The sequence below is a fragment of the Streptomyces olivoverticillatus genome, assembly GCF_014203555.1.
GTDB classification, from domain to species: Bacteria; Actinomycetota; Actinomycetes; order Streptomycetales; family Streptomycetaceae; genus Streptomyces; species Streptomyces olivoverticillatus.
Genome location: NZ_JACHJH010000008.1, coordinates 115,343 through 172,376, shown reverse-complemented (window position 1 = coordinate 172,376; position 57,034 = coordinate 115,343). Strand labels below are relative to the sequence as shown.

Here is a 57,034-nt window from a genome sequence, read left to right as displayed (position 1 = left end):
TGCGCCACCTCGACGGGGTCTTCACCGACCCCGAGGGCGCCGCCGAACTCACCGCCGCCTACCGCGCCTTCACCGGCGCCGCGCCCGACCGGGGCGGCGACTGGCCCGCGACCGTGCGCCGCGCCGCCTACCGCATCCTCACCCACGAGCTCGCCGCCGAGGTCGAACGCCTGGTGCGTACCGCGGGCCGCATCTGCGAGGCCTCGCACCTGCTGCGCGACCACGCCCCCTGGGCGGTGCGCACCGCGCTGGTCGAGACCATGGTCCGGCTGCCCGTCTACCGGCCGTACGCCGTGCCCGGCACACCCGTGGCCCCCGCGGACGCAGCGCTGCTGGACGAGGCCGCCCAGCAGGCCCGTGCGGCCTTCGCCGTGCCGGAGGAGGCGCGCGCGGTGGAGTTCGTCCGGGACGCGGCACTGGGCCGGCTCGCGGACGGGCCGGACCACCGGGACTTCTGCGCCCGCTTCGCGCAGACCGCCTCCGCGCTGCGCGCCAAGTCCGTCGAGGACACGGCCTTCTACCGCTACGCGCCCCTGCTGTCGGCCACTGAGGTCGGCGGCACCCCGGACCGCCCCTCGGTCACTCCGGCGGAGTTCCACGCCTTCTGCGCCCGCCTCCAGCGCGACTGGCCCGCCACGGGCACCGTGCTGTCCACCCACGACACCAAGCGCAGCGCGGACGTACGGGCGCGCATCGCCGCCCTCGCCGAGCATCCGGGCGCGTGGGCGCGGCTGATGGACCGGCTGTGGGACCGGGCTGCGGCACCGGACCCGCATGTGGCGTGGACGGCCTGGCAGAGCGCCTTCGGGCTGGGCACGCCGGACGCGCGGCGGCTGGGGCCGGCCGTCCTCAAGAGCGTGCGCGAGGCAGCGCTGCTGACGAGCTGGACGGAGCCGGACGCGGCCTACGAGGCGGCGGTCGCCGACTTCGTGGCGGCGGGGCCGTGCGGGCCGTCGTACGAGGCGCTGGCGGAGCTTGAGGGCGCCGCGGCGGCGAGCATACGGGCGAACACCCTCGGCGCGGCCCTGCTGCACCTGGCCATGCCGGGCGTGCCCGACCTCTACATGGGCACCGAGGGCCTCTACACCGCCCTGGTCGACCCGGACAACCGGCGCCCGCCGCGCGCCGGGGAGCAGGACGCGGAGCCGGCGGGTCTCGCCGCCGACAAGCTCCTCCTCACCCGGACCGCCCTGGGCCTGCGGCGCGAGCATCCCGAGTGGTTCGGCGCCGCCGCCTCTTACGAGCCCCTGCCCGCGCTCGGCCCGGCGGCGGATCACTGCGTGGCGTTCGTCCGCTCCGGCGAGGTGGTCGCCGCCGCATTGCGCCTGCCGCACCGGCTGGCACAGCGCGGTGGCGCGGACGGCACGGTGGTACCGCTGCCGGGCGGCGGTGTGTGGCAGGAGTTGCTGACGGGGCGCGTGTACGAGGGGTGGCTGCCGGTATCGGCGCTGTCGGACGGCGCGTATCCGGTGGCCTTGCTGACCCGGAGCCGGTGAGAAAACCGGTGGACCGGACCGGGACGGCGGCCTACGGTGCGTGAGCTGTCCAACTCGAGGAGTTTTATGTCCGATCCGGTCGTCCGCGCGCTCACCGAGCACGACACCGCTCTCTTCACCTCCCTGCCCGACCCCGGCCTCGTCGGCCGGGCGGCCATGGGCCACACCTACGTGCCCGTCCACGAGGGCGGCGAGTACCGCCCGGAGTGGACATGGGTGGCGCTGCGCGACGGCAAGGTCGTCGCGCGCGCCGCCTGGTGGGGTGCGCCGGACGACACGGTGCCCAAGGCCCTGGACTGGTTCGACTTCGCCGAGGGCGAGGAAGAAGCCGCGGTCCAACTGCTGCGCGCCTCGCCCCTGCGTGCCGAGTACAGCCTGCTGGTGCCGCCCGGCTGGCGCGGGATACCGGAGGTCCGGGCCGCGGCGCAGGCGCGGATCTCGGCCGCGGTGGCCGCCGGGATGACGCCGCTGGTCGAGCGGTACCGCTACGAATGGACGTCCGCCTGCGGGCTGCCGGAGCGGCCCGGACGGCTGGAGTTCCGGCCGGAGCCCGACGACGCGGTGATCCGGGACGTGGTGCGGCGCACCCACACCGGCACGCTCGACGAGCACGACCGCAGGAACATCGCCGAGCTGGGCCCCGAGGCCGCGCTCGACGAGTTCATGGACGTCCTGGAGTGGCTGCCCTCGCCGCGGGAGTGGTGGAAGCTGGCGTACACCCCGCAGGGCGAGCTGGTGGGCATCCAGGTGCCCGCGCGCAACCCCGGAGGGCCGTGCGTCGGCTACATCGGGGTGGTGCCGGAGTGGCGCGGGCGGGGCTACGCCTACGACCTGCTGGTGGAGTGCACGCACGACCTGGTGGCCCAGGGGGCGTCGCGGATCGCCGCCGCGACCGATCAGGGCAACTTCCCGATGGCGGCGGGCTTCGCGCGGGCGGGGTATCCGGTGACGCAGGAGCGCATCGACTTGGTGCCGTAGGGGCAGCCCCGTCGATTCCGTCCGGGTTCAGCTGAAATCCGCGGGCCCCGGGCGGGCAGAATCCCACCATGCTGTTCGAGGTGTGGGCACCCCAAGCCGGCCGCGTCGACCTCCATGCGGACGGGGCGGCGTATGCCATGTCCCCCGACCCCGCCCGCCCCGGCTGGTGGTGCCGCGAGGCGTCCGCCGACGACGGGAGCCGTTACGGCTTCGCCCTGGACGGCGGGCCCGTCCGGCCCGACCCGCGCTCGCGCCGCCAGCCGGACGGGCCCGACGGAATGAGCGCCGTCGTCGACTTCGCCCGCTTCGGCAGCGGGCCGGAGTGGGCCGGCCGCGGGCTGCCGGGCGCGGTCCTCTACGAGCTGCACGTCGGCACGTTCACCCGCGAGGGCACCTTCGACGCGGCCGCCGGACGGCTCCCGCACCTGGCGGAGCTGGGTGTCACGCATGTGGAGCTGATGCCGGTCTGCCCGTTCCCGGGAACGCACGGCTGGGGGTACGAGGGTGTGTCCCTGTGGGCCGTGCACGAGCCCTACGGCGGCCCGGCCGGGCTGCGGCGCTTCGTCGACGCGGCGCATGCGCTGGGGCTCGGCGTCGTCCTGGACGTGGTGCACAACCACTTGGGGCCTTCGGGCAACCATCTGCCCGCGTTCGGCCCCTACTTCACCGACACCCACCACACCCCCTGGGGCGCGGCCGTCAACCTCGACGCCCCCGGATCGGCCGAGGTGCGGGCGTATCTGACGGGCAGTGCGCTGGCCTGGCTGCGCGACTACGGGCTCGACGGGCTGCGGCTGGACGCGGTGCACGCGCTGGCCGACAGCAGGCCCAAGCACTTCCTGGCCGAGCTGTCGGCCGCCGTCGACGGCCTGGCCCGGCGGCTGGGGCGGCCGCTGTTCCTCATCGCCGAGTCGGACCTGAACGACCCGGCGACCACGCGGGCGCGCGAGGCGGGCGGCATGGGCGTGCACGCCCAGTGGAACGACGACTTCCATCACGCGCTGCACACCGCCCTGACCGGTGAATCGCAGGGTTATTACGCCGACTTCGCCGCCGATCCGGCCGGCGCCCTGGCCAAGACGCTGCGCGGCGGCTTCTTCCACGACGGCACGTACTCCGCCTTCCGCGGCCGCCGGCACGGCTACCCGCTCGACCGGCGCGCCACGCCCGCCCACCGGCTCCTGGGCTATGCGCAGACGCATGACCAGGTGGGCAACAGGGCGCTGGGTGACCGGCTTTCGGCCCGGATCTCCCCCGGCGCCCTGGCCTGTGCGGCCGCGCTGGTGCTGGGTGCGCCGTTCACGCCGATGCTGTTCATGGGCGAGGAGTGGGGCGCCCGCACCCCCTGGCAGTTCTTCACCGACCACACCGACCCCCAGCTGGCGGAGGCGGTCCGCACCGGGCGGCGGCGGGAGTTCGCGGCGCACGGCTGGCCGGAGGAGGAGATTCCGGATCCACAGGATCCGGCGACGCGGCTGCGGTCGTGCCTGGACTGGGCGGAGCCCGGGCGCGATCCGCATGCCTCGCTGCTCGCCTGGTACCGGCAACTGATCGCGCTGCGGCGCGCGGAGCCCGCTCTGGCCGCCGGGGAGTGGCTCGGCGAGGAGGAGCCCACGGTCGTCCCCGGTCCGTGCGTCGGCTTCCGGCGCGGGGCGCTGTTCGTCGCCGTGAACCTGGCGGACCGGCCCGTGGAGCTGCCGACGGCGCCGGACGTGACGTACGAGGAGGTCGTGGCGGCGTGGCGGCCGGTCGCCCTCCCGGAGGCAGGCGGGGGCCTGCGGCTTCCCGCCGAGACGGCGGCCGTCCTGCGGTGCCTGGAGCGTTAGCGGGGGGGCGCGCTGCCGGGTTGCGCCCTGCGGGCGGCCAGACCGACCCTGGAAGTGACGCGACCGCGCTTCGCAGGAGTGCGGTCGGCAGCTCCGCGCGGCCGCGCCCGCGAAGGAGTGAGGACATGCGCACGCTACTCAGGGCCCGGCTGGACACCCGTGCGGCGAACGACATGATCCGCGACGGCACCATGGCGAAGCACATGGAGGAGATCCTCGGGCAGCTCCGCCCGGAGGCCGCCTACTTCACCACGCTGGACGGCGGCCGCACCTGCCTCCTCGTCTTCGACCTGCAGGACCCCTCGCAGCTGCCCGCCGTCGTGGAGAAGTTCTTCCTCGACATGGAGGCCGAGGTCGAACTCCACCCGGTGATGAACACCGACGACCTGCGCAAGGGCCTGGCGGCCCTGGGCTGAGGACCGGCTAGCCCTCTTCCGGCTCCAGCCGCAGCGAGATGGAGTTGATGCAGTACCGCTGGTCCGTCGGCGTGGGGTAGCCCTCGCCCTCGAAGACGTGGCCGAGGTGCGAGCCGCAGCGCGCGCACCTCACCTCGGTGCGGACCATGCCGTGCGAGCGGTCCGCCACGAGCTCGACCGCGGAGGAGTCCTTCGGGTCGTAGAAGCTCGGCCAGCCGCAGTGGCTCGCGAACTTCTCCGTGGAGCGGAACAGCTCCGCGCCGCAGGCCCGGCAGGAGTAGACGCCCGCCGTCCTGGTGTCGGTGTACTCACCGCGGAAGGCCGGCTCCGTGCCGGTCCGGCGGAGCACCTGGTACTCCGCCGGGGACAGCTCCGCGCGCCACTGCTCGTCCGTCTTCTCGACCTCGTACGCCATGTCGTGCACCCTCCGCGGTGTGTCGATCAGCCCTCCAGGCGGGCCAGGATCTTCGGGCCGAGGTCCGTGACGTCGCCCGCGCCCATGGTCAGAACGAGATCGCCGGACCGGGCCATTCCCGCGATCACGTCCGGGATCGCGGCCATGTCGTGCTCGGAGCGCACGTCGGCGCCCGCGGCCTGCGCCGCGTCGATGATCAGGGCGCTGGTGACGCCGGGGACCGGGTCCTCGCGGGCCGGGTAGATGTCCAGGACCACCGAGGCGTCGGCGAGGGCCAGGGCCTGGCCCATCTCGGTGCCCAGCTCCTGGGTGCGGCTGAAGAGGTGCGGCTGGAAGACGACGAGTACCCGGGAGCCGGCCGCGGCGCCGCGGATGGCCTCCAGGTCGGCGGTCATCTCGGTGGGGTGGTGCGCGTAGGAGTCGATGACCTGCACACCCCCCGCCTCGCCCTTGAGCTGCAGGCGGCGGCCCACGCCGGTGAACGTGCCGAGCGCCTCGGCCAGACCGGCCGCCGGGACGCCCAGCGAAGCGCCCGCGGCGAGGGCGGCCACCGCGTTGAGCGCGTAGTGGCGGCCGGGGACGGAGACGGCGAAGGTGAGCTCGCTGCCCTTGAGGTCGACGGTGACCTCGCTGGTCAGGCCACGCGGGGTGACCTTGAGGACGCGCACGTCCGCATCCTCGGACTCGCCGTAGGTGACGATCTCGATGTCGTGCCGGCCGCGCACCCGGCGGGTCAGCTCGCGGGCGCCCTCCTGGTCGGCGGAGACGACGAGGGTGCCGCCCGGGCGGATGCGGCCGACGAACGTCTCGAAGGACTCGTAGATCTCCTCCATCGACGCGTAATTGGCGTGGTGGTCGAGCTCCACGTTGAGGATGATCGCGGCCTCGGGCGCGTACTTGTGGAAGCTGCGGTCGCTCTCGTCGGCCTCGGCGACGAAGATCTCGCCGCTGCCGTGCCGGGCGTTGGAGCCCGGGCCGTCGAGGTCGCCGCCGATGGCGTACGAGGGGTCGAGGCCCAGGGCGTCGAGGGAGACGGCGAGCATCGACGTCGTGGTCGTCTTGCCGTGGGTGCCGGCGACGGCGATCGGGCGCAGGCCGTCCATCAGGCGGGCCAGCGCGTCCGAGCGGTGGACGACGGGGATGCCGCGCCCGGCGGCCGCGGCCAGCTCGGGGTTGTCGGCGCGGATGGCGCTGGAGACGACCACGCAGGTGGCGTCCTCGGCGAGGTGGCCGGCCGCGTGCCCGATGTGGACCGTGGCGCCGAGCGCCCGCAGCGCCTCGGCCGTCGCCGACTCCTTCGCGTCGCTGCCCGCGACGGCCGCGCCGCGCTGCGCGAGGATCTTCGCGATGCCCGACATTCCGGCACCGCCGATGCCGATGAAGTGCGGTCGGTCCATCGTCGCGGGGACGGCCGGTGCCATGTGCGGTGCTCCCTGTCTCGTGATCTGCTCCCCCGATTCTCGCACCCGGCACCGACAGCCCGTGCCGGGCCCGGCACGCGGGCGTCACACGGGGCGGATCAGCCCCGCCGCCAGGCCCGCGGCGACGGCCGAGGTGCGGCTGTCGACGCCGAGCTTGCCGTAGATGTGCACGAGGTGGGTCTTGACCGTGGCCTCGCTGATGAAGAGGCGGCGGGAGATCTGCCGGTTGGGCAGCCCCTGCGCGAGCAGGCCGAGAATCTCGGTCTCGCGGGGCGAGAGGGCGGGCCTGCCGCCCGACCGGACCCGGCCGAGCAGCCGGGCCGCGACGGGCGGCGCGAGGACGGTCTCGCCCCGGGCGGCGGCGTGCACGGCGGCGGCGACCTCCTCGGGCGGCGCGTCCTTGAGCAGGTAACCGGTGGCCCCGGCCTCGACGGCGGCGAGGATGTCGGCGTCGGTGCTGTAGGTGGTGAGGATCAGCACGGCGGGCGGGTCGGGCAGCGCAGTGATCTTGCGGGTGGCCTCCACGCCGTGCATGCCGTCGCCCATCTGGAGATCCATCAGGACGACGTCGGGCCGGGCCCCGGCGTCCAGCAGCCGCAGCGCCTCGGCACCGTCGGCCGCCTCGCCCACCGCCTCCACCTCGGGCAGCTCATCGACCATGGCGCGCAGCCCGCGCCGTACGACGGGGTGGTCGTCGACCAGGAGGACCCGGACGGTGGCGGTCACGCGGCCTCCCCCAGTGCGTCGCGGGGGTGCGCGGCCGCCGGGACGGGCAGCGCCGCCGCGACCGCGGTGCCCTCGCCGGGGGCCGACTCGACGGTGAGCGTGCCGCCCAGTTCGGCGATGCGCTCGCGCATCCCGTGCAGGCCGAACCTCGGCCGCCCGTCGGCGGGCCCGGTGCCGGGCGTGAAGCCGACGCCGTCGTCGTAGACGTCGAGGGTGACCTGTCCGTCGTGGAAGGCGAGGGTCACGGCGGCGTGGTCGGCCCGCGCGTGCCGGGCGACGTTGGCGAGCGCCTCCTGGGTCAGGCGCAGCAGGGCGACCTCGGTCTCCACGGGCAGCGGGCAGGGCTCGCCGTCGAGGCGGAAGGCAGCGCCGGGGACGGTGCGGGCGGTGACCCGGCGCAGCGCCTCGGGCAGGGGTGCGTCCTCCAGGGCGGGCGGGGTGAGGGCGTGGACGAAGCGGCGGGCTTCGGCGAGGTTGTCGGAGGCCGTGCGGCCGATCTCGCGTACGCGCTCGCGGTGCGCCTCGGGGGTGCCGCTCTCGGCGGCGCGGGCGAGCAGGACGATGCTGGACAGGCCCTGGGCCAGGGTGTCGTGGATCTCGCGGGCGAGCCGCTGGCGTTCGGCGAGCCGGCCGGCTTCGCGCTGGGCGGCGGCCAGTTCGTCACGTGTGTGCACGAGGTCGTCGATCAGGCGCTGGCGGGCCCGGCTCTCGCGGTAGAGCGTCGCGTAGCCGTAGGCGGTCAGGACGGCGACGGCGGCACCGGCGGCCGGGCCGATCACCTTGGCGGCGGTGAGGCCGCCGGGCGTGGCGGCCTGGGCGGCGACGACGGCCGCCGTGCCCGCGGCGACCGCGGGCAGGGACCAGCGGACGGGCAGGGCGTGCAGCCAGAGGAAGAAGAGCGGGAAGACGACGTAGCTGAATCCGGGGTCCAGCACCAGGAGCGCGAGCCACAGGGCGGTGACGGCGGCGAGCCAGAGCCGGGGCCGCCGGGCCTGCCGCACGGCGCCGGCGCCGTATACGGCGGCGAGGGCGAGGGCCGCGGGGGCGACGGCCGCGGCGCGGGGGCCGGTCAGCGCGGGGACGAGGGCGACGGCGAGCAGGGCGTAGAAGCAGCCGTGCAGGGCGAGGCGGACCAGCCGCAGCGAGGGGGCTTCGGCGGCGGCACGCGCGTGCGCGCGCGAGGCGTCACCGGCCGCGGGCGGAGGTGTCGCGGCGGGGTCGGGGAGGCTCGTTCGGCTCACCCCATCGAGCGTACGGTCCCGGGCCGGGTGCGCCCGCGCGCGGGACCGTCAACCGTTCGATTGATTTTCGGGTGCACCGGACGGAGGGGGCGAGGACCGCTCCTTGCCCCGATGCCGGGGCGGGGCGTCGGGCGGGAGGGTGGAGGGGTCGTCGTCGGAGCCCTAGGGCGTGTCCTAGGGGTTCCCGAGACCGGGAGGGTCTTTTCCGTTGTTCGTCGCTCTTCGTGACATCCGTTTCGCCCGGGGCCGGTTCGCCCTGATGGGCTCGGTGGTCGCGCTCATCACCACGTTGGTGGTCTTTCTCCACGGCTTGACCGGCGGGCTGGCCCGGGAGGCGTCCTCGGCCGTCGCGGAGCTGCCCGCGCAGCGCATCGTCTTCGGCGCCCCGGCGGGCGCCTCGCCGCAGGTGTCGTTCGGCAACAGCACCGTGGACGAGCAGCAGAGTGCCGCCTGGCGGGGGGCGCCGGGGGTGCGCTCGGCGGAGCCGCTGGGGGTGGCGATGACGCGGCTGACGGCGCACGGCTCGGCGACCTCGGTGAGCGTCTTCGGCACGTCGGAGGCGCTGCTGCCGCCGCTCGCGGCCGGTGCTGCGCCGGGCGACGGCCGGGTGGCGGTCGGCGAGCGGACCGCCCGGGAGGCGGGGTTGCGGGTGGGCGACCGGGTCACCCTCGGCACGCGTGAGGTCACCGTCTCCGGCCTGACCGCGGACCGCGGCTACGGGCACGCGCCCAGCGTCTGGACGACGCTCGCCACCTGGTCGGAGGTGAGCCACCAGCGGCAGCCCTCCGCGCTCGCGGTGACCGGCGGCGGGAGCCCGGCCGGGGAAGCCGCCCGGACCACGAAGGCCGTGGGGGTCCAGGACGCGCTGGACGGCATCGACGGCTACGCCGCCGAGCACGGCACGCTCAGCCTCCTGCAGGGCTTCCTGTTCGTGGTGAGCGCGCTGGTGGTGGGGGCCTTCTTCACGGTGTGGACCGTGCAGCGGCGCCCGGACATCGCGGTGCTCAAGGCGGTGGGGGCGAGCAGCGGCTATCTGGTGCGGGACGCGCTGGCTCAGGCGCTGGCCGTGCTGGCCGCCGGGACCGTGCTGGGCGGCGCGGCCGGTGCGCTGGGCGGCGGGCTGGCCTCCTCGGCGGTGCCCTTCGAGCTGGGGGCGGCCACGGTGGCCGTGCCGGTGGCGGCGATGGTGCTGCTGGGACTGGCCGGCTCCGCCCTCGCCGTACGCCGCATCACCTCCGTCGACCCGCTGACCGCGCTGGGAGCCCAACGATGACCGCCGCCACGAAGACCGCGACCGCTCTGTCGCTGGAGTCCGTCACCCTCACCTTTCCGGACGGCGACCGCCGCCTCACCGCGCTGGACGAGGTGTCCCTGGCCGTCGCCCCCGGCGAGCTCGTCGCCGTCGTGGGGCCCTCCGGGTCGGGGAAGTCGAGCCTGCTCGCGGTGGCATCCGTGCTGCTGCGCCCGGATGCGGGACGGGTGGTGCTGGCGGGGCGGGACACGGCCGGGATGCCGGACCGGGAGCGGACGAGGCTGCGGCGCGAGCAGGTCGGCATCGTCTTCCAGCAGTCCAACCTGCTGCCGTCCCTGACGGCCGTCGAGCAGCTGCTGGCCGTGGAGCACCTGCGGGGCGGCAGTGTGCGGGGCGCCCGGGCGCGGGCCGAGGAGCTGCTGGAGTCGGTGGGCCTGGGCGAGGCCGGGCGGCGCCGCCGCCCGCACCGGCTGTCGGGCGGCGAGCGGCAGCGCGTGAACATCGCCCGCGCGCTGTTCACCGGCCCGTCCGTGCTGCTGGTGGACGAGCCGACGTCCGCGCTGGATCACGAGCGCGGCGAGCAGGTGGTGGAGCTGCTGGCCGGGGTGACGCGGCGGCACCGCACGGCGACAGTCCTGGTCACCCATGACCGGGGGCTGCTCGGCCGGGCGGACCGGGTGCTGACGATGCGGGACGGCCGGCTGGGCTGAACGGTGCGCCCAGGGGCCGCTCAGCCCTGCTCCTGGGTCTCCCCTTCGGTCTCCTCGTCGGCGTGGGCGTAGAGCTTGAGGACGGGCACACCCACCTTGTGCCGGGCCCGCGAGGCCCAGTCGCGGTGGAAGAACTCCTCCACCAAGTGCGGGGCGGTCAGCACGATCACCTCGTCGGCATGGGTCTGCTCGACGACGGACCGCAGCAGGTCCAGCGGATGGCCGTCGATCAGCTGGCCGACGGCCTCGCAGCCCGCCTCGCGCAGCCGGCGCAGGGAGTGCTCCAGGGCGAGGGCGGCAGGCCGCTGCGCCTCCTCGCCCTCGGGCTCGTCGGCCTCGTGGACCGCCTGCTCCAGCTCGCCGAGGGCCACGTCGTCCATGGCGCGCAGCAGCCGGTCCTCGTCCCCCCTGGGCCGCATGAGGACCACGAAGGACAGGGCGTCGTCGTGCAGGCCAGTGACGAAGTCGACGTCCGTGGCGGACAGCGGCTGCTCGATCATCAATACGCTCGTGAACACGGTGAGGGCCCTTCTCCTACGTGGGCCACCGGGCCCAACAGAAACCATCCTGCGCGTGCTCCCCATGAGCCGCTGTTTGTATCCCGTGCCCTTGGGGGAGCGTCTGACTCAATTCTGCCCACCGGAAGGTAACCGGAACGGCAAATTCCGCCGATTGTCAGATCCTTCGGAAACCGTTACCCGCCGTGGGCCTCCTCGCTCGTGGGTCTCCTCGGTATCAGATCCTCCGGTAGCTGGTGAAGAGGAAACCCTCTTCTTCCAGGATCGAACCGAGGGCGAAGCGCTCCGGCACCGCCAGCGGCGGACCGCTCATGATGCGCGGCGCCGTGCCGGTGGCGACCACCGGCGCCAGCGACAGGCACATCTCGTCCAGCACCCGGGCCGAGGCGAACTGCCCCAGCAGCCGCGGCCCGCCCTCGGTGAGCAGCCGCGTCAGCCCCCGCTCGGCCATCACCTGAGGCACCCGCGCCGGGTCGACCCCGCGTCCCTCACCCGCCACGACCACCTCGGCGCCCGACGCCCGGGCCGCCTCGGCCCGCTCCGCCGGCGCCCCGGCGCCCGTCAGCACGATCGTGGGCACCAGCGGCGAGGCGAAGAGCGGAAGCGAGAAGTCCAGGTCGAGCCCCGCGCTCACCACCGCGATCACCGGCGCGGGCCCCTGACCGAGCGCCGCCCGGCGGGCGGCGAACGCCTCCCGCGCCCGCGCGGGCCGGTACCCCTCCTGACGTACGGTCTCGGCCCCCACCACGACGGCGTCGGCCAGGCCCCGCAGCGTGCCGAAGATCCGCATGTCGGCGGCGGAGGAGAGCGGCTGCGAGCGCCCCTCGTGGTGGGCCGCGCCGTCCAGGGAGGAGACCATGTTGGCCCGCAGCCACGCACGGCCGCCGACGCCCGCCTGCTCGGGGTAGGCGTAGAAGTCGGCGAGCTCGTCCAGCCCCCATTCGCGGTCTTCGAGGTCGGCGGGGGTGAGCGGGGAGGGGAACAGGCGTCGCATGCCGGCAGTGTGACATGGCTCGCTCCGCCCGGGACGGGCCGCACCCGCCGAGCGACTACCCTGGAGAGCTGTGTCGTCCTCCACCGCATCCCCCGCCAGCACCACCGGCTCCGGCCCGATACCCGGGCAGCGGTCCGCCGCCGGACCCGTGGCGCTCACCTCGCGCGCCCCGCACGTCCCCGCCGACCGCCTGGTCGCCGAAATGGTGCCGCCCCCGCGCTTCGACTCGGTGCGGTTCGACAACTACATCCCCGACCCGAACCAGCCCAGCCAGGCCGACGCCGTCCGCATGCTCGACGGCTTCGCCGCGGGGCTGGACGGCGCCACCGGCGGCAGCCGCAAGCGCTGGTTCCGCCGCGAGACCAAGCCCGCCGTCCCGGCCGGCCCGCGCGGGGTCTACCTCGACGGCGGCTACGGCGTCGGCAAGACCCACCTGCTCGCCTCCCTCTGGCACGCCACCCCGGCCGCCCCGGAGCAGAAGGCCTTCGGCACCTTCGTCGAGCTGACCAACCTGGTCGGCGCGCTGGGCTTCCAGAAGACCGTGCAGACCCTCAGCGGCCACCGGCTGCTGTGCATCGACGAGTTCGAGCTCGACGACCCGGGCGACACCGTGCTCGTCTCCACGCTGCTGGGCAAGCTGGTCGAGGCGGGCGTCGCGCTCGCCGCCACGTCCAACACGCTGCCGGGCAAGCTGGGCGAGGGCCGCTTCGCCGCCGCCGACTTCCTGCGCGAGATCCAGGGCCTGTCCGCCCACTTCCGCCCGCTGCGCATCGACGGCGAGGACTACCGCCACCGCGGTCTGCCGCAGGCCCCGCCGCCCTACGACGACGCCACCGTCCGCCGCGTGGCGCAGACCGCGGACGGCGCCTCCCTGGACGCCTTCCCCGGCCTCCTCGACCACCTCTCCAAGGTCCACCCGAGCCGTTACGGCGCCATGTGCGACGGCATCCGGGCCGTCTGCCTCACCGGCGTCGAGCCGATACCGGACCAGTCGACGGCGCTGCGCCTGGTGGTGCTCGCGGACCGGCTCTACGACCGCGAGGTCCCGGTGCTGGCCTCGGGGCGGCCGTTCGACGAGCTGTTCAGCGAGGAGATGCTCGCGGGCGGTTACCGCAAGAAGTACTTCCGCGCCATATCCCGGCTGACGGCGCTGGCGCGCGACGCCAAGCCGCTGGCGCAGGGGTGAGGGCCCCGTCGGCCGGACGGTCCGCCGCGGCCCTGGCCGCCTTGCTGTGCTGCACGCTGACCGCCTGCGGTGGCGGCAGTAGCGGTGGCGGTGGCGGCCGTACGGCCAAGTCCCCCGCCCCTTCGGCGACCAGCGCCTCTCCCTCGGCCGCACCGTCCCCCGCCGCCCCCACCCTCCCGCCGGGCCCGGGAGGCGCCGCCCCCGTCTTCTCGCACGGCAAGCGGAACGGCGCCAAGCAGGTCGCCCTCACCTTCGACGCCGACATGACCGCCGACCAGGGCCCCCGCGCCGCGCGCGGCGAGCGGTTCGACAACCCGGCGCTCATCGCCACCCTGCAACGGCTGAAGGTGCCCGCCACCGTCTTCATGACCGGCAAGTGGGCCGACCAGTACCCCGACGAGGCCCGCTCGATCGGCGCCGACCCGCTCTTCGAGGTCGCCAACCACTCGTACTCCCACTACGCCTTCACGACGCCCTGCTACGGCCTGCCCACCGTCAAGCCCGGCACCGCCCGCGCCGACGTCGAGCGCGCCTTCGACGCCTTCCGGCGCGCCGGGGTGCAGCACACGGTCCCGTACTTCCGCTTCCCCGGCGGCTGTCACGACGACTCCGTGCTCCGTGAGATCGCCGCGACGAAGGTGACGGCCGTGCAGTGGGACGTCGTCAGCGGCGACGCCTTCGCCAAACAGGCCGCACCCGTGGTGACCCAGGTGCTGTCGGAGGTCAAGCCCGGCTCGGTCGTGGTGATGCACTGCACGCACAGCGCGGCACCGATGACGGAGGAGGCGGTGCGCCGGATCGTCCCCGAGCTGCGGGCGCGCGGCTACGAGTTCGTACGGGTCTCGCAGCTGATCGGCGAGGGCGGGAACTAGGGGAAGACCCGGCCCGAGAGCACCTGCCGCAGCAGGAGCTCGTCCGCGGCCGTCAGCCCGTCGACGAAGCGGACCAGCACGGCCTCCCGGTCGGGGAGGGTGTCCAGGACCTTGTGCATCCGGCGGGCGGCGAGCCCGGCCTCGTCCGCGACCGGAGCGTAGGCGTAGGCGCGCCCGCGCGGCGTCCGCGTCAGCACGTCCTTGCCGTGCAGGCGGGACAGGATCGTCACCACCGTGCTGTACGTCAGCTCCCCCGGCAGCGTCGCCTGGACCTCGCGCGGGGTCAGCGGCGCCCCGGCCCGCTGCAGGGCCGCCAGGACCTCGCTCTCCAGCGCGCCGTTCGCGCGGCGCCTGCCCTGGCGCACGACGGTGGCGGGTGTGGCCGGTCCCATGATTTTCAGGCTTTCCTTCTGCTGATCCTGCAATGTCCTCTACAGGAGTGTAGAGGAGTAACCCTCCAGCGAAAATCTGACGGAGTGTCAGATTCCAATTGTGGGAGACTCACCACATATCGAGCGGCAGTGTTGTCGACAGGTGTTCGGACGAGGTCAGGGTCAATCGGTGGTCGAAAGAATCAGGGCGAAGTTCCGCAAGAACCCCTCCCCCGAGGGCTCCCACGCCGCCCGCGGCTCGCACCGTCGCCGTCGGCGGCCCGCTGCCCGGCGGTTCCGGCTGGGCCGCTTCCCCCTGAGCCGCTTCCGCCCGCTCTACCCCCGCCCGGGCCGGCAGGGCTTCCGGCGCTGGGTGCCCTCCTGGCGTCAGGTGCTCGGCAGCGCCGCCCTCGTCCTGGGCACCCTCGCCGCGGCCGTCGCGATCCTGTACGTACGGACGGACATACCCACCGACCTCAACGCCTTCGCCACCCAGCAGGACAACGTCTACTACTGGGCAGACGGCACCGAGATGGCCCGCACCGGCCCGGTCAACCGGCAGGACGCGGCCCTGGACAAGGTCCCCGAGAAGGTGCGCTGGGCCGCGCTCGCCGCCGAGAACGAGACCTTCTACTCCGACAGCGGCATCTCCCCCAGCGGCATGATCCGCGCCGTCTCCAAGATGCTCACCGGCGGCGACACCCAGGGCGGCTCCACCATCACCCAGCAGTACGTGAAGAACGCCTACCTCAACCAGCAGCAGACCTTCACCCGCAAGCTCACCGAGATGGTCATCGCCATCAAGCTCGACAACAAGATGAGCAAGGACGCCATCCTGGAGGGCTACCTCAACACCAGCTGGTACGGGCGGGGCAGCTACGGCATCCAGCGCGCCGCCCACGCCTACTACGGCAAGGACGTCTCGCAGCTGAACGCGAGCGAGGGCGCGCTGCTCGCCTCCCTGCTCAAGGGCGCCGCGCTCTACGACCCGTCGGTCAGCGCCAAGAACCACGAGCGGGCCGTCGAGCGCTGGAAGTGGATCCTCGACCGCATGGTCACCATCGGCAAGCTCTCCCCCGCCGAGCGGGCCACCTACACCACCTTCCCCGAGCCCAAGGCGCCGCCCAAGCCCGCCGGGCTGACCGGACAGACCGGCTACCTCGTCGACACCGCCCGCGCCTACGTGGCCGCCCACACCAAGGTCTCCGAGGCCGACTTCGACCTCGGCGGCTACCAGATCCGCACCACCTTCGAGAAGCCGAAGGTCGATGCGCTCGCCAAGTCCGTCGACAGCATCCGCGAACGGCTCGAACCGGCCCAGCGCGAGGTCGACCGCAACGTGCGCATCGGCGCCGCCTCCGTCACCACCGACGGGCGCATCGTCGCCCTCTACGGCGGTCCCGACTACCTCAAGCAGGGGTTCAACGACGCCAACTCCACCGTCGTCCCGGCGGGCAGCGCCTTCACCCCCTTCGTCTACGCCGCCGCGCTGCGCGACGGCGTCCAGCTCCAGCGCGGGGCGGCCCGTCGGCCGGTGACGCCCTCGAGCGTCTACGACGGGGACAACAAGGTCGCGATACGCACCCCGGAGGGTCCGTACTGGGACCGCTCCGGGAAGATCGTGAAGGCCGTCAACGACGGCGACAAGTCCTGGGGGAAGGTCTCCCTGCGCGAGGCCGTCGTGCAGTCCGTGAACGGGCCCATGATGCAGCTGGGCATGGACGTGGGCCTGCAGCGGGTGAGCAGGGCCGCCGTCCAGTCCGGCCTGCTGGAGGAGAGCCTCGGCGCCCAGGTGCCCGCCTTCTCCCTCGGCACGAGCACGCCCAGCGCCATCCGCATGGCCGGGGCCTACGCCACCTTCGCCGCCAAGGGCATCCACAGCGAGCCGTACTCCGTGGACCGGCTCAGCCGCAACGGCAACGCGGTGGAGGTGGAGAAGCCGACCCCCGAGCGGGTCCTGCCCGCGGGCGTCGCCGGCTCCGTCGACGACGCGCTGCACGAGGCCGTCAAGCGCGGCACCGGCACCACCGCGAACGCGGCGGGCCCGGACGCGGCGGGCAAGACCGGCACCGCCACCGACAACAAGTCCGCCTGGTTCGCCGGATACCGCGGCAAGGTGTCCACCGCCGTCTCGCTCTCCCGGATCGACCCCAAGACCCAGCTGCTGCTGCCGCTGGACGGCATGGGCGGCGCCGGGGAGACGGCGGCCGGCAGCAGCTACCCCATCGACATCTGGACGAAGTACATGAGCAGCGCCGGGCGGTGACCCGGGCCTGCTGCTTGTCTCCTACTTGAGGAAGGTCTTCCAGTCCGGCGCCTGCGCGGGGTCCAGACCGCGCAGCTTCGCCAGCACCTTCGGGTCCTGGGCGTCCAGCCAGTCGGCCACCTGCCGGAAGGAGACGCAGCGCACCCCGTCCCGGCGGCAGACGTCCTTCATGACGTCCTCGATGGCCTTCATGTAGATGCCGTCGTTCCAGTCCTCGAAGTGGTTGCCGATGAACAGCGGGGCGCGGCTGCCGTTGTAGACGCGCTCGAAGCCGTTGAGGTAGCCCTGGCGGGTCAGCTGCTCCCATTCGGGCTGCTTGGCCGGATCACCGTGGGTGTTGTTCTCGCCGGACTGGTTGTAGAGGAAGTTGAAGTCCATGGAGAGCACCTGACGGTCGCTCCCCGGGTACGGCAGGAGCTGCAGCGGGAAGTTCCAGATGCCGTCGATCTTGGACGGCCACAGCTGGAAGTCGCCGGGCGAGCTGGCGTCGTAGCGCCAGCCCATGGACTTCTCCGCGGGTATCAGCGCCTTCTGCCCCTCCAGGCAGGGGGCGCGGCCGCCGACCAGCTCCTTCTGGTAGTCGAAGGGCAGCGGGGGGACGTCCTTGAAGCCGGTGTTCGTCTTCCAGTTCTCGACGAAGGAGTAGGCCTGCGCCGTCTCCTGCTTCCACTGGTCGGTGCTCCAGTAGCCGCCCCCGCCCGGGCCGCAGAAGTGGCCGTTGAAGTGCGTGCCTATCTCGTTGCCCTCCAGCCACGCGGCGCGCAGCTGCTCCAGGGTGTCCTTGATGTGCGCGTCGGAGGTGAAGTCGATGGCCGCCTCGCCCGGCTTGTGGCCGGGCCCCTGGTACTTCTGCCGCTCGGACTTCGGCAGCAGGTAGATGCCGCTGAGGAAGTACGTCATCTGCGCGTTGTTCTGCTTGGCCAGGGCGCGGAAGCGGGAGAAGAGATGGTCGTCGTTCTCCAGCGCGCCGTCCCAGGAGAAGACGACGAACTGCGGCGGCTTCTCGCCCGGCTTGAGCTTCTCGGGCTTGGCCACCTTGGGCTGGGGGCCGGTGTAGGAGGTCGAGCCGTCGCCGAGGACGTGGACCTTGCCGTCCCACACCTCCTCCGGCTTCTTGGCACCGTCGGTGCCCGTCCTGGCCCCGGCCCGGGCATCGGAGGGGGCGGAGGCGTCCGCCTTGCGATCGTCCTTGCCTCCGTCGCCGTCACCGCTCATGAGCCCGACGACGAGCGCGGTCACGACGCACACGGAGCCCAGAGCCGTCGCACCGTACACAGACCTCTTCGACAACTTCGTACTCCCTGGCGCCAGTACATACGTTCAGGCGGTCAGTATCACAGGCTTGTGTGACAACTCCGTAGCAATGGGCATAGACAAACCCGAGACCATTTAGGTTAGCCTTACCTTCATGAGTTCTGCGCACCTCGCCGCGACCATGGCCTATGCCACCCCTCCCCTCTGGAGGGTTCTGACCAAATCCGGCTATTTCATGGGCCTGTGTGGTGCCATCGGTTTCACCCTCACGTACGCGGCAGCAGTACGCCCCGCCCTGCGCGCGCCGGAGAACGATCGCGGCGACGTCGCGGCCCTGCAGCGGCGGACGGCACTCTCCCTGGCGTGGGCCGGGGTGGTGCTGCTGGTGGCAGGCTACTTCCAGCTCGCAGCCCGGCTGGCCCGGGCCGGCAAGGGCATGCCGTTCGGGGACGCGCTCGCGCCGGGACGGATCCGGGACTTCCTGCGCGCCCCCGCAGCGAAAGGCACATGGGTGCCGCAGGGCACGATCTACCTGGTCCAGAACATCGCCCTCGTGCTGGCATCCGCCGCACTCATCGCCCTGTTCAGCCTGGGCGCACGCCGTCACCTCAACGCCCTCGCGCTGACCGCCCTGCCGCTGTCGCTCGCCGTGACGCTCATCGCAGCAATACCGGCCACCGCCCCCGCCGATACGAACAAGGTGCTCGATCTCGTCTTCGACCAGATCCACATCGTCAGCGGCACCGTGTGGATCGGTGGACTGGTCCTCCTCGTCGCCCTCGCCGGGGCCCGCCGCCACCTGAGCGAGAACGCCGGCCTGCTGTGGGCGGACATCTGGCGGCGATTCAGCCTCGTCGCCCTGGTCTGCGTCGGGGCAGTGCTGACGTCCGGCCTGTGGATCTCCTGGAAGCACGTGGGCAGCATCGGGCAGCTGTGGACGACGACCTACGGCCTCTTCCTGTTCGTCAAGACCCTGCTCGTCCTCGGCATGGTCGCGGCCGGCGCCTTCAACCAGTTCTGGCTGATGCCGCGCATCGCCCGCGCCCGCCGCGCCGACGCGACGGCCTCTCTCCTTCACCTGACGCTGCGGCACTTCCCGAAGGTCGTCTGGGCCGAGGTCGTGCTCGGAGTCGGCGTCCTGGCCGTCGTCCCCTTCCTCAGTGGCTCCGCCCGCTCCGCCGGTGGCCCGGCGCCCGTCGCGACCGGCAGCATCTTCGCCGTCGGCGCCGCACTCGTCCTCACCCTCGCCGCTTCGCTCTGCATGACGGCCAAGGCTTCCGACGCCCTCTCCCGGCGCCGGATCGCGTCCACGCCCTGATCCCGCGAGCGGGCCTGGGCCTGACCGCGTGTCGGGCCCCGGTCCTCATGACCGGCCGCGCCGGCACAGCTGGGCGGCGGTGGGCCGCTCGGGTGGGTGTCGTGGCGCCCAAGGCGACGACGCTCCCTGCTGTGCGGCGCGGCCGGGCCGCACCCGGTCGGTGGGTCAGCCGCCCAGGACCGTGTTGCCGGTGATCGTGTCGCCGGCTCCGTCGATGGTCACCGCGTGCCGCACGCCGTCGGGGCCCAGGACCACGACCCGCCAGCCACGGCCACCTCCCTGCTCGGCGACCGGGCTCAGCGATTCCACCTTGCCGCCGGACACCGCCGACGAGGCCTTGGCCACCGCGTCGGCCGCGCTGGTCGACGGCAACGGTGCCGGCGCCGCGTGGACGTCACGCCCGGTCTCCTGGCGACCCTCACGGCCGTCCTGGTTGTCCCGCTTGCCCCAGCCGTCCCGGCCGTCATGCCGTCCCCGGTCATCCGCAGCCGCCGTACGGCCGTGGCCATGGCCGTGGCCCTCTTCACCCTCGTGGTGATGGTGGGCCACCGCCGCCGCGGCGCCACCGCCGATCACCAGCACGGCCGCCCCGGCCGCGACCCAGCGCGCCGACCGGCCGCGCACCCACCGGCCGGCGCGGCCCGGAGCCGTACGCGTCCTGCCCGCGGCCTTCGACTCCTCCTGCGGCAACGTTTCACCCGTTCCCATGGACTCGCTCATGACACACCCCGATCCTCGCCAGGCCCGGGACGTCCCCGGGCGACACCGTGAGGATGTCCGTGCGTTGCTGAAGATCAGCTGAAGACCGGCAGACGCCGCTGGCTGTCCGTTCCGGCGAACCTGCGACCCTGGTGCGCATGCGAGTACTGGTGGTGGAGGACGAACGCCGGCTGGCCCTGGCGCTGCGGCACGGGCTGACCGCCCAGGGATTCACAGTCGACGTCGCCCACGACGGCCCCTCCGGCCTGGCCCGGGCCATGGACCACGCCTACGACGTGGTCGTGCTCGACGTCATGCTGCCCGGTCTCAACGGCTACCGGGTGTGCTCACGCCTGCGGGCCTGCGGCAGCGACGTCGGCATCCTGATGCTCACCGCCAAGGACGGCGAATGGGACGAGGCCGAGGCGCTCGACACCGGCGCCGACGACTACCTGTCCAAACCGTTCTCCTTCGTCGTGCTCGTCGCCCGCCTCAAGGCGCTGGCCCGCCGTATCGGCAGCCGCGCGCCCCGGCGCACCGTCCTGGGCGACCTCGTCATCGACTCCGCCGCCCGCACCTGCACGCGCGCCGGCACCGCGATACCCCTGACCCCCCGCGAGTTCGCCATCCTCGACCACCTTGCCCGCAGGGCCGGCGAGGCCGTCTCCAAGCGGGAGATCCTCGACGCCGTCTGGGACAGCGCCCTCGACAGCGACCCCAACACCGTCGAGGTCCACGTCAGCGCCCTGCGGCGCAAGATAGACACCCCCTTCGGGCGAGCCGCGGTCCAGACCGTCCGCGGCGCCGGCTACCGGCTGGCGGCCGACGGTGGCTGACCGGACCCCCGCCGGTGCATCCGCCGGCGCCGCACACCACCGCCTGCGCGCGGCCGCGCACCGCCACCTGGCGCGCCACCCGCGCGCCGCGGTGCTCGTCGACCGCCTGACACCACGCTCGGTCCGCGCCCGTACCACCCTTGCCGCCTGCGTCAGCGTCGCCGTCGTCCTCTCCGTGGCCTCGGCCGCCGTCGTCTTCCTGCTGCGCGTCAACCTGGAACGTACCGTCGAGGCCGATACCCGTGAGCAGGCCCAGGCTGTGGCCCGCCTCGCCACCGACGGCCGTCTCACCAGCCCGCTTCCCCTCGACCGCGGCACCGACTTCATCCAGGTCGTCGACGCGAACGGCGCGGTGGTCGCCGCCAGCCAGAACCTCACCGGCCGCCCCTCACTCGCCCCCGCCGGCCACCCCAACGGCCACAGCACCTTCAACCTCCGGGCCCGGGGCCACGCACACCACCAGCGCGTCACCAGCATCGCCGCCACCACACCCACCGGCCCCGTGACCATTTACGTCGGCGCATCCCTGCACACCGCCGACGCCGCCGAAGACCTCACCACCGCCGCCCTCGCCGTACTGAGCACGGTCCTGCTGTTCACCGTCGGCGCCCTCACCTGGCGCGCGACCGGCCGTGCCCTGCGACCGGTCGAGGCCATCCGCGCCGAAGTCGCCGCCATCGGGGACCGTGACCTGAACCGCCGCGTTCCCGAGCCCCGCAGCGACGACGAGATCGCCCGCCTCGCCGGCACCATGAACGCCATGCTCCAGCGCCTCGAAGCCGCAGGCACCCGGCAGCGCCGCTTCATCGCGGACGCCTCCCACGAACTGCGCAGCCCCCTGACCGTCCTGCGCACCCAGCTCGAAGTCGCCCTCGCCCACTCCGACCCCGACGTGCACACGGACCTGGTGGCCGGCGCCCTGGAGGACACCGAACGCCTGCAGGCCCTCGCCGCCGACCTCCTGCTCCTCGCCCGCCTGGACACCACCGACCAGGACTGGCCCGACGAACCCGTCGACCTCGCCGACCTGGTGCACACCACAGTCGCGGCCCGCGGCGCCGAACCCCACCCGGTCGCCGTCCACGCCCCGACGGCGATCACCGTCCCCGGCAACACCCTGTGGCTGCGACGGCTGCTGACGAACCTGCTCGACAACGCCCAGCGCCACGCCTGCAGGCACGTCACCGTCCGCCTCACCACCGACCGGGCCTCCGGCCACGCCGTCCTGGACGTGACCAACGACGGGCCGCCGATCGAGCCCGCCGACCGTGAGCGGATCTTCGAACGGTTCGCCCGCCTCGACGACGCCCGCAGCCGCGACGACGGCGGCACCGGCCTCGGCCTCCCGATCGCCCGCGACATCGCGGCCATCCACAAAGGCACCCTCACCGTCCTCGACGCCCCGGGAACGACTGTCTTTCGCACCCGACTGCCCATCCCGCCCCACCACTTCCGCGCCGGGACGCAGAGCAGCCTACGGCCGTCGTAGGCGGGGGAGAGGGCAGATGCGTTGGCCGCCCTCGACTGCAACAGTCGGCCCGGGCGCAATCTCGGTGAACCCCGCATCCCGTACCACCGGTAGCCCGCTTGCCGTCAGCTCCGACCAGTGCTCGGGGTCCGGCGCGGTCCGTACCGACAGCGCGAAGCCGTCCGCGCGCCAGGCGGCGCGCGCCTCATCGTCCAGCGCCCACCAGGCCAGTTGCGCGCCGTGCCCGGCCTGGGCCATGGCCTTGCCCGCGGTCATCTCCAGCGCCGGGTTCAACCAGAGCACCGGCCGCTCGGGAGCGGGCGCCGCCGGCGGCGCGGGGTCGTCCAGGTCCGTGCCCGACACCTGAAGTTTGACCAGCTCTCTGGGCCAGCCGTCCAGCGGTACCGGCGGGAAGACCCTCACCTCGGCGCTCTCGCCCGTCACCGTGATGCCCGGGAGGGTGGACGCCTTGCGCCACTCCGCGCCCCGCGCCCGCCGGACCACCTTGCGGATCCGGCCGTCCTGCCAGTCCCGTACCGCCCGGGTCCACTCGCCGTCCTCCGCGGTGGCGCGCTCGTCCGACAGCAGCGTCAGCACCGCACGGGCCGCCGTCTGGAGAGCGTCGGTGCGGGCGGGCGGGCGGTCCTTCTCCAGCCGCACGACGAGCGGCAGGACGAACTGCGGGGCGGCATCGCGCGGATCGGGGATGTCTGAGCCGGTCACGCCCCCAGTCTGCCAGCCGGCCGGATGGCGGTCGGCACCAGCTACCGTGAGGCGCATGAGGCTCAGGGGGGTCGGGCGCCGCTATGGACTCGGTGGCCCGTGGATACTGCGCGACGTCGACCTCGACGTGCCGGCGGGTGCGCTGCTGCGGGTCGAGGGCGCCAACGGCAGCGGGAAGTCCACGCTGCTGCGGCTGCTCGCAGGGGTCGACGCACCGGGCGCCGGCAGCATCACGGGCCGCCCGCGCACCGCGTACGTGCCCGAGCGCTTCCCACCCGCGCTGCCCTTCACCGCGCTGGAGTACCTGACCGGGCTCGGCCGCGTGCACGGCCTCGGCCGGGCCGCCGCCCGGTCCGCGGCCCGCGAGTGGCTCGACCGGTTCGGCATCGGCGAGCACACCCGTACGCGGCTGTCCGAACTGTCCAAGGGCACCAGCCAGAAGGTCGCCGTGGCCCAGGGCCTGCTCTCCAACCCCGAACTCCTCGTCCTGGACGAGGCGTGGACGGGCCTGGACCCGGCGTCGCGCACCGTCCTGGACGACGCCGTGACGGCACGCGTCGCCGCGGGCGCGACCGTCGTCTTCGTCGACCACGACACACGCCGTCTGGCGGGCGCGCCCGACGCCGTCTTCCGCGTGGCGCAGGGGCGGGTGAGCCCCGTCGCCGGGACCGGCCGGACGGAGCCGCGCGTGCGGGTCGAGGCCGAGGGGCCGTCCGGAGCGGAGCTGCCCGCGGGGCTGCCGGAGGGCACCGTCCGCGAACCGGCCGCCGCGCCCGGTGCCGTCCGGCTGACCGTCGCCGCGGCGTCCTCCGACGCCCTGCTGCGTGCCCTGCTGACCGCCCGTCCGCCGTGGCACATCCGCGCCGTGACGACCGTCGCCCCCGAGGGAGAGCGGAGCCGATGACCGCCCTGCTGAGCTATCAGACCGCCCTGCTGCTGCGCTCGCACCGCTGGCTTCCGCCGCTGCTGCTGTATGCCGCCTTCATGTTCATCGGCGTACGAACGGGTCAGCCGATCCTGGACTCCTTCGGCTATGCGGCCGCCGCACTCGTGCCGGTGACGGCCTGGCTGGTGCGGGTCTGCGTCACCAACGAGCCGGAGGCGGCCCGGGACTGCGCGGCCGCCGCCGCGGGGCCCTGGCGGGTGCACCTCTCCGCGGTGCTCACGGGCTTGCTGGCCTCGACGGTCGTGGGCGTGGCGGCAACCGCCGTCGTGGCGGCCATCAGCGAGCCGCGCAGCTCCGACCACCAGGTGGACGTGCCCGTCGGCGAGGCCACCGCGGCCGGCCTGGTGGCGGTGCTGACGTGCGTGCTGCTCGGCACGGCGGTGGGCGCCCTGTGCAATCGCCCGCTCCTGCGCAGCACGGCATGGGCGGTCCCGGCGACGGTGCTCGCCGCTTTCCTGGTCCTGTTCGCGGAAGGGTCGCCCGCGGAGGCGGCGGTGACGGGCATGGTCACGGGGTCCCTGGACGGGACGGTCAACATGGGCGTCCTGCCGCTCGCCGCGGCGGCGGTGTCTGCGGCTGTGGCAGTGGGGGTGGCGTGTGCGGTGAGCGGGCGGCGGGGGTGACGGTCACGGCGAAGGCCGGGAGCGGGGAATGAACCGCCGGACGGCCGCCGCCACCAGCCACCCGACCACGGCTCCCGTCACCACCAGCCCCACCGTCACGGCCGGCGGCACGCCTCGCGCGGGCTCGGGCCGCAGCCTGCCGGGGGAGGCACCTTGCGGCCCGGAAGCCGCCGGGACGGCCGCCACGGGCCGCGGCGCCTCCCGCGAGACGGACCGCACCGACCCGTCCGGGTTCAACAACACCCGTTCCTCGTGCGGACGGTCGAAGTCGAAGAGCCCGTCCAGCGACCCGGCCCGCGCGTCGAACGACGCGCCGCCGATCCGCCCCGTGTGCCAGTTGTCCTCGATGAAGCGGAGCACCGACGTCTGCTCGGTCGGCGTGTGGTCCACCGCGTCGACCCTGCTGTACGGCGAGATCACCAGCAGCGGCAGCCGCGGCCCGGGCCCGCAGCGGCCCGAGCGGCCGTCCGCCGGGGCGGGCCCCGCCTGGCACGCCGGGCTGTCCATGGGCTGTTTGCGGGAGCCGGTGACCGTGAGCCGGGAGCCGTTCGACGGCCGGGCGTAGGCGTGGTCGTACCAGCCGTCAGAGTCGTCGTAGGCGACCACGACCGCCGTGTCGGCCCACTGCGGCGACTCCTGGATCTTGTTGAGCCACTCCACCAGGAAGTGCTGTTCGTCGAGCGGGTCCGAGTAGCCCGCGTGCCCGTCCTGGTAGGCGGGTGCCTTCAGGAAGCTCACCGACGGCAGCCGTCCGGCGCGCAGGGCGGTGTCGAAGTCGGCGAGGTCGTAGGCGTGGTTGGCGCGCCCGGCGTGCCCGATCTCGGCGGGGGACGCCGGGGGCAGGTGGTGCGGGTTCGCTGTGGAGGGGTAGTACTGGAACGGCGCGTGGTGCGGCACGTAGTCGATGACCTGGGCGCCGCCGACGTTGGCGTGTGTGGTGCCCGAGCACGTGGCGTAGTGCCCCGGCTTGCCGTCCCACGCTGTGCTCGGCCGGAAGCCGCCCTGGAACCAGCCCCAGCTCACGCCCTTGTCGTTGAGCAGATCGCCGATGTTGCGCCCCTGGAGCGCCGCCAGGGCGCTCTTGCCCGTGTGGTCCTTGCCCGAGCAGTCGTCGTAGGCGGGCTCGGGGTCGTTGACGAGCGTGCCCACCCCTTGGGCGTCCGGCGCGACCACGGCGTACGCGTCGGGCTTCGCGGTCCGCTTCGGCGTCTGGGTGCCGGAGGCGGGGTCGGTGGAGTACACGCCCTGGGTCCGGCCGGAGACGAGGTTGACCGCGCCGGGTGTGGAGGGGCCGTAGGTCGTGCCGAAGGACCGGTCGCTCATGCTGAAGTGCTGGGCGTAGTTCCACAGCGCGGTGACGGTGTTGCCGTCGTAGTAGTCCATGACCAGACCGGGCTCCCCGAAAAGGTGGCCGGAGCACCTGCCGGAGTCGGTGTTCTCCACGAACCGGTCGGCCTTGCCGTCGTTCGCGGCGTACTGCTCGGGGCCGTAGGAGTGGTTCTGGTCGCAGGTGAGGGCCTGCTCGGGGCCGAGCCGCCGGGGCGTGTACGCGTTGGGGTTGTCCGTCAGCATCCCGGCGGTGCGCAGGTTGTCGACGCGTGCGGGCGTGTGGCGGACAGCGGTGAAGGGGGTGCCGTCGGTGTTGGCGGCCTGGGGGTAGGTGGCGAAGTAGTGGTCGAAGGAGACGTTCTCGTCGAAGACGACCACCAGGTGGGTGACGGGGGTCGCGGTCGCGACGGCCTCGGGCGAGGGTGCCGCCGCGCCTGCCGGGGGCGGCGTTCCGCAGGCGGCGGCGAGGGCAAGGAGCACCCCGCTGGTCACCCGTGCTCTCATGGGCCGCTCACCCCCTCCAGCAGCGCGCGCCCGTACCAGTCCGCGCCGTCCCGGACGCCGGGCAGCGTGAAGAAGTAGCCGCCGCCGAACGGGGTGACGTAGTCGGCCAGCGGCTCACCCGCCAGCCTCTTCTGCACGGCCGCGAACTGGCGCTCGGGGTCGCGCTGGTAGCAGCAGAACAGCAGCCCCATGTCGAGATTGCCGCCCGCGTCCACGCCCCGGTCGTAGCTGTAGGAGCGGCGCAGCAGCTGCTGGCCGTCCGTGTCCGGGGTGCGGGGGGCGGCGAGGCGGATGTGGCTGTCCAGGGGGATCACCTCGCCGGTGGGGTCGTGGGCGTAGCGCGGTGTGTCGGTTTCGTGGTCGCCGTCCAGCGGTGCGCCGGTGTCGCGGCTGCGGCCGAGCATCCGCTCCTGCTCGGCGAGGGTGACGCGGTCCCAGAACTCGACGTGCATGCGGATCAGCCGGACGACGAGGTGGCTGCCGCCGGTGTCGGTCCACACCAGACGTCTCATCAGGCGGGCGTCGCGGACGTCGGGGTTGGCGATGCCGTCCTTGAAGCCGAAGAGGTTGCGGGGGGTGCCGGTGGGGCGGGGCGGGCCGGTGAATCCGTCGAGCCGCCAGCGGATCTGCATGCCGCCCCGGGTGTGCCGGGTGAGGTCGCGCAGGGCGTGCAGCACGGTGTCGGTGTTGTCGGCGCACAGCTGGAGGGCGAGGTCGCCGTGGCACCAGGCCGGGTCGAGGTCGTCGTCGGGGAAGGCGGGCATGGTGCGCAGCAGGCGCGGGGCGTGGGGGGCGAGCCCGTAGCGGTCGTCGAAGAGCGAGGCCCCGGCGGAGAGCGTGATGCGGACGGCGTCCTCGCCCGGGACCCGCGGGCCGAGGATGCCGGAGTCGGGGGGCGGCGCGGTGATGCCGGCCGGGGGCGGCATTCCGCCGTCGGTCAGGAAGCGGGCGCGCCGGGTCAGGGTGCGCAGCAGGTCGGCGAGTTCGGCGCGGTCGGCAGCGGTGACATCGAGAGCGGCGAGGACGGTGGCGCGGGCGGGCGGGGTGAGCACGGCGGCCTGGTGCTTCCCGTGGAAGGGCACGGCGGTGAGCGGCGCGCGGTCTGCGACGTCCGCCGCGGCGGCTGTGCCGAGGCCTGCCGCGGTGCCGAGGCCGGCCGCGGCGCCGCGGAGGAACCCGCGTCGGTGCAGGGGGGTGACGGCGGGGCGCCTCACGCCGCTCTCCGGACGTCGCAGACGGCCGCGACGGAGGCGAGGCGCTCCAGCGCGTCGCCGATGTCGGCGGCGAGCCTTTCGCGCCGGGCGCGGGGCAGGCGGGCGGGCGGGGGCCAGGTGCCGCCGCGGCGTTGGCGGTCGAGGGTGTGCCGGGTGCGGGCCAGGCTCCGGTCCAGGGCGGGCAGCCCGGGGTAGCGGGTGCGCAGCAGGGGGCGGAGGCGGTCGAGGGCCTCGTCGGTGCCGTCGAGGTTGGCGCGGGCCGTGGCGAGGCCGGTGCCGCTGCCGTAGTCGGTGCGGCCGGTGAGCTCGAAGCGCTCGGTGTCCTCCAGGATTTCGTGGGCGCGTCGTCCGAGGTCGGCCGGGTCCATCCGGGTGTGGCGCCAGGTCTCGCGCAGGGTGCGGACGTCGGCGGCGAGCCGGTGGGCGGCGTGGCGCAGGCCCGGGGCGTCGGTGTCGTGCCACAGGCCGTACTCGATGCGGTGGAAGCCGGTGAAGTGCCGGTCGTGCACCCCGCCGGGCAGGCCGGCGGTCGTGCGGTCCACGGCGTCGGCCGCGGCGCCGAAGGCCCCGTAGGCGGCGCCCATGCGCGCGTACGCCAGGTGGGCGGCGAGCCAGGTGCGCCGGGCCGCGGCGCGGTCACCCGAGTCGACGGCCGTGCGCAGGGCCGCGGTCCGGGCGACCAGGTCGTCCAGGCGCCGCGCGATCCGGCGTTGGTAGTCCAGCGCGGGCGGGATCAAGTCCCTTGAGGTGACGGGTACGGCGGCGGGGCCGCTGCCGCCGCCCTCGGCGATCCGTACGGTGGGTCCCGTGACGGCGTCGGCGTCGTCGTGCAGGCAGACAAAGGCGTACGTGCCTTTGCCGAGCCGAGCCCGCAGGACGCGGGTGGTTCCCGGCGCGACGTCCTCGGTCTCGCCGTACACCGCGCCGGAGCGCGCGTCCTGGAGGCGGACTTCGGCGGCCGTGCCGGAGGTGTTGTGCAGGGCGAAGGCCTGGAGACCGGGCCGGGGCCGCGACCATCCGCGGCCGCACGCGCCGGGCGAGACCTCGACGGCGGTCCGGGGCAGTGGGTCGGCGGGCGGCGCGGCCGGGGGTGCGGGGCCGCGGTCCGGGGAGCCATACGCCCAGAGGGCCAGGGCCAGCGCGCCCGCGCCCAGCAGGGCGCCGCACACGGCCGAGGCGCGCGGCGAGCGGGGGCTGGGCCCGGAACCCGGCACGGCGCGCCTCCCTGTGGTCTCGGCTGCGGGCGGGTGACCCGCCCGCAAGGGGACCCTACGCAGCGCGCCTCGCGCATCCGCGCCACGCACCCCGGCACCGCCCGGAAGGCGGCCCGCACTTCACCCGTCTGACGCCACGTCACATGAGGAACGTGCCGCTCACGCCGCCAGCCAGGCCCTCCGGTTGCGCGCCACCGTGTGGATCCGGTCCACCCGGTCCGGATGCAGGATCCCGCCCAGCGTGCCCAGCTCGTGCAGCTGCTCCTCCCTCAGCACGCTGACGTCTTCCGGCCCGGCGTGCACGTCCGCTTCCGTGGCCCCCACCAGCACCAGGACCGGCCGGGCCCGCACCGGGTAGCCGCAGCCGCGGGTGAGGACGAGCGAGCAGCGCGCCGCGTTCTGGCGGGCCTTGCGGACATAGGGGTACGGACGGGCGTCGCCGGTGACGCGGACGTCCGTCTCGTCCAGCCGCACGGCCGCCCTGCGGGTCTGCTCGGCCAGGACGCAGAAGACGCCGCCGGGGCCTATCAGGAGGTGGGATATGACGGCGTCGCCGGGCAGCTCGATCGAGTGCACCACTTCCCAGCCCGCCGCCGCGAGCCCGTCCAGGGCGGCTCCGACGAGCTGTTCGGCCGCGAGCTTCCGGCGCCAGGCGTCCTCCACGGGCCTGCGGCCGAGCAGCCGGGCGAAGAACAGGCCCGCCCGTCCGGTGCGGGAGGCGTCGAGCCGTGCGCGCAGGGTCTCGCCGGGCCTGTTGGGGGCGAGGTCGTCGTCGGGGGGCAGGAAGAGCCTTTCGGGGTCGTAGCGCTTTCCGTTCGCACCCTTCTTCGCCGCCGGCCGCTCCCCCATGCCCATCACCCCCACCGCCATATTGCCGCAGAAGTGCGGGAACCAACCCATTCGGGTGCCCGTTGAACCTCATACAGCCCCGCGGCACCCCCCGGCCGCGGGGCTCGTCCATGCCCGCCGGTCGGCGGGGCCCCGGCGCTCTTCGGGGGCATTCCCGCCCGACATCGGACCTCGGTGCTTTACTTCACCAACTGCCGGACCAATTATCCCTTTTGCCGTATTGCATATGAAGGGATAAGACCAGTGAGAACAGCAGCCCTGTACGGAACCCTCGGATCGCTGGTCCTCAGCGGGCTCACCGGAATCCCCGTCGCCGCGGCCCCCGCCCTCGTCCCGGGCGGCGTCGCCGAGGCGCGCGGCGTGGCGGTGGCCGCGGCGCAGGCCGCCGCGGCCGGCATCGACTTCGGCGCCTGCCCGGCCGTCGAGCAGCTGCCCTCCACGGTGGAGTGCGGCACGTTCTCCGTACCCGTGGACTACGCGCACCCCGGCGGCCGGCACATCCGCCTCACCGTCAGCCGCGCCCGCGCCCAGGGCTCTGCCCGGCAGGGCGCCCTCGTCCTCAACCCCGGCGGGCCCGGCGGCAACGGAATGTTCTACCCCCTGGTCGCCCGCCTCCCCGCCTGGCGCAACATCGCGGATGCGTACGACATCATCGGCTACGCGCCCCGCGGCGTCGGCCGCTCCGCACCGCTGTCCTGCGTGGACCCGGCCTCCTACGTCAAGGGGCCGACCCAGGCACCGGAGCACCCCTCGGCGGCGTACAAGAAGGAGCGGATCGCCGAGGCGCGGGCCTACGCGCAGGGCTGCGCCCGCAAGGCGGGCGGCTCACTGCGCCACTTCACCAGCCTCAACAACGCCCGCGACCTCGATGTGCTGCGGGCCGCCCTCGGCGAGCAGAAGCTGACCTATATGGGCGCCTCCTACGGCACCTACTTCGGCGCCCTCTACGCCACGCTCTTCCCCGGGCACGTGCGCCGCATGGTCTTCGACTCCGTGGTCAACCCCGACCCGCGCAAGATCTGGTACGGCAACAACCTCGAACAGTCCGCCGCCTTCGAGCGGCGCTTCGGCGACTGGCGGCGCTGGGTGGCCCGGCATGACTCCGCCTACCACCTGGGCCGTACGCCGCAGCAGGTGCTGGGCTCGTACGAGAAGGTGAGCCGGCGGCTCTCCCGGCGCGCGGCGGGCGGCAACGTCGGGCCCGCGCAGCTCCAAGGGGCCTTCCTCAAGTCGGGCTACTCCGACAGCTACTGGGCGCGCGACGCCCGCGCCCTGGCCGCGTTCCTGCACGGCGACGAGGCGCCGCTGCTCGCGCTCGCCGCGCCCGACGCGGCGTCGGCGTGGGCCGCCGAGAACGAGAACGCCGTCTACACGGCCGTCGAGTGCAACGACGCGTCGTGGCCGCGTTCCTGGTCGGTGTGGAACCGGGACAACGACCGGCTCGCCGAGCGGGCGCCGTTCGAGACGTGGAGCAACGCCTTCATGAACCTGCCGTGCGCCTTCTGGCAGGGGCCGCGACAGCGGCCCGCCGACATCCGCGCGGACCGGCGGGCCGGGCTGCCGCCCACGCTGCTGCTGGCCGCCGAGCGGGACGCGGCCACCCCGTACAAGGGGGCGCTGGAGCTCCAGCGCAGGCTGGCCCGCTCCTCGCTCGTCACCGAACGGGGCGCGGGCAACCACGGCATCGGGGCGGGCCCCAACGCGTGCGTCAACCGCTACCTGGACAACTACCTGGTGGGCGGCGAGCTCCCGGCCCGACGCGTCTACTGCGGCCCCCGCCCGGAACCCCGCGCAACGGCCTGACGCGGCCGGCTCGCGCCTCAGGCGAGCCCGGGGGCGCGGCCGCCGCGACCGCTCAGGCCAGACCCTCGACCAGCTCCGCCACGGCCTTGCGCCGCCCGGTGTAGAACGGCACCTCTTCGCGGACGTGCATGCGGGCCTCCGAGGCGCGCAGGTGGCGCATGAGGTCGACGATGCGGTAGAGCTCGTCGGCCTCGAAGGCCAGGATCCACTCGTAGTCGCCGAGCGAGAAGGACGCGACGGTGTTGGCCCGCACGTCCGGGTAGCCGCGGGCCATCTTGCCGTGGTCGGCGAGCATGCGGCGACGGTCCTCGTCGGGCAGCAGGTACCAGTCGTAGGAGCGCACGAAGGGGTAGACGCTGACGTAGTCGCGCGGCGTCTCGTCCGCGAGGAACGCCGGGATGTGCGACTTGTTGAACTCGGCGGGGCGGTGCAGCGCCATGTTGGACCACACCGGCTCCAGCGCCCGGCCGAGCTTCGTGCGGCGGAAGAGGCTGTACGCGTCCTGGAGGGCGTCCGAGGTCTCGGAGTGCCACCAGATCATCACGTCGGCGTCGGCCCGCAGACCCGACAGGTCGTAGGTGCCGCGCACCGTGACGTCCTTCTCGGCGAGCTGCGCGAAGAGCTCCTCGACCTCGTCCGCGTAGCCGGTGCGGTCCTGCGGCAGCACGTCGCGCAGCTTGAACACCGACCAGAGGGTGTAGCGGATGACCTCGTTGAGGTCCTTGGCCTTCTTGCCGGCGTTCGGGGTCTTCACGGGGGCGTCAGTCATGTCCCTATTCTCACTCCTCGTCCCCGGCGCTCCGCGCCAGGGTGCCCAGTACCTCGTCGGCCGCGCGCTGCCCGCTGGAAATACAGGCCGGGATGCCCACCCCGTCGTAGGCGGCGCCGCACACGCGCAGCCCGGGCAGGCGGGAAACGTGCTCCCGGATGCGCGCGACCCGCTCCAGGTGACCCACCGGGTACTGCGGCAGCCCGCCGTGCCAGCGGGTCACCCGGCTGTCCACCGGGACCGCCGCGAGGCCCACGGCGTCGCCGAGATCCTTGAGCGACATCGATACCAGCTCGGAATCCTCGCGCTTCAGATCGTCCTCGTCACCAAACCGCCCGATCGAGGTACGCAGCACGAACAGATCGGGATCGGCGTCCGCGTTCCAGCGCCACTTGTTGCTGGAGAAGGTCGAGGCCTTGATCGTGCGCCCGTCGACGGGCGGCACGAGGAAGCCGCTGCCGTGCAGCAGCGGCTCGGCCTCCGAGCGGCGGAAGGCCATGGTGACCAGGGCCATGGAGGCGTAGGCGACGGTGGCGAGCTCGGCGGACGCGGCCGAGGCGGCGGGCTCGCCGGACGACAGCAGCCGCGCCGTCACCGGCGCCGGGACGGCGAGCACCACGGCGTCGGCGGCCAGGGTCTCGGCGTCGGTCGCGACGCTCCAGCCCTGCGCGGTGCGCACGAGGGTGCGTACGGGGGCGCCCGTAAGGATCCGCGCGCCGCCGGCGCGCAGCGTCTCCGCCACCGCGAGCGGCAGCCGCCCGATACCGCCGTCGATGCCGGCGAAGACCGGGCCGGACTGCGGGCGCGCGGCGGCGCGCGCCTGGAGGTCCCGTACGGCCCCGGTCAGGGTGCCGTGCGCCCGGGCGGCCTCGAAGAGCTGCGGCACCGCCGTCCGCATGGAGATCCGGTAGGCGTCGCCCGCGTAGACGCCGCCGAGCAGCGGCTCCACCAGCCGGTCCACGACCTCGCGGCCCATCCGCTCCGCGACGTAGGCGCCGATCGCGACGTCCTCGCCCAGCTCGGTAGGGGGCAGTTCCTCGTCGCGCGCGATCCGGGCGAGCCCCTCGGCGGAGAGCACACCGGAGGCGGAGAGCTCGGCGAGGTCGCCGGGCACGCCCATCATGTGGCCCTTGGGCAGCGGCCTGAGCTCGCCGCGGTTCCACAGCATCGCGGTGGCCGCCGGCTCCCGGAGGCTGTCGCCGAGCCCGGCGGCGCGGGTCAGAGCGACCCCCTCGGGGCGGCGGGCCAGCATCGCCTCGGCCCCCAGGTCGACGGGCACGCCCGCGATCTCGCCGACGAGCAGCTTGCCGCCGACGCGGTCCGAGGCCTCCAGGACGGTCACGCGCGCGCCGCCCTCCAGCAGCCGGAGGGCCGCCGCCAGTCCGGAGATGCCGCCACCGATGACGACCACGTGCCGCCCAGAAGTCCGCGATGCGCTCATGCCCCCACTTTCTCAAACGGCCGCCGCGGCCCCGCCCGCACCCCATTGACAGCGCCGGGCGGCCCGCCGAGACTCGCGCGCACACGATCATCCGAACGTTTACGGAGACCCCATGAGCGACCGCATCCGGGATGTGTACATCGTCGACGCCGTCCGCACCCCGGTCGGCAAGTACGGCGGCGCCCTCGCCTCCGTACGCCCCGACGACCTCGCCGCGCACGTCCTGCGGGCCCTGGTGGACCGCTCGCCCGCGCTGGACCCGGCCCGGATCGACGACGTGGTCTACGGCAACGCCAACGGGGCGGGCGAGGAGAACCGCGACGTGGCCCGGATGGCGGTGCTGCTGGCCGGGCTGCCCGTGTCCGTACCGGGTGCGACCGTCAACCGGCTGTGCGCCTCCGGCATGGAGGCCGTCGTCCAGGCCTACCGGGCCGTCGCCCTCGGCGACGCCTCGGTGGTCGTCGCGGGCGGCGTCGAATCGATGAGCCGCGCGCCCTGGGTGCTGCCCAAGACCGAGCGGGCCTACCCGGCGGCCCACCAGCAGCTGTACTCGACGACGCTCGGCTGGCGGATGACCAACCCGGCCATGCCGCCGCGCTGGACGGTCTCCCTCGGCGAGGGCGCCGAGCTGATCGCCGACCGGCACGGCATCACCCGCGAACAGCAGGACGCCTTCGCCCTCGCCAGCCACGAGAAGGCGGCGCGGGCCTGGAAGGACGGCGCCTACGACGCGGAGGCCGTGCCGGTGCCCGGCGCCGGCCTCGCGCGCGACGAGTGCATCCGCGACACCACCACGGCCGAGGCCCTGGCAGCGCTCAAGCCCGCCTTCCGCGCGGAGGGCGGCACGGTCACCGCGGGCAACTCCTCGCCGCTCAACGACGGTGCGGCGGCGCTGCTGCTCTGCGACGAGGAAGGGCTGCGGGAGACGGGCCGGGAGCCACTGGCGCGCGTGCGGGCCTCGGCGGTCACCGGGATCGAGCCCGACCTCTACGGCCTCGGCCCGGTCGAGGCCGTCCGGCGGGCGCTGGCCAAAGCCGGTCGGAGCTGGGCCGACCTGACACACTTCGAGCTCAACGAGGCTTTCGCCGCGCAGGCCCTGGGATGCTTGGCTGAATGGCCCGACCTCGACCCCGGCATCGTCAACCAGCGTGGCGGCGCGATCGCGATCGGCCACCCTCTGGGCTGCTCCGGCGCCCGGCTGACGGGCTCGCTCGCCCACCAGCTCGCGGCGGCGGGGTCCGGTACGGGTCTGGCGGCACTGTGCATCGGTGTCGGACAGGGCCAGGCACTGGTACTGGAACGCTGACCGGCGTACGACACCCTCGCGGAAGGGGCAGCCCGCATGCGCACCACCGTCGGCATCATCGGGGCCGGCCCCGCCGGTCTGCTGCTCGCCCGGCTGCTGCACCGTGCCGGGGTGGACTGCGTGGTCCTGGAGGCCCGTGACCGGGCCTACGTGGAGCGGCGCCAGCGGGCGGGCATGCTGGAGCAGGGCTCGGTGGACGTGCTGCAGGAGTGCGGGGCGGGCGACCGGCTGGAGCAGGAAGGCCTGATCCACTCCGGTTTCGAGCTGCGCTTCGAGGGCCGCTCGCACCGGGTGGACCTGCCGTCGCTGACCGGCGGGCGGACGGTGACGATCTATCCGCAGACCGAGATCGTCCGGGATCTGATCGCCCTTCAGCTGACGGACGGGCCGCCGCTGCTGTTCGGCGCCCGGGTGGTGGCCGTGGAGAAGGCGGACAGCGCGCAGCCGGTCGTCCGCTTCGACCTGGACGGCCGCGAACAGACCCTGGAGTGCGACTACGTGGCGGGCTGCGACGGTTCGTACGGCGCCTCCCGGCGCGCGCTGCCCGCCGACGGGGTGCGGCTGCACACCCGCACGTACCCCTACTCGTGGCTCGGGGTGCTCGCGGACGTGGCGCCCTCCTCCGACGAGCTGGTCCTGGCGGCGCACGAGCGGGGCTTCGCCCTGCACAGCATGCGCTCCCCGGCCGTCTCCCGGCTGTACCTCCAGGTGCCCAACGGCACGGATCCAAAGGCCTGGAGCGACGAGGCGGTCTGGGACGAGCTGGACGTCCGGCTGGCCGCCGGGAGCTGGCGGCTGGACCGGGGGCCGGTCCTGGCCAAGTCCGTGACGACCATGCGCAGCCAGGTGATCGAGCCGATGCGCCACGGGCGGCTGCTGCTGGCCGGGGACGCGGCGCACATCGTGCCGCCGAGCGGGGCGAAGGGGCTCAACCTGGCGCTCGCGGACGTGGTCACCATGGCCCGCGCGTTCACCCACTGGCATATGAGCGGTTCGACCGCCCTCCTGGACCGCTATTCGGAGAACTGTCTGCGCCGCGTCTGGCAGGCGGTGTACTTCTCGCACGAGATGACGACGCTGCTGCACCGGGCGCCGGACGCGGACGCATACGACCGGCGGATCCAGCTGACCCGGCTGCGCCGCCTCACCCGGCCCACGGCGGCCGCGGCCGAGATGGCCGAGAACTATGCGGGGATGCCCATCGTCTGACGCGCCGTCGGGCGCGCGCGGATCACCGCGGTCACGCCGGGGTAGGTGTTGGCCATGGCACTCTCCGAAGCGTCAGAGAAGTCGTGGGACGAGCCGGCAGACCGCGCGGCCGCCGGGCCCCTGTCCTCCAGGAAGCGGCCCCTCGCCCCTCCCTACGTCGGCCGCATCGCACGCCGACCCCAGCAGCCGCCCGTGCCGCTCTCCCTCGCCCCGGGGGCCGTCGAGCTGACCGGACCGGTCTTCGGGACGGCCGATGTGAGCCCGTCCGACGCCGATCTGACCCGGCAGCACGGCGGGGAGCCGCTGGGCGAGCGGATCACGGTCGGCGGGCGGGTCCTGGACGGGCGCGGGCGGCCGGTGCGGGGCCAGTTGGTGGAGCTGTGGCAGGCCAACGCCGCGGGCCGCTACCGCAACCGGCTCGACCGGCATGCCGCGCCCCTCGACCCCAACTTCACGGGCGCCGGGCGCGCTCTGACGGACGACGAGGGCCGCTACCGCTTCACGACGGTGCGGCCCGGCGCCTATCCCTTCCCCTCGGCCGTGCACCCCAACGCCTGGCGCCCGCCCCACCTGCACTTCTCCGTCTTCGGCAGCGCGTTCACCCAGCGTCTGGTGACCCAGATGTACTTCCCGGGCGACCCGCTGCTGCCCTACGACCCCATCTGGAACTCCGTCCCCGATGCACGGGCCCGGGAGCGGCTGGTGGCCGTCTACGACCCGGAGCTGAACGAGCCCGAGTGGTCCCTGGGCTACCGCTGGGACATCGTGCTGGACGGGCCGGACGCCACCTGGACAGAGGAAGGACGCTGAGATGACGCTGCCGGCCACGCCCGCACAGACAATCGGCCCCTTCCACGGGACCGCGCTGCCCTTCCCCGGCGGCGCCGACCTCGCCCCGGCCGGGCATCCGCAGACGGTCACCGTGCACGGCCGGGTGCTCGACGGCGACGGCGCCCCCGTGCCGGACGCGCTGCTGGAGTTCTGGCAGGCCGCCCCGGACGGCTCGCTCACGGGCGCACCGGGCAGCCTGCGGCGCGACGGCGGGGTCTTCACCGGCTTCGCCCGGGTGCCCACCGGCGGGGACGGCCGCTACGCGCTGCGCACGCTGGTGCCGGGCGGGGCGCCGTACTTGGCGCTGTGCCTGATGGTGCCGGGTCTGGTCCGGCACCTCTTCACGCGCGTCTACTTCCGCTTCCCCGAGGGCGATCCACTGCTCGCCGCCCTGCCGCCGGACCGGCGCGCCACGCTGCTGGCGGCCCCGGAGCCGGGGCCGCACCGCTCGTACAGGTTCGACGTCCGGCTGAGGGGCACGGCGGAGACGGTCTTCCTTCGCTTCGGGCCGGCCAGGCCCTGAGGGTCAGCGCGCGGTCTGCTCGTGCACGTAGGCGACGAGCCGCGTCAGCGCGTCCGGATCGGTCGTCGGCATCACGCCGTGCCCGAGGTTGAAGACGTGGCCCTCCAGGCCGCGGGCGGCCGCCAGCACCTCGTCCGTCTTGGCTTCCACCGCATCGCGGGGCGCGAAGAGGACGGCGGGGTCGAGGTTGCCCTGCAGCGCCTTGCCCGGACCCACCCGGCGGACGGCCTCGTCCAGCGGCACCCGCCAGTCGACGCCCACGACGTCCGCCCCGGCCTCGCCCATGAGGCCGAGGAGCTCACCGGTGCCCACGCCGAAGTGGATGCGCGGCACGCCGTAGTCGGCGACGGCGTCGAAGACCCGGGCGGAGGCGGGCATGACGTAGCGCCGGTAGTCGGCGGGGGCCAGCGCGCCGGCCCAGGAGTCGAAGAGCTGCACGGCGCTCACGCCGGCCTCGATCTGGACGCGCAGGAAGGCGGAGGTGATGGCGGCGAGCCGGTCCACGAGGTCCGCCCACAGCTGCGGGTCGCCGTAGATCATGGCCTTGGTGCGCTCGTAGGTGCGCGAAGGGCCGCCCTCGATGAGGTAGCTGGCCAGGGTGAAGGGCGCGCCGGCGAAGCCAATCAGGGGCGTGGTGCCGAGCTCGGCGGTGAGCATGCCGACGGCCTCGGTGACATAGGAGACGTCGCCGGGCTCCAGGTCGCGCAGCCGGGCGAGGTCGGCGCGGGTGCGGATCGGGTCGGCGACGACCGGGCCGACGCCCGGCTTGATGTCCAGGTCGATCCCGATGGCCTTGAGCGGCACCACGATGTCGCTGAAGAAGATGGCCGCGTCCACCCCGTGGCGCCGCACGGGCTGCAGGGTGATCTCGGTGACGAGGTCGGGGCGCATGCAGGAGTCCAGCATGGGGATGCCCTCGCGGACCTTGCGGTATTCGGGGAGCGAGCGGCCTGCCTGGCGCATGAACCAGACCGGGGTGTGCGGCACGGGCTCCCGGCGGCAGGCCCGCATGAAGGCCGAATCGTGTGCCGCGGTGCGGCCCGTCTGCTCCTGGCTGCGCTCACTCATGCCCAAATCTTCGCACGGGCCGAACGAGTGACCCGCCCATGTGGGTGTGCCTACCCAAAACCGCGGGTCGTTCAGCCTAGTCTTCCGGGCATGGCAGCGGCGCAGGGACACCTCTCGGACGGTCCGGACGACGCGGGCGAGGAGGACTCCCCGTCCGTCTTCCGGCAGGCGGTCGCGGGGCTCCAAGGGGTGCGCCTGCGCCCGGAGATCGAGCTGGACGCCACCCCGCCGCCGCAGCGGCTCGCCCCGTACTCGTACGCCCTGGAGGCCGCGGTCGTCGTCGACGACGAGGAGCTGGCGGACGGGCGGCTGATCCTGCTGCACGACCCCGCCGGGCACGAGGCGTGGGGCGGTACGTTCCGCCTGGTGACGCTGGTGCACGCGGACCTGGAGCCGGAGATGGCGGCGGACCCGCTGCTGCCGGAGGTGTGCTGGTCCTGGCTGACGGGCGCGCTGGAGGCGCGCCGGGTGCCGTACGCGGCGCCCAGCGGCACAGTGACGCGCGCGAGCTCGCACTACTTCGGGGGGGCTGCAGGAGCGCGAGCCCTCGACGCGGATCGAGATCCGCGCCTCGTGGTCCCCGGCGCCGGGCAAGCCCGGGGCCGCCGGGGCGCAGAGCGTGCCGGACACGGCGGCCCATCTGTCGGCGTGGTGCGATCTGCTCTGCCAGATCGCGGGGCTGCCGCCGGGCGGCACGCCGGACGCGGGGATCGTGACGCTGCCGCAGCGCCGGGGCCCGCACAGCCGCTGAGCAGCCGAATCCCGCTTCAAACCTCACCGCTGGGGGCTTCCGCCGACACACCCCCGCGGTCGCACAGGCATGCGATCAAACCGGCAACTTGATCGAGCAGCCATCCGAATTGCCCGAATTGTTACTCACTAATTCGTGATCATTCCCTAAAGCCGGACCGTTTGGCTGCCGAAGCACCTTGTGACCCTTCCCATACGGATCGCCCCGGCTTATCCCCAAGTCGGCACCCGTCCCCACCACTCCCCCCACTGGAGGCCTGGTGTCCGTTCTCCTCGAGCAACCGGCGAGCCTCGCCTACCGCCCGAACAAACCGACCGCCATGGTGGTCGTCGCCGACCCCCGCGTCCGCTCCACCGTGACCCGCCATCTGTGGGCCCTGGGAGTGCGCGACGTGATCGAGGCGTCGTCCATCGCGGAGGCCCGTCCGCGCATCGGCAACCCCCGCGACATCTGCGTCGCCGACGTCCACCTTCCGGACGGCTCCGGCCTGACGCTCCTCTCCGAGACCCGCGCCGCGGGTTGGCCCAACGGCCTGGCACTCTCCGCAGCCGACGACATCGGCGCCGTGCGCAACGCACTCGCGGGCGGCGTCAAGGGCTACGTCGTCACCGGCACCCGCACCAACCTCGGCGTGCCCGGCCGGCCCGGGGCCGCGCCCATCGGCTCGGCCGCCGCCCGGATGCAGCGCCGCCCGCCCGGGGCCCCCGGCCACCCCGGCGGCTACCGCGAGCTCTCCGGACGCGAGGTCGAGGTTCTGCGACTGGTGGCGGAGGGCCAGTCGAACAAGGCCATCGGCGTCTCCATGGGGCTCTCGGCGCTCACCGTCAAGAGCCACCTCGCCCGCATCGCCCGCAAGCTCGGCACCGGCGACCGGGCCGGAATGGTGGCCGTGGCCCTGCGCACCGGCATCATCCACTGACCCACCGAACCCCCGCCGCGCCCGTCGCCGGAACGTTCCGGCGACGGGCGCTTGCCATCCACAGATACCCTTGACCGGTGACCGACGCCCAAGAGACCGCAGCAGACACGACACTGCGAACCACCGGGGGCGCTCCCCCGGACGACGTCGATTCGGCGCCGATCCCCCTGTTGGAGCCACGCGAGGGCGTGCCCCCGGTCGTCGCCGACGCCGCCGCCCTCGAACGGGTCGTCGCGGCCTTCGCCGCCGGCAGCGGCCCCGTGGCCGTCGACGCCGAGCGTGCCTCCGGCTACCGCTACGGCCAGCGCGCCTACCTCGTACAGCTGCGCCGCGAAGGCGCCGGGACGGCCCTGATCGACCCGGTCGGCTGCCCCGACCTGTCCGCGCTGGGCGAAGCCGTCGCCGACGCCGAATGGGTGCTGCACGCCGCCACCCAGGACCTGCCGTGCCTGCGCGAGATAGGGATGGCACCGACGCGCCTGTTCGACACGGAGCTGGCGGGCCGGCTCGCCGGGTTCGCGCGGGTGGGGCTCGGTGCGATGGTCGAGAACGTCCTGGGGTACGCCCTGGAGAAGGGCCACTCCGCCGTCGACTGGTCCACCCGCCCGCTGCCCGAGCCCTGGCTGCGCTACGCCGCGCTCGACGTGGAGCTGCTGGTGGACCTCCGCGACGCCCTGGAGGCGGAGCTGGCGCGGCAGGGCAAGCTGGAGTGGGCCCGCCAGGAGTTCGACGCCATCGCCTCCGCGCCGCCCGCCCCGCCGCGCAAGGACCCCTGGCGCCGTACGTCCGGGATGCACAAGGTGCGCAGGCGGCGGCAGATGGCCGTGGTGCGCGAGCTGTGGACCGCGCGCGACCTGATCGCGCAGCGGCGCGACGTCTCGCCCGGCAAGGTGCTCGGCGATGCCGCGATCGTCGAGGCCGCGCTGAACATGCCGCCCAACGCCCATGCGCTGGCCGCCCTGCCCGGTTTCGGGCACCGGATGTCCCGCAAGCAGCTGGAGCAGTGGCAGTCGGCCGTCGACCGGGCCAAGGCCCTGCCGGACACCGAGCTGCCGCAGCCCGGCCAGCCGCTGACCGGTCCGCCGCCGCCGCGCGCGTGGGCCGACAAGGACCCGGTCGCGGCCGCCCGGCTGTCGGCGGCCCGGACGGCCGTCTCCGAGCTGGCCGAGCGGCTGACGATGCCGCAGGAGAACCTGATCACCCCGGACACGGTGCGCAGGCTGTGCTGGGAGCCGCCGAAGGACCCGGCGCCGGAGGCCGTCGCCGCGATCCTCACGGCGCACGGCGCCCGGCCGTGGCAGGTGGAGCAGGTCACTCCGGTCCTGGTGAAGGCCCTGACGGAGGCGTCGGCCTGAGGGTTCGCCTGGTTCGGCACCGCCGGTCATGCCGGTGGCGCCTTCCCGCCGTCGCGGCGGGGAGAGGGGCCCCGGTCCCGCCCTTTCACCGTTTCCCGAGGCTCCGCCCCGGCCCCGAGAAACGGAAGGGGTGGGTCCGGGGCCCCTCCCCTTCCTCCACCGCCACACGGAATGTGACCTTCGCCGCTCCCGCCCAGGGGTCTGTGCAGGGTGGTTACCCGCAAGTAGCATGACGGTGTCAGCCCGCACCGCGGCGGAGCCGTACCGGCTTGCCCGCACGCGCAGCGATCCGCACCTGGAGGAGAGCCAACGTGCCTCGTACCGCTAGGGACGTCGTTTTCGTCGACGGCGTCCGCACCCCGTTCGGCAAGGCGGGCCCGAAGGGCATCTACCACGAGACCCGCGCCGACGACCTGGTCGTCAAGTGCATCCGGGAGCTGCTGCGCCGCAACCCGGACCTGGACCCCGCCCGCATCGACGAGGTCGCCATCGCCGCGACCACGCAGATCGGCGACCAGGGCCTGACGCTCGGCCGTACCGCCGGGATCCTGGCGGGTCTGCCGCAGTCCGTGCCGGGCTACTCCATCGACCGCATGTGCGCCGGTGCGATGACCGCCGTCACCAGCGTCTCGGGCGGCGTCGCCCTCGGTGCCTACGACATTGCCCTCGCGGGCGGCGTCGAGCACATGGGCCGCCACCCCATGGGCGAGGGCGTGGACCCCAACCCGCGCTTCGTGTCGGAGAAGCTGGTCGACGAGTCCGCCCTGTTCATGGGCATGACCGCGGAGAACCTGCACGACCGCCTCCCGCACCTGACCAAGCAGCGCGCCGACGAGTACGCGGTCCGCAGCCAGGAGAAGGCCGCCAAGGCCTACGCCGACGGCAAGATCCAGGCCGACCTGGTGCCGATCTCCGTGCGCCGCACCTCGCCCGAGGGCGGCGAGACGGGCTGGGGCCTGGCCACCGCCGACGAGCCGATGCGCCCGGGCACCACCCTGGAGAACCTGGCCGGCCTCAAGACGCCGTTCCGTCCGCACGGCCGCGTCACCGCGGGCAACGCGGCCGGTCTCAACGACGGTGCCACCGCCTCGCTGATCGCCGCCGAGGACGTGGCGCGCGAGCTGGGCCTGCCGGTCAAGATGCGCCTGGTCTCCTACGCCTTCGCGGGCGTCGAGCCGGAGGTCATGGGCATCGGCCCGGTCCCGGCCACCGAGAAGGCCCTGGCCAAGGCCGGTCTGACGATCGGTGACATCGGTCTCTTCGAGATCAACGAGGCCTTCGCGGTGCAGGTGCTCTCGCTCCTGGACCACTACGGCATCGCCGACGACGACCCGCGCGTCAACCAGTACGGCGGCGCGATCGCCTTCGGCCACCCGCTGGCCTCCTCCGGCGTCCGTCTGATGACGCAGCTGGCCCGCCAGTTCGAGGAGCAGCCGCACGTCCGCTACGGCATCACCTCGATGTGCGTCGGCTTCGGCATGGGCGGAACGGTCATCTGGGAGAACCCGCACTTCGACGGAGGCAACAAGTGAGCACCACCGCTGAGCTCCTGAAGGGCGCGGCCGAGCTGTTCCCCGACGAGGTCGTCACCCAGGCGCACGTCCGCCACCTCGACCTCCCCTTCGGCGCGGGGCGCTTCGCGCTCATCACGCTGGACAACGGCCTGGACCACACCAAGCCGACCACCTTCGGCCCGCAGTCGCTCGCGAACCTGAACGTCGCGATCGACCAGGTCGAGGCGGAGGCCAAGGCCGGCGACATCGTCGGCGTCGGCGTCACCGGCAAGCCGTTCATCTTCGCGGTCGGCGCCGACCTCAAGGGCGTCGAGCTGCTGAAGAAGCACGAGGACGCGCTGGCCATCGGCAAGGGCGGCCACGACGTCTTCAAGCGCCTGTCCGCGCTGGCCGTGCCGACCTTCGCGTACTACAACGGCGCGGCCATGGGCGGCGGCGTCGAGGTCGGTCTGCACTGCACCTACCGCACGGTCTCCAAGGCGATCCCCGCCTTCTCGCTGCCCGAGGTCTTCCTGGGCCTCGTCCCCGGCTGGGGCGGCTGCACCCTGCTGCCGAACATCATCGGCGCGGACCGCGCGGTCTCGGTCATCATCGAGAACTCGCTCAACCAGAACAAGCAGCTGCGCGGCAAGCAGGTCTTCGAGCTCGGCATCGCCGACGCGCTGTTCGAGGGCGCGGACTTCCTGGAGCAGTCGCTGCTCTGGACGGCCTCCGTCCTGAAGGGCGAGACCGAGGTCGTCCGGGCCGAGGTCGACCGCGGCGAGGCCTGGGACCAGGCCGTCGAGCGCGGCCGCTCCATCGCCGACTCCAAGGTGCACGGCGCGGCCCCGGCCGCCTACCGCGCGCTGGACATCATCGCCGCCGCCAAGAACGGCGACCTGCGCCAGGGCTTCGACGCCGAGGACCAGGCGCTGGCCGACCTCATCATGGGCGGCGAGCTGCGCTCCGGCATCTACGCCTTCAACCTGGTGCAGAAGCGCGGCAAGCGCCCGGCCGGCGCGCCGGACAAGTCGCTCGCCCGCCCGGTGAACAAGGTGGGCGTCGTCGGCGCCGGCCTGATGGCCTCTCAGCTCGCGCTGCTCTTCGCGCGCCGCCTGGAGGTGCCGGTCGTGCTGACCGACATCGACCAGGAGCGCGTGGACAAGGGCGTGGGCTACGTCCACGGCGAGATCGACAAGCTGCTGCTCAAGGGCCGCATCAACCAGGACAAGGCCAACCGCCTCAAGGCCGCGGTGACGGGCTCGCTGGACAAGGCCGCCGCCTTCGGTGACGCGGACTTCGTCATCGAGGCCGTCTTCGAGGAGATGGGCGTCAAGCAGCAGGTGTTCGCCGAGGTCGAGGCGGTCGTGCCGGAGCACGCCATCCTCGCCACCAACACCTCCTCGCTGTCGGTGACCGAGATGGCGTCGAAGCTCAAGCACCCCGAGCGGGTCGTCGGCTTCCACTTCTTCAACCCGGTCGCGATCCTGCCGCTCCTGGAGATCGTGCGCGGCGAGCGGACCGACGACGCCTCGCTGGCCACCGCGTTCGGTGTCGCCAAGAAGCTGAAGAAGACCGCGGTGCTGGTGAAGGACGCCCCGGCGTTCGTCGTCAACCGCATCCTGACCCGCTTCATGGGCGAGATCCAGAACGTCATCGACGAGGGCACCCCGGTCGAGGCCGCGGAGAAGGCCATCGAGCCGCTCGGTCTGCCGATGTCCCCGCTGGTGCTGCTGGAGCTGGTCGGCCCGGCGATCGGCCTGCACGTCTCCGAGACGCTGCACGGCGCGTTCCCCGACCGCTTCACCGTCTCCCCCAACCTGGCCGCCGTGGTCAAGGCGGGCAAGCGCGGCTTCTACGTCTACGACTCCGGCAAGCCGGAGCTGGACCCCGAGGTCGCCGCCCTCCTGGTGCAGGGCGACAGCGTCCTGACGGAGGAGCAGGTGCGGGCCCGCGTCCTGGACGCGGTCGCGCAGGAGATCGGCCTGATGCTGGACGAGGGCGTCGTCGCCGAGGCCCAGGACATCGACCTGTGCCTGATCACCGGTGCCGGCTGGCCCTTCCACCTCGGCGGCATCACGCCGTACCTGGACCGTGAGGGCGTCTCCGAGCGCGTCAACGGCAAGCGCTTCCTGGCGCAGGGCGTGGCGAGCGTCCCGGCGTAACGCCGTTTTTCTCCCCGGAACGCCGGGCGGGCCGTCCTTCGGCCCGCCCGGCGTTCCGCATGTCCGGAGCAGCAGCACGGAGAGCACAGGGGTGGCGCCTTCCGGCTCGACCTCATGTCGGTCAAAATATCCCGATGAAGCGCCCTTCCCGCCGAATCGCCCTCGCCCTGGCCGCCGTCGGTCTCGTCGGAATGTCGGCCGCCGGGTATGTCTGCAACCGTCAGGACGCGGGCTCCCGCGACCCCTCGTTCACCCTGGCCGCGGGCGGCGACATTCTCATCCACCCCGAGATCACCGAGCAGGCGATGCGGGACGCGAAGGACGCGGGGCGCCCCGGTCCCGACTTCGGCGCCGTCATGGCGGGCGTCAAACCCGTGGTCTCCAAGGCCGATCTGGCCGTCTGCCACCTGGAGACGGTGCTGGCCGAGCCCGAGGGGCCTTTCCTGGGCTACCGGAAGTTCAGCGTCCCGCCGCAGATCGCGAGCACCCTGAAGGACCTCGGCTACGACACCTGCTCAACGGCTTCCAACCACGTCCTCGACCACGGCGCGGAGGCGGTCAAGCGGACCCTGGACACCCTGGACGCCGCGGGCCTGCGGCACACGGGCTCGGCGCGCAGCAAGCGGGAGGCTGCCACCCCCGTCATCCTCGACGTCAAGGGGGTGAAGGTGGCGCACCTGTCGTACACCTACGGCTTCAACGACACGAGCCTGCCCGAGGACAAGCCGTGGCTGGCCAACGTCACCGACGTCAAGCGGATGGCGGCCGACGAGAGGCGGGCGCGCGCCGCGGGCGCCGAGGTGGTCATCGCCAGCGTCCACTGGGGCCGGGACGGGCACAACGAGGCGAGCCGGACCCAGCTGCGGCTGGCCGAGCGCATCGCCAGGGATACCGGCATCAACCTGGTCATCGGCCACCACGCGCATGTCGCCCAGCCCTTCGAGAAGGTCCGGGACACCTGGGTCGCCTACGGGCTGGGCAACCAGGTGGCCCGGCACGCCGAGCCGCTGGGCATCACGGAGGAGGGGGCGATGGGCTGGTTCACCTTCACCAGGAAGGGCGGCAAGTGGTCGGTGACCGATGCCCGGTTCGTCCCGACCCTGGTGGAGCTGAAGCCGAAGATCCGGCTGGTGGACGTGGGGGCCGCGCTACGCCGCCGGGACCTGACGGACGAGCAGCGGGCGCGGTACCGGACGGCGTACGACCGGACGCGGGGCATCGTGCTCAACAGGGGCGCGGAAAAGGACGGTTTGCGGCCCCTAGTGATCACTGATGGAGCACGGCCCGCGAGCGTGGAGTGATCACCCCTGAGCCCTACGCGCGCTCCCACTCCCCCAGGGCCAGCCCTGCCTCGTCCGTCCGCTGTCGCGCGACCCGCAGGCGGCCGTCCGCGGCGAGCACGGCCAGCACCAGGCGCCCCTGCGCGTCGAGCGCCAGGGCCGGTGCGCCGATGCACTCGTCGCCGGTCTCGGACCACGAGGCCGACGCGGCCTCGCCGTCGGCGTAGACCGCCACCGCCGGCAGCCCGGAGGGCGACCGCTGCGCCAGCACCGTGCACGCGCGCCCGCCGACAGTCGTCCGCAGCGCCGCCACCGGTCCCGTGCCGGCACCCAGCGCCCCCAGGGCCACCGGTGCGGGCCCTTCCGCGCCGGTCTCGCTGTCCGGGCCCTCGGGAGCGTCGGGCTCCTGCATCTGCAGGACGGAGTCGGCGGCGGCCCGCCAGAAGTGCACGATGCGCCCGTCGCCGGACGGCGCGGAGGAGGAGGAACCGGCCTGCGGCTTGGCCGGCGTGTTGAGCACCCGGCGCAGCACGCCGCCGGGCTCGTCCTGGCGCCAGCGCAGCACGAACTCACCGGCCGGCGCGAGCAGTTCCAGCCGCCCTTCGGCCGTCACCGCGGCCGACATCACGTCGAGGACGTGACTGCCCTTCAGGTCCGTCCACGGACCCCAGACGCCGCGCGCGTCCTGACGCCGCCCGCACACGCCGCCGCCGGCGTTGCGCACGAAGACCTGCGGTCCGAGGGAGTCGACCGCCAGGGTGGGCGCGCCGATCTGGCCGGCGCGCTGCCAGTCCTGGCCGTAGGGGGTGCCGATCGAGCGCCAGGGGGTGAGCGCACGGCCCGACTGGAACTGGGTGGCATAGACCACGTCGGTCTCGGCCCGCCCGTCCTCGTGGGCGCGGCGCCGCAGGCCCGTCAGGTAGACGTACCCCTTGGGGTCTTGGGCTATGGACAGATACGGCTCCAGGCCCGGCACCTCGAGCCGCTCGGGGCCGGTCCACTCCGGGCCGCCGGGGGTGGTCTCGGTCCAGCGCAGGATGCAGCCGGAGGCTGCCGCGTAGGCCGTCAGGCGGCCGTCGGCTCCCCGCAGCAACCAGCCAGTGGTGGGGGTGGCCGTCCGCACTGCCATGACTCGCTGCCAGCCTCTCTTGGTGCCTGCTTTGTTGACCCTCGACAATAACATTGTGCGTGCCGGGGAATTCGGGCAGCGCACGGCGTGCGAGGCTGGCGCCATGAGGGGACTTCTTGTCGTGGATGCGGCGAACGTCGTCGGTTCGGTGCCCGACGGCTGGTGGCGCGACCGGCTCGGCGCCGCCGAACGCCTGCGCGACCGGCTGGTGGCCTGTGCGCGGACCGGGCTGCCCGAGGATCTCCTCGACCCGCCGCTGTCCGGCCCGCTGGAGGTGGTGCTGGTGGTGGAGGGCGCCGCGCGCGGGACGGAGCCGGTGCCGGGCGTCCGGGTCGAGGCGGCACCGGGCAGCGGGGACGACCGGATCGTGGAGGTGGTCGCCGCCCGGGAGCCGGGGCGGCGCTGTGTGGTCGTCACCGCCGACCGCGAACTGCGCGAGCGGGTGCGGGCGCTGGGCGCCGAGGTGACGGGCCCGCGCACGGTGCGCCCGTAGCGGGCGGCGGATCTCCGAGGAGGCCGCCGCCCGGCCGGGGTGCGGGATTACCGGCGGTGCTCCAGGCCCACGCGGCTGTGCCGCTGCCCGTAGGCGAAGTACATGACGAAGCCCACGACCATCCAGATGGCGAATCGCAGCCAGGTCTCGGCCGTCAGATTGAGCATCAGCCACACCGAGGCGGCGACGGACAGCACGGGGATCACCGGGACGAAGGGCGTGCGGAAGGCGCGCGGCAGGTCGGGGCGGGTCCGGCGCAGGATGATCACGCCGAGCGCGACGACGACGAATGCGAAGAGCGTGCCGATGTTGACCAGTTCGGCCAGGACGTCGATCGAGGTGAAACCGGCGAGGACGGCGACGATGACGCCGAGCAGGATCGTGGAGCGGTAGGGCGTGCCGTACTTGGGGTGCACCCGGGAGAAGATCCTGGGCAGCAGCCCGTCGCGGCTCATGGCGAAGAAGACCCGGCTCTGGCCGAGGAGCAGGATCATGCAGACGGTGGTGAGGCCGACGGCCGCGCCGAAGCTGATCAGGCCCGCCCAGAAGGGGTGGCCGGCGTCCTTGAAGGCGTCGGCGAGCGGGGCGTCGGTGGAGAGCTTGCTGTACTTCTCCATGCCGGTGACGACGATGGAGACGGCCACGTAGAGCACGGTGCAGATGGCGAGCGAGCCGAGGATGCCGCGGGGGACGTCGCGCTGGGGGTTGCGGGTCTCCTCGGCGGCGGTGGCGACGATGTCGAAGCCGATGAAGGCGAAGAAGACGACGGCGGCGGCCGAGAAGATGCCCATGACGCCGAAGTTGGAGGGGGTGAAGCCGAACATCAGCTGCACCAGCGGCGCCTTGTAGCCTCCGCCGCCGGCGGCGCTCTGGGACGGGGGGACGAAGGGGTGGTAGTTGTCGCCGTTGATGAAGAAGGCGCCCACGACGATGACGATGAGGACGACGGTGACCTTGATGGACACCACGACGGCCGTCACCCGCGAGGAGAGCTTCATGCCGGCGACCAGGATCCCGGTGAGCAGCAGCACGAGGGCGCAGGCGAGGATGTCGAAGCCGAAGCGGCCCTCGTGGGTGCCGGAGAGCGCCAGGGGCAGGTGCACGCCCGCGTTGTCCAGCAGCGACCTGATGTAGCCGGACCAGCCGACGGCGACGACGGCGCAGCCCAGGGCCAGCTCCAGGATGAGGTCCCAGCCGATGATCCAGGCGGGCAGTTCGCCGAGCGAGGCGTACGAGAAGGTGTACGCGGACCCGGCGACCGGCACCGTGGAGGCGAACTCGGCGTAGCACAGCGCCGCGAGGCCGCACACCACGCCGGCCAGGACGAAGGCGAGGGCCACCGAGGGCCCGGCGTTCTCCTTGGCGACCTTTCCGGTCAGGACGAAGATGCCGGTGCCGATGACGACACCGACTCCGAACACGGTGAGGTCGAAGGCGGAGAGGTCCTTCCTGAGCGCGTGCTCCGGCTCCTCGGTGTCCCGCAGGGACTGTTCCACCGTCTTGGTCCGGAACATGCCGCTCCTGCCGCGGCTGCTCCGGACGGGTTGCTCTGTGCTCATCGGCTCACCTCCACCTGCTCGGCGTCGCTCGTCCTCCGTGAACTGAGCGAGTGTCCGCGATGATCCGGGCCGGGTACGGGCGGCCACAGCCACCCCCCTCCAAGATTCACCCGATGGAAGGCAGACGCATCCATGCCGAAGGGCCGACCGGACCACCCGGATAGGTGGTGTCCGGCCGGCCCTTGGGGCACAGCGGGTTTGACGGAGCATTCGCCGCCTGGCGGGGCGGCCGGGAGCGTCAGTCGCGGACGGCCTCGGCCGTGGGCTCGGCGGTGGGCTCGGCGTCGTCCTCGTAGCGGCCGTCGAGCTTGGCGACGAGGCCGGTGACCTGACGGGCGATGTCGGGGGCGGTGAGCCCGATCTCCGCCATGACCTCCTTGCGGGAGGCGTGGTCGAGGAAGCGGGGCGGGATGCCGAAGTCGCGCAGCGGCATGTCCACGCCCGCGTCGCGCAGGGCCTGGGCGACGGCCGCGCCGACGCCGCCGACCCGGCCGTTGTCCTCGACGGTGACGACCACGCGGTGCTCGGCGGCGAGGCCGGGCAGCGCCTCGTCGACCGGCTTGACCCAGCGCGGGTCGACGACGGTGGTGGAGATGCCCTGCTTGTCGAGGAGGTCGGCGATCTCCAGGCACATCGGGGCGAGCGCGCCGACGGAGACGAGGAGGACGTCCGGCTTCTCGGTGGCGTCGGCGGGGCGGCGCAGCACGTCCATGCCGCCGATGCGGCAGACGGCCTCGACGGCGGGGCCGACGGTGCCCTTGGAGTAGCGCACGACGGTGGGCGCGTCCTCGACCTCGACGGCCTCGCGCAGCTGGGCGCGGACCTGGTCGGCGTCGCGCGGGGCGGCGATGCGCAGGCCGGGCACGACCTGGAGGATGGACATGTCCCACATGCCGTTGTGGGACGCGCCGTCGTCACCGGTGACGCCGGCCCGGTCCAGGACGAAGGTGACGCCGCACTTGTGCAGGGCGACGTCCATCAGCACCTGGTCGAAGGCGCGGTTGAGGAAGGTGGCGTAGACGGCGAAGACCGGGTGCAGACCACCCGTGGCCAGGCCCGCCGCCGAGGTCGCCGCGTGCTGCTCGGCGATGCCCACGTCATAGACGCGCTCAGGGAAGGCCTTGGCGAACTTGCCGAGGCCGACGGGCTGCATCATCGCGGCGGTGATGGCCACGATGTCCTCCCGCTCCTGGCCGAGCTTGACCATCTCGTCGGCGAAGACGGAGGTCCAGCTGGCGCCGCCGGAGGCGACGGGCAGGCCGGTGTCGGGGTGGATGGCGCCGATGCCGTGGAAGCGGTCGGCCTCGTTCTGCTCGGCGTGCTTGTAGCCACGGCCCTTCTGGGTGAGGCAGTGCACGAGGACGGGGCCGCCGAAGCGCTTGGCGCGCTGCAGGGCGGACTCCAGGGCCTCGATGTCGTGGCCGTCGATGGGGCCGACGTACTTCAGGCCGAGGTCTTCGAACATGCCCTGGGGGGCGATGAAGTCCTTGAGGCCCTTCTTCGCGCCGTGCAGCGTCTCGTAGAGCGGCTTGCCGACGACCGGGGTGCGCTCCAGCAGGTCCTTGCCGCGGGCCAGGAAGCGCTCGTAGCCGTCGGTGGTGCGCAGGGTGGCCAGGTGGTTGGCGAGGCCGCCGATGGTGGGCTCGTAGGAGCGCTCGTTGTCGTTGACGACGATGACGAGGGGGCGGTCCTTGGCGACCGCGATGTTGTTGAGCGCTTCCCAGGCCATGCCGCCGGTCAGGGCGCCGTCGCCGATCACGGCGACGACGTGGTCCTTCTTGCCCAGGATCTGGTTGGCCTTGGCCAGGCCGTCGGCCCAGCCGAGGACGGTCGAGGCGTGGCTGTTCTCGATCACGTCGTGCGGGGACTCGGCGCGGGAGGGGTAGCCGGACAGGCCCCCCTTGGCGCGCAGCTCCGAGAAGTCCTGGCGGCCGGTGAGCAGCTTGTGGACGTAGGCCTGGTGGCCGGTGTCGAAGAGGACCTTGTCCTTGGGCGAGTCGAAGACGCGGTGCATGGCGATGGTCAGCTCGACCACGCCCAGGTTGGGCCCGAGGTGCCCGCCGGTCTTGGAGACGGCGTCGACGAGGAACGTGCGGATCTCCGCGGCCAGCCGGTCGAGCTGCTCCGGGCTCAGCCGGTCCAGATCGCGCGGTCCCCTGATGCGGGTCAGCAGCGCCACCCGTGCCTCCTTCGTCGAGCTGTACGAGCCTGTCGGGCTTGCCGGTCCGTCGAGTCTAATGTTCCGCCTGGAGTGGCGGTGAACGGGTGATGCGACCTATGTCACGCGATCGGCGTAGCAAGGTCCCAAACCGTGTGAAACGCCAGTCTCAGGCAGGCCGCGAGTGCCGGGTGCTCGATGAAGAGGGCGGTGGTGGAGGTGGCCCCGGCCACGGGGTCGGGCATGTCACACAGCACGAGTGAGGCATCGGCGACGACGAGCTTGAGGGGCAGCGCATCGGCGCAGCGCCCTTCCTCGCCGGCCGCTCCGAAGCGCAGGATGCCTTCGCGCAGCTCGGGGTCGTCGAGGACTTGCCGGGTGTAGACGGCGCGCACGGTGCCGCCCGCTCGGGTGATGCGGCGGGCGGCCTTCATGCCCGCGGTGTTCGCGGTGGGGGCGATGAAGGGCGGCCGGCAGAAGGTGAGGAGCTCTCCGGTGGCCTGGGTCTGGATGTCGGCGAAGCGCTCGGCGATGGCGCCGGGGTCGCGGAGGACCTCGATGTAGTCCAGCGGGTCGGTGTGCGAGCGCCCGTCGGTCCACAGCGGCAGCAGGACGGTGGAGAGCCCGGCCGAGACGCGTTCGAGCTGTTCGAGGGACTCCCTGCGGCGGGCCATCAGCCGGGCCAGCGCCAGCTCGGGGGCGGTGGCGGAGAAGGTGGCGACCCGGCCGCCCTGGGCGGTGGCCAGGCCGCGGCGGGCGAGGGCGTCCAGGACGTCGTAGATCCGCTGCCGGGGCACCCCGGCCTCGCGGGCCACCTGCGCGGCCGTGAAGGACTCGCGTCTGACCAGGGCGTGGTAGACGCGGGCCTCGTAGCGGGACAGCCCGAGCGAGACGAGGCCGGCCACCGTTGCTTCCTCCGGCTCCATGGCCGTAACGCTATACCGGCCGTGATCACCGGCGGGGCGGAGTGCGGGGCATTCCGGCGGATACGAGTCCTTGCCGCCCTCGGCCGATAACAAGCCTTTGCCATAAGGGCGGTTGTCCCTTGGAAAGCCTCGTGGCTACTTTCGAGTGGATGCCACCACTGACCGGGGTGGCATTTTCCGGCAGCGCTTGTCATGTACTCGACATCGGCTCAGGCCTGCCCGGATCCGGGCGCATTCGACCCCCCATGGAGGACTTTCGTGCCAGCGATCAGACGCTTCCGCTCCAGACGGCCCACGGGCCGGGCCACCACCGCCCTGTTGTCCCTGGCCGCGCTGGTCACCGGCGGCCTGATAGCCGCCGCCCCCACCGCAGCAGCGGCCTCCGCACCGTCCGCACCGCACTCCACCACCGCCACGCCCGGCGGCGCCCCCAGCAAGCGACTGTGCTCCCAGGCGAGCACCCCCGGCCGGATGTCCTGTCTGGCCCTGGCCCGTACGGACGTCCACCAGCACCTCGGGCTCACCGCGAACGCCGCCCCCTCCGGCTACGGCCCCTCCGACCTGCAGAGCGCCTACGCCCTGCCGTCCGGCGCCGGCTCCGGCGCCACGGTGGCCATCGTCGACGCGAACGACGACCCCAACGCCGAGCAGGACCTGGCCACTTACCGCTCGCAGTACGGCCTGCCCGCCTGCACCACCGCCAACGGCTGCTTCAAGAAGGTCGACCAGAACGGCGGCACCAACTACCCGACGGCCGACTCAGGCTGGGCCGGGGAGATCTCCCTCGACGTCGACATGGTCAGCGCGGTCTGCCCGCAGTGCCACATCCTGCTGGTCGAGGCGAACACCGCGAGCATGGAGGACCTGGGCGCGGCCGTGAACCGGGCCGTCGCCATGGGCGCCAAGTACGTCTCCAACAGCTACGGCGGCAACGAGGACAGCACCGACCCGTCCTCCGACTCCTCCTACTTCAACCACCCCGGCGTCGCGATCACCGTCAGCTCCGGTGACAGCGGCTACGGCGTGGAGTACCCGGCCGCCTCCCAGTACGTGACCGCCGTCGGCGGCACCTCGCTCAGCCGCGCGGGCAACAGCCGCGGCTGGAGCGAGTCGGTGTGGGGCACCAGCGCGGGCGGCCAGGGCGCGGGCTCGGGCTGCTCCGCCTACGACGACAAGCCCTCCTGGCAGAAGGACACCGGCTGCGCCAAGCGGACCGTGGCCGACGTCTCGGCCGTCGCCGACCCGGCCACCGGCCTCGCCGTCTACGACAGCTACCAGTCCGGCGGCTGGAACGTCTACGGCGGCACCAGCGCCTCGTCCCCGATCATCGCGGGCGTGTACGCCCTGGCCGGCACCCCGGCCGCGGGCAGCACCCCGGCCTCGTACCCCTACGCCCACACCTCGGCGCTCAACGACGTGACCAGCGGCGCCAACGGCAGCTGCAACCCGTCCTACCTGTGCACGGCCGGCACCGGCTACGACGGCCCGACCGGGCTCGGCACCCCCAACGGCACCGGCGCCTTCGCCTCCGGTTCCACCGGCGGCAACACCGTGACCGTCACCAGCCCCGGCAACCAGACCACCGCCGTCGGCTCGGCCGTCTCGCTCCAGATCAAGGCCACCGACTCCGACACCGCCCAGTCGCTGTCCTACAGCGCCACCGGCCTCCCGGCGGGCCTGTCGATCAACGCCTCCACCGGCCTCATCAGCGGCAAGCCGACCGGCGCGGGCACCTCGAACGTCACCGTGACCGTCCAGGACGGCACCAAGGCCAGCGGCAGCGCGTCCTTCACCTGGACCGTCAGCGGCGCGGGCGGCGGCTGCTCCGCGACCCAGCTGCTCGGCAACCCGGGCTTCGAGACCGGCACCGCGAGCCCGTGGACCGCGACCTCCGGCGTGATCGACAACAGCTCCTCGCAGGCCGCCCACTCCGGCTCCTGGAAGGCGTGGCTCGACGGCTACGGCAGCAGCCACACCGACTCGCTCGCGCAGACCGTGACCGTCCCCGCGGGCTGCCACGCCAAGCTGAGCTTCTGGCTGCACATCGACACCAAGGAGTCCGGCAGCACCGCTTACGACAAGCTCACCCTCCAGGCCGGCTCCACCCCCCTGGGCAGCTGGTCCAACGCCGACGCGGGCAGCGGCTACGTGCAGAAGTCCTTCGACCTGTCCTCGTACGCGGGGCAGACGGTGACGCTCAAGTTCACCGGCACCGAGGACTCCAGCCTTGCCACCGACTTCGTCCTCGACGACACCGCGCTCGACATCAGCTGATCCGCCGAACGGGTAAGCCAGTGGGCCCGGACCGCATGCGGTCCGGGCCCACTGGCACGCTCTGACGGGGGCGGACTAGGCGCGCCCCGCCGTCTTCTGGGTCCGGCGGGAGACCGAGTCGATCACGACGGCGGCCAGCAGCACCGCACCGGTGATCATGTACTGCACCGCCGAGGCGATGCCCAGCAGCGCCATGCCGGAGGCGATCGACTGGATCACCAGCACGCCGAGCAGCGCCGACCAGGTCTTGCCCCGGCCGCCGAAGAGGCTGGTGCCGCCGATGACGGCCGCGGCGATCGCGTTCATCAGCAGGCTGCCCGCGCCCGAGGACTGGTTCGCGGCGTTGATCTGCGAGGCCAGGAACATGCCGCCGAGCGCGGCCATGGTGCCGGAGAGCGCGAAGACCGAGATCCGGATCGCGGCCACGTTGATGCCCGCCCGGCGGGCCGCCTCGACGCTGCCGCCGAGGGCGAAGACCTTGCGGCCGTAGGAGGTGCGGCGCAGCACGAAGTCGAGCGCGACCACGACCCCGAGGAAGATCACCACGGCCAGCGGCAGCCCCTTGTACTGGTTGAGCAGCCAGGCCACCGCATAGGCGGGCACGGCCAGGGCGACGGTGCGCAGCACGACCTCGCTGAACGGGCGGCTGGGCACCCCGGCCGCCTCGCGCCGCTTGCTGTCGCGCCAGGAGACCAGGAAGAAGGCGGCCACGCTGAGCGTGGCCAGCCCGTAGGCGGCCGAGACGTCGGAGAAGTAGTGGTTGGTCAGCCCCGCGACCAGCCCGGAGTCGTCGAGGTTGATGGTGCCGTTGGACCCCAGCACCTCGAGCATCAGGCCGTTCCAGCCGAGCAGACCGGCCAGGGTGACGACGAACGCCGGGACGCCGATGCGGGCGAAGAAGAAGCCGTGCAGGGCGCCGATGACGGTGCCGGAGAGCACGGCCAGCACCAGGGCGAGCCACTCGGGCATGCCGTGGTTGACGTTGAGCACGGCGAAGACGGCCGCGGCCAGGCCGCTCACCGAGCCCACCGACAGGTCGATCTCGCCCAGGATCAGCACGAAGACGATGCCGACCGCGATCAGGCCGGTGCCGGCGGCGGTGACGAAGAGGTTGGAGAGGTTCTCCGCGCCCAGGAAGGCGGAGTCGCGCAGCTGGAAGACCAGGCCGATGACGATCAGGCCGACGACCACGGGCAGCGAGCCCAGCTCGCCGCTGCGCAGCTTGCGCCGGAACTCGCCCACGTACCCGGCGAAGCCCTCCTCGCGCACCAGCAGCCGCGGGTCGACGGCGGTGACGACGGCTTCGGCGGCAGGCGGGGTGTCCTGGGGGCCTTCGTCCTTGGTGTCCTTGGTCAGGTCGGTGGTCACTTGGTGCCCTCCGCGGTGCGCGCCTTGCGGCGGGTGACGGCGTTGTCCGTGGCGCCGGTGATGGCGGAGATGATCTCTTCCTGGGAGGTGGTCTTCACCTCGAAGGTGCCGTTGTTGCGGCCGAGCCGCAGCACGGCGACCCGGTCGGCGACGGCCTTGACGTCGGCCATGTTGTGGCTGATGAGGATCACCCCGAGGCCGCGCTCGCGCAGCCGTTCGACGAGGTCGAGGACCTGCGCGGTCTGCTCGACGCCGAGCGCGGCGGTCGGCTCGTCCAGGATGACGATCTTGGGGTCGCCCAGCAGCGAACGCGCGATGGCCACCGTCTGGCGCTGACCGCCGGAGAGCGAGGCGATCGGGATGCGGACGCTGGGGATGCGGATGGAGAGGGTGGAGAGCAACTCGCGCGCGCGGCGCTCCATCTCGACCTCGTCCAGCACCCCGGCGCGGACGATCTCGCGGCCGAGGAAGAGGTTGCCGACGACGTCGAGGTTGTCGCAGAGGGCGAGGTCCTGGTAGACGGTCGCGATGCCCAGTTCCTGGGCGACG

At 73.3% G+C, this 57,034-nt stretch carries 49 protein-coding genes and 1 pseudogene (2 of these 50 cut by a window edge); 27 read left to right on the top strand and 23 right to left on the bottom strand.

What is annotated here, in order from left to right; translation table 11 throughout:
- The 4 genes from treY to FHS39_RS23460 form a co-directional block, all read left to right on the top strand.
- Positions 1–1,496, top strand: the 3' portion of a protein-coding gene (gene treY, locus FHS39_RS23475) for a malto-oligosyltrehalose synthase (RefSeq protein WP_184351420.1). Its footprint begins 880 nt before the window's first position; the window shows 1,496 of its 2,376 coding nt (coding positions 881–2,376); its start codon lies off the left edge, out of view; its stop codon occupies positions 1,494–1,496.
- A 66-nt stretch (positions 1,497–1,562) separates the two neighbouring features.
- A complete protein-coding gene (locus tag FHS39_RS23470; protein ID WP_184351419.1) occupies positions 1,563–2,474 on the top strand; it encodes a GNAT family N-acetyltransferase in 912 nt (303 codons plus the stop codon).
- A gap of 68 nt (positions 2,475–2,542) precedes the next feature.
- The gene (gene treZ / locus FHS39_RS23465) at positions 2,543–4,300 is read left to right on the top strand and encodes a malto-oligosyltrehalose trehalohydrolase (protein ID WP_184351418.1); all 1,758 of its coding nucleotides are present in this window, start codon (positions 2,543–2,545) and stop codon (positions 4,298–4,300) included.
- Between the two features lie 125 nt (positions 4,301–4,425).
- Positions 4,426–4,716, top strand: coding sequence for a DUF3303 family protein (locus FHS39_RS23460; protein ID WP_184351417.1), 291 nt, complete (start codon positions 4,426–4,428; stop codon positions 4,714–4,716).
- A 7-nt stretch (positions 4,717–4,723) separates the two neighbouring features.
- On the opposite strand, the gene msrB is transcribed toward FHS39_RS23460, so the two are convergent.
- The 4 genes from msrB to FHS39_RS23440 form a co-directional block, all read right to left on the bottom strand.
- Entirely contained in the window at positions 4,724–5,131 is a 408-nt protein-coding gene (gene msrB, locus FHS39_RS23455; protein WP_184351416.1) for a peptide-methionine (R)-S-oxide reductase MsrB, read from the bottom strand.
- 26 nt (positions 5,132–5,157) lie between these two features.
- Positions 5,158–6,552 carry a UDP-N-acetylmuramate--L-alanine ligase gene (gene murC, locus FHS39_RS23450; protein ID WP_184351415.1) on the bottom strand — a complete coding sequence of 465 codons (1,395 nt, stop codon included), beginning with the start codon at positions 6,550–6,552 and terminating at the stop codon, positions 5,158–5,160.
- Between the two features lie 84 nt (positions 6,553–6,636).
- On the bottom strand, positions 6,637–7,278 hold the full coding sequence (locus FHS39_RS23445) for a response regulator (protein ID WP_184351414.1): 642 nt from the start codon (positions 7,276–7,278) through the stop codon (positions 6,637–6,639).
- The gene (locus tag FHS39_RS23440) at positions 7,275–8,519 is read right to left on the bottom strand and encodes a sensor histidine kinase (RefSeq protein ID WP_425507811.1); all 1,245 of its coding nucleotides are present in this window, start codon (positions 8,517–8,519) and stop codon (positions 7,275–7,277) included. The genes FHS39_RS23445 and FHS39_RS23440 overlap by 4 nt, the downstream gene beginning before the upstream one ends.
- Positions 8,520–8,727: 208 nt before the next feature.
- Here FHS39_RS23440 and FHS39_RS23435 point away from each other — a divergent pair, with 208 nt between their 5' ends.
- Positions 8,728–9,792 carry an ABC transporter permease gene (locus FHS39_RS23435; protein ID WP_184351413.1) on the top strand — a complete coding sequence of 355 codons (1,065 nt, stop codon included), beginning with the start codon at positions 8,728–8,730 and terminating at the stop codon, positions 9,790–9,792.
- Positions 9,789–10,481 (top strand): ABC transporter ATP-binding protein, encoded by a 693-nt coding sequence (locus FHS39_RS23430; protein WP_184351412.1) that lies wholly within the window; start codon positions 9,789–9,791, stop codon positions 10,479–10,481. Before FHS39_RS23435 ends, FHS39_RS23430 begins: the two co-directional genes overlap by 4 nt.
- A 20-nt stretch (positions 10,482–10,501) precedes the next feature.
- On the opposite strand, the gene FHS39_RS23425 is transcribed toward FHS39_RS23430, so the two are convergent.
- Both FHS39_RS23425 and FHS39_RS23420 read right to left on the bottom strand, forming a co-directional pair.
- Positions 10,502–10,999: an indole-3-glycerol phosphate synthase gene (locus FHS39_RS23425; RefSeq protein WP_184351411.1), complete on the bottom strand. Its 498-nt coding sequence runs from the start codon at positions 10,997–10,999 to the stop codon at positions 10,502–10,504.
- A gap of 217 nt (positions 11,000–11,216) precedes the next feature.
- Positions 11,217–11,993 carry a pyrimidine reductase family protein gene (locus FHS39_RS23420; RefSeq protein ID WP_184351410.1) on the bottom strand — a complete coding sequence of 259 codons (777 nt, stop codon included), beginning with the start codon at positions 11,991–11,993 and terminating at the stop codon, positions 11,217–11,219.
- A gap of 118 nt (positions 11,994–12,111) precedes the next feature.
- Between FHS39_RS23420 and zapE the strand changes: the two genes are divergently transcribed.
- Positions 12,112–13,179 (top strand): cell division protein ZapE, encoded by a 1,068-nt coding sequence (gene zapE, locus FHS39_RS23415; protein WP_343069714.1) that lies wholly within the window; start codon positions 12,112–12,114, stop codon positions 13,177–13,179.
- Positions 13,176–14,051 (top strand): polysaccharide deacetylase family protein, encoded by an 876-nt coding sequence (locus FHS39_RS23410; RefSeq protein WP_425507810.1) that lies wholly within the window; start codon positions 13,176–13,178, stop codon positions 14,049–14,051. The genes zapE and FHS39_RS23410 overlap by 4 nt, the downstream gene beginning before the upstream one ends.
- Here FHS39_RS23410 and FHS39_RS23405 read toward each other — a convergent pair.
- Positions 14,048–14,443, bottom strand: a complete 396-nt coding sequence (locus FHS39_RS23405) for a BlaI/MecI/CopY family transcriptional regulator (RefSeq protein ID WP_184351408.1) — start codon at positions 14,441–14,443, stop codon at positions 14,048–14,050. The genes FHS39_RS23410 and FHS39_RS23405 overlap by 4 nt on opposite strands.
- Positions 14,444–14,612: 169 nt before the next feature.
- Between FHS39_RS23405 and FHS39_RS23400 the strand changes: the two genes are divergently transcribed.
- Positions 14,613–16,688: a transglycosylase domain-containing protein gene (locus FHS39_RS23400; RefSeq protein ID WP_343069710.1), complete on the top strand. Its 2,076-nt coding sequence runs from the start codon at positions 14,613–14,615 to the stop codon at positions 16,686–16,688.
- Between the two features lie 21 nt (positions 16,689–16,709).
- Here the strand turns inward: FHS39_RS23400 and FHS39_RS23395 are convergent, their stop codons facing one another.
- Positions 16,710–17,978 carry a polysaccharide deacetylase family protein gene (locus tag FHS39_RS23395; protein WP_221463136.1) on the bottom strand — a complete coding sequence of 423 codons (1,269 nt, stop codon included), beginning with the start codon at positions 17,976–17,978 and terminating at the stop codon, positions 16,710–16,712.
- A 118-nt stretch (positions 17,979–18,096) separates the two neighbouring features.
- Between FHS39_RS23395 and FHS39_RS23390 the strand changes: the two genes are divergently transcribed.
- On the top strand, positions 18,097–19,260 hold the full coding sequence (locus FHS39_RS23390) for a copper resistance D family protein (RefSeq protein ID WP_184351407.1): 1,164 nt from the start codon (positions 18,097–18,099) through the stop codon (positions 19,258–19,260).
- Between the two features lie 165 nt (positions 19,261–19,425).
- Here FHS39_RS23390 and FHS39_RS23385 read toward each other — a convergent pair whose 3' ends face one another.
- The gene (locus FHS39_RS23385; RefSeq protein WP_184351406.1) at positions 19,426–19,980 is read right to left on the bottom strand and encodes a hypothetical protein; all 555 of its coding nucleotides are present in this window, start codon (positions 19,978–19,980) and stop codon (positions 19,426–19,428) included.
- 137 nt (positions 19,981–20,117) lie between these two features.
- Between FHS39_RS23385 and FHS39_RS23380 the strand changes: the two genes are divergently transcribed.
- On the top strand, positions 20,118–20,795 hold the full coding sequence (locus FHS39_RS23380) for a response regulator transcription factor (protein ID WP_184351405.1): 678 nt from the start codon (positions 20,118–20,120) through the stop codon (positions 20,793–20,795).
- Entirely contained in the window at positions 20,788–22,284 is a 1,497-nt protein-coding gene (locus tag FHS39_RS23375) for an ATP-binding protein (protein ID WP_343069709.1), read from the top strand. Before FHS39_RS23380 ends, FHS39_RS23375 begins: the two co-directional genes overlap by 8 nt.
- On the opposite strand, the gene FHS39_RS23370 is transcribed toward FHS39_RS23375, so the two are convergent.
- Positions 22,270–23,043, bottom strand: a complete 774-nt coding sequence (locus FHS39_RS23370) for a peptidyl-tRNA hydrolase (protein WP_184351404.1) — start codon at positions 23,041–23,043, stop codon at positions 22,270–22,272. The two genes, FHS39_RS23375 and FHS39_RS23370, sit on opposite strands and share 15 nt — an antisense overlap.
- Here FHS39_RS23370 and FHS39_RS25580 point away from each other — a divergent pair.
- Together FHS39_RS25580 and FHS39_RS25575 are read left to right on the top strand one after the other, a co-directional pair.
- Positions 23,042–23,890, top strand: coding sequence for an ATP-binding cassette domain-containing protein (locus FHS39_RS25580; RefSeq protein WP_246470430.1), 849 nt, complete (start codon positions 23,042–23,044; stop codon positions 23,888–23,890). The two genes, FHS39_RS23370 and FHS39_RS25580, sit on opposite strands and share 2 nt — an antisense overlap.
- Complete coding sequence (locus FHS39_RS25575; protein ID WP_246470429.1) at positions 23,887–24,555, top strand: ABC transporter; 669 nt, start codon at positions 23,887–23,889, stop codon at positions 24,553–24,555. The genes FHS39_RS25580 and FHS39_RS25575 overlap by 4 nt, the downstream gene beginning before the upstream one ends.
- A 3-nt stretch (positions 24,556–24,558) precedes the next feature.
- On the opposite strand, the gene FHS39_RS23360 is transcribed toward FHS39_RS25575, so the two are convergent.
- From FHS39_RS23360 to FHS39_RS23345, 4 genes are all read right to left on the bottom strand, one after another.
- Complete coding sequence (locus tag FHS39_RS23360) at positions 24,559–26,388, bottom strand: phospholipase C (protein WP_184351403.1); 1,830 nt, start codon at positions 26,386–26,388, stop codon at positions 24,559–24,561.
- Positions 26,385–27,602, bottom strand: a complete 1,218-nt coding sequence (locus tag FHS39_RS23355; RefSeq protein WP_184351402.1) for a Dyp-type peroxidase — start codon at positions 27,600–27,602, stop codon at positions 26,385–26,387. The genes FHS39_RS23360 and FHS39_RS23355 overlap by 4 nt, the downstream gene beginning before the upstream one ends.
- The gene (locus FHS39_RS23350) at positions 27,599–28,816 is read right to left on the bottom strand and encodes an imelysin family protein (protein WP_343069707.1); all 1,218 of its coding nucleotides are present in this window, start codon (positions 28,814–28,816) and stop codon (positions 27,599–27,601) included. Before FHS39_RS23350 ends, FHS39_RS23355 begins: the two co-directional genes overlap by 4 nt.
- 159 nt (positions 28,817–28,975) lie before the next feature.
- On the bottom strand, positions 28,976–29,716 hold the full coding sequence (locus FHS39_RS23345) for an NERD domain-containing protein (protein WP_184351401.1): 741 nt from the start codon (positions 29,714–29,716) through the stop codon (positions 28,976–28,978).
- A gap of 192 nt (positions 29,717–29,908) precedes the next feature.
- Between FHS39_RS23345 and FHS39_RS23340 the strand changes: the two genes are divergently transcribed.
- A complete protein-coding gene (locus FHS39_RS23340; RefSeq protein ID WP_184351400.1) occupies positions 29,909–31,468 on the top strand; it encodes an alpha/beta fold hydrolase in 1,560 nt (519 codons plus the stop codon).
- A gap of 52 nt (positions 31,469–31,520) precedes the next feature.
- Here FHS39_RS23340 and hemQ read toward each other — a convergent pair whose 3' ends face one another.
- A complete protein-coding gene (gene hemQ, locus FHS39_RS23335; protein ID WP_184351399.1) occupies positions 31,521–32,237 on the bottom strand; it encodes a hydrogen peroxide-dependent heme synthase in 717 nt (238 codons plus the stop codon).
- A gap of 10 nt (positions 32,238–32,247) precedes the next feature.
- Positions 32,248–33,678, bottom strand: a complete 1,431-nt coding sequence (gene hemG / locus FHS39_RS23330) for a protoporphyrinogen oxidase (RefSeq protein WP_184351398.1) — start codon at positions 33,676–33,678, stop codon at positions 32,248–32,250.
- Between the two features lie 112 nt (positions 33,679–33,790).
- On the opposite strand from hemG, the gene FHS39_RS23325 reads away from it, so the two are divergent.
- The 4 genes from FHS39_RS23325 to pcaG are packed head-to-tail and all read left to right on the top strand — an operon-like array spanning position 33,791 to position 37,547.
- Positions 33,791–34,984 (top strand): thiolase family protein, encoded by a 1,194-nt coding sequence (locus FHS39_RS23325; protein WP_184351397.1) that lies wholly within the window; start codon positions 33,791–33,793, stop codon positions 34,982–34,984.
- A gap of 36 nt (positions 34,985–35,020) precedes the next feature.
- Positions 35,021–36,193: a 4-hydroxybenzoate 3-monooxygenase gene (locus FHS39_RS23320; RefSeq protein WP_184351396.1), complete on the top strand. Its 1,173-nt coding sequence runs from the start codon at positions 35,021–35,023 to the stop codon at positions 36,191–36,193.
- 54 nt (positions 36,194–36,247) lie between these two features.
- The gene (pcaH, locus tag FHS39_RS23315) at positions 36,248–37,003 is read left to right on the top strand and encodes a protocatechuate 3,4-dioxygenase subunit beta (RefSeq protein WP_184351395.1); all 756 of its coding nucleotides are present in this window, start codon (positions 36,248–36,250) and stop codon (positions 37,001–37,003) included.
- Between the two features lies 1 nt (position 37,004).
- On the top strand, positions 37,005–37,547 hold the full coding sequence (pcaG, locus tag FHS39_RS23310; protein ID WP_184351394.1) for a protocatechuate 3,4-dioxygenase subunit alpha: 543 nt from the start codon (positions 37,005–37,007) through the stop codon (positions 37,545–37,547).
- A gap of 3 nt (positions 37,548–37,550) precedes the next feature.
- On the opposite strand, the gene hemE is transcribed toward pcaG, so the two are convergent.
- Positions 37,551–38,615: a uroporphyrinogen decarboxylase gene (hemE, locus tag FHS39_RS23305; protein WP_184351393.1), complete on the bottom strand. Its 1,065-nt coding sequence runs from the start codon at positions 38,613–38,615 to the stop codon at positions 37,551–37,553.
- A 90-nt stretch (positions 38,616–38,705) separates the two neighbouring features.
- On the opposite strand from hemE, the pseudogene FHS39_RS23300 reads away from it, so the two are divergent.
- The 6 genes and pseudogenes from FHS39_RS23300 to FHS39_RS23275 all read left to right on the top strand — a co-directional run bounded on the left by FHS39_RS23300 (position 38,706) and on the right by FHS39_RS23275 (position 46,599).
- A pseudogene (locus tag FHS39_RS23300) lies at positions 38,706–39,366 on the top strand (DUF3000 domain-containing protein).
- 259 nt (positions 39,367–39,625) lie between these two features.
- Positions 39,626–40,285, top strand: coding sequence for a response regulator transcription factor (locus FHS39_RS23295; RefSeq protein ID WP_086571339.1), 660 nt, complete (start codon positions 39,626–39,628; stop codon positions 40,283–40,285).
- A 77-nt stretch (positions 40,286–40,362) separates the two neighbouring features.
- Positions 40,363–41,640, top strand: a complete 1,278-nt coding sequence (locus FHS39_RS23290) for an HRDC domain-containing protein (RefSeq protein WP_184351392.1) — start codon at positions 40,363–40,365, stop codon at positions 41,638–41,640.
- A 311-nt stretch (positions 41,641–41,951) separates the two neighbouring features.
- The gene (locus tag FHS39_RS23285; RefSeq protein WP_184351391.1) at positions 41,952–43,172 is read left to right on the top strand and encodes an acetyl-CoA C-acyltransferase; all 1,221 of its coding nucleotides are present in this window, start codon (positions 41,952–41,954) and stop codon (positions 43,170–43,172) included.
- Positions 43,169–45,298, top strand: a complete 2,130-nt coding sequence (locus tag FHS39_RS23280; RefSeq protein ID WP_184351390.1) for a 3-hydroxyacyl-CoA dehydrogenase NAD-binding domain-containing protein — start codon at positions 43,169–43,171, stop codon at positions 45,296–45,298. The genes FHS39_RS23285 and FHS39_RS23280 overlap by 4 nt, the downstream gene beginning before the upstream one ends.
- A 134-nt stretch (positions 45,299–45,432) precedes the next feature.
- On the top strand, positions 45,433–46,599 hold the full coding sequence (locus FHS39_RS23275) for a CapA family protein (protein ID WP_246470428.1): 1,167 nt from the start codon (positions 45,433–45,435) through the stop codon (positions 46,597–46,599).
- 13 nt (positions 46,600–46,612) lie between these two features.
- On the opposite strand, the gene FHS39_RS23270 is transcribed toward FHS39_RS23275, so the two are convergent.
- Positions 46,613–47,707: a PLL family lectin gene (locus tag FHS39_RS23270; RefSeq protein WP_184351389.1), complete on the bottom strand. Its 1,095-nt coding sequence runs from the start codon at positions 47,705–47,707 to the stop codon at positions 46,613–46,615.
- Positions 47,708–47,810: 103 nt separating this feature from the next.
- On the opposite strand from FHS39_RS23270, the gene FHS39_RS23265 reads away from it, so the two are divergent.
- Positions 47,811–48,200: an NYN domain-containing protein gene (locus tag FHS39_RS23265; protein ID WP_184351388.1), complete on the top strand. Its 390-nt coding sequence runs from the start codon at positions 47,811–47,813 to the stop codon at positions 48,198–48,200.
- A 47-nt stretch (positions 48,201–48,247) separates the two neighbouring features.
- Here the strand turns inward: FHS39_RS23265 and FHS39_RS23260 are convergent, their stop codons facing one another.
- From FHS39_RS23260 to FHS39_RS23250, 3 genes are all read right to left on the bottom strand, one after another.
- On the bottom strand, positions 48,248–49,759 hold the full coding sequence (locus tag FHS39_RS23260; RefSeq protein WP_184351387.1) for an amino acid permease: 1,512 nt from the start codon (positions 49,757–49,759) through the stop codon (positions 48,248–48,250).
- Between the two features lie 238 nt (positions 49,760–49,997).
- Positions 49,998–51,938, bottom strand: coding sequence for a 1-deoxy-D-xylulose-5-phosphate synthase (gene dxs, locus FHS39_RS23255; RefSeq protein WP_184351386.1), 1,941 nt, complete (start codon positions 51,936–51,938; stop codon positions 49,998–50,000).
- 101 nt (positions 51,939–52,039) lie between these two features.
- A complete protein-coding gene (locus tag FHS39_RS23250; RefSeq protein ID WP_184351385.1) occupies positions 52,040–52,843 on the bottom strand; it encodes a TrmB family transcriptional regulator in 804 nt (267 codons plus the stop codon).
- Positions 52,844–53,101: 258 nt separating this feature from the next.
- Between FHS39_RS23250 and FHS39_RS23245 the strand changes: the two genes are divergently transcribed.
- Positions 53,102–55,117 (top strand): putative Ig domain-containing protein, encoded by a 2,016-nt coding sequence (locus FHS39_RS23245; protein ID WP_343069705.1) that lies wholly within the window; start codon positions 53,102–53,104, stop codon positions 55,115–55,117.
- Positions 55,118–55,192: 75 nt separating this feature from the next.
- On the opposite strand, the gene FHS39_RS23240 is transcribed toward FHS39_RS23245, so the two are convergent.
- Together FHS39_RS23240 and FHS39_RS23235 are read right to left on the bottom strand one after the other, a co-directional pair.
- Positions 55,193–56,485, bottom strand: a complete 1,293-nt coding sequence (locus FHS39_RS23240) for an ABC transporter permease subunit (protein ID WP_184351383.1) — start codon at positions 56,483–56,485, stop codon at positions 55,193–55,195.
- On the bottom strand, positions 56,482–57,034 hold the 3' portion of the coding sequence (locus FHS39_RS23235) for an ATP-binding cassette domain-containing protein (RefSeq protein ID WP_045932369.1). Its footprint extends 236 nt past the window's final position; only the last 553 of its 789 coding nucleotides appear in the window; its start codon lies beyond the right edge, outside the window — the gene reads right to left on this strand; its stop codon occupies positions 56,482–56,484. The genes FHS39_RS23240 and FHS39_RS23235 overlap by 4 nt, the downstream gene beginning before the upstream one ends.

Excerpts from the sequence above, each read along its gene's own strand:
- FHS39_RS23385 (WP_184351406.1), bottom strand. The coding sequence starts at position 19,980 with ATGAGCGAGTCCATGGGAACGGGTGAAACGTTGCCGCAGGAGGAGTCG.
- pcaG (WP_184351394.1), top strand. The coding sequence starts at position 37,005 with ATGACGCTGCCGGCCACGCCCGCACAGACAATCGGCCCCTTCCACGGG.
- FHS39_RS25575 (WP_246470429.1), top strand. The coding sequence starts at position 23,887 with ATGACCGCCCTGCTGAGCTATCAGACCGCCCTGCTGCTGCGCTCGCAC.
- FHS39_RS23275 (WP_246470428.1), top strand. The coding sequence starts at position 45,433 with ATGAAGCGCCCTTCCCGCCGAATCGCCCTCGCCCTGGCCGCCGTCGGT.
- FHS39_RS25580 (WP_246470430.1), top strand. The coding sequence starts at position 23,042 with ATGAGGCTCAGGGGGGTCGGGCGCCGCTATGGACTCGGTGGCCCGTGG.
- FHS39_RS23265 (WP_184351388.1), top strand. The coding sequence starts at position 47,811 with ATGAGGGGACTTCTTGTCGTGGATGCGGCGAACGTCGTCGGTTCGGTG.
- FHS39_RS23360 (WP_184351403.1), bottom strand. The coding sequence starts at position 26,388 with ATGAGAGCACGGGTGACCAGCGGGGTGCTCCTTGCCCTCGCCGCCGCC.
- FHS39_RS23380 (WP_184351405.1), top strand. The coding sequence starts at position 20,118 with ATGCGAGTACTGGTGGTGGAGGACGAACGCCGGCTGGCCCTGGCGCTG.
- pcaH (WP_184351395.1), top strand. The coding sequence starts at position 36,248 with ATGGCACTCTCCGAAGCGTCAGAGAAGTCGTGGGACGAGCCGGCAGAC.
- FHS39_RS23390 (WP_184351407.1), top strand. The coding sequence starts at position 18,097 with ATGAGTTCTGCGCACCTCGCCGCGACCATGGCCTATGCCACCCCTCCC.
- FHS39_RS23270 (WP_184351389.1), bottom strand. The coding sequence starts at position 47,707 with ATGGCAGTGCGGACGGCCACCCCCACCACTGGCTGGTTGCTGCGGGGA.
- FHS39_RS23460 (WP_184351417.1), top strand. The coding sequence starts at position 4,426 with ATGCGCACGCTACTCAGGGCCCGGCTGGACACCCGTGCGGCGAACGAC.
- FHS39_RS23260 (WP_184351387.1), bottom strand. The coding sequence starts at position 49,759 with ATGAGCACAGAGCAACCCGTCCGGAGCAGCCGCGGCAGGAGCGGCATG.
- hemQ (WP_184351399.1), bottom strand. The coding sequence starts at position 32,237 with ATGACTGACGCCCCCGTGAAGACCCCGAACGCCGGCAAGAAGGCCAAG.
- FHS39_RS23345 (WP_184351401.1), bottom strand. The coding sequence starts at position 29,716 with ATGGGTTGGTTCCCGCACTTCTGCGGCAATATGGCGGTGGGGGTGATG.
- msrB (WP_184351416.1), bottom strand. The coding sequence starts at position 5,131 with ATGGCGTACGAGGTCGAGAAGACGGACGAGCAGTGGCGCGCGGAGCTG.
- FHS39_RS23320 (WP_184351396.1), top strand. The coding sequence starts at position 35,021 with ATGCGCACCACCGTCGGCATCATCGGGGCCGGCCCCGCCGGTCTGCTG.
- FHS39_RS23250 (WP_184351385.1), bottom strand. The coding sequence starts at position 52,843 with ATGGAGCCGGAGGAAGCAACGGTGGCCGGCCTCGTCTCGCTCGGGCTG.
- murC (WP_184351415.1), bottom strand. The coding sequence starts at position 6,552 with ATGGCACCGGCCGTCCCCGCGACGATGGACCGACCGCACTTCATCGGC.
- FHS39_RS23325 (WP_184351397.1), top strand. The coding sequence starts at position 33,791 with ATGAGCGACCGCATCCGGGATGTGTACATCGTCGACGCCGTCCGCACC.
- treZ (WP_184351418.1), top strand. The coding sequence starts at position 2,543 with ATGCTGTTCGAGGTGTGGGCACCCCAAGCCGGCCGCGTCGACCTCCAT.
- FHS39_RS23370 (WP_184351404.1), bottom strand. The coding sequence starts at position 23,043 with ATGCGCCTCACGGTAGCTGGTGCCGACCGCCATCCGGCCGGCTGGCAG.
- FHS39_RS23420 (WP_184351410.1), bottom strand. The coding sequence starts at position 11,993 with ATGCGACGCCTGTTCCCCTCCCCGCTCACCCCCGCCGACCTCGAAGAC.
- FHS39_RS23430 (WP_184351412.1), top strand. The coding sequence starts at position 9,789 with ATGACCGCCGCCACGAAGACCGCGACCGCTCTGTCGCTGGAGTCCGTC.
- FHS39_RS23470 (WP_184351419.1), top strand. The coding sequence starts at position 1,563 with ATGTCCGATCCGGTCGTCCGCGCGCTCACCGAGCACGACACCGCTCTC.
- hemE (WP_184351393.1), bottom strand. The coding sequence starts at position 38,615 with ATGAGTGAGCGCAGCCAGGAGCAGACGGGCCGCACCGCGGCACACGAT.
- FHS39_RS23405 (WP_184351408.1), bottom strand. The coding sequence starts at position 14,443 with ATGGGACCGGCCACACCCGCCACCGTCGTGCGCCAGGGCAGGCGCCGC.
- hemG (WP_184351398.1), bottom strand. The coding sequence starts at position 33,678 with ATGAGCGCATCGCGGACTTCTGGGCGGCACGTGGTCGTCATCGGTGGC.